This is a genomic window from Klebsiella sp. 141240 (assembly GCF_050600805.1).
In the GTDB taxonomy this organism is placed as follows: Bacteria; Pseudomonadota; Gammaproteobacteria; order Enterobacterales; family Enterobacteriaceae; genus Klebsiella; species Klebsiella aerogenes.
This window is the reverse complement of the sequence record NZ_JAQIRK010000002.1, coordinates 173015-229991: the sequence shown is the minus strand read 5'-3', so window position 1 is coordinate 229991 and position 56977 is coordinate 173015. Positions and strand designations below refer to the sequence as shown.

General features: G+C 54.1%; 53 protein-coding genes, 1 tRNA gene, 2 pseudogenes and 1 other annotated feature (1 of these 57 only partly in view). Of the genes and pseudogenes, 28 read left to right on the top strand and 28 right to left on the bottom strand.

All coding sequences use genetic code 11. The features are described 5' to 3' along the window. Window positions 1–67: 67 nt before the first annotated feature. From PGQ95_RS04105 to PGQ95_RS04095, 3 genes are all read right to left on the bottom strand, one after another. The gene (locus PGQ95_RS04105) at window positions 68–340 is read right to left on the bottom strand and encodes a DUF1471 domain-containing protein (protein WP_015367862.1); all 273 of its coding nucleotides are present in this window, start codon (window positions 338–340) and stop codon (window positions 68–70) included. Between the two features lie 102 nt (window positions 341–442). Next, a complete protein-coding gene (locus tag PGQ95_RS04100) occupies window positions 443–1363 on the bottom strand; it encodes a Kdo(2)-lipid IV(A) acyltransferase (protein WP_430917028.1) in 921 nt (306 codons plus the stop codon). Window positions 1364–1650: 287 nt separating this feature from the next. After that, window positions 1651–2487, bottom strand: coding sequence for an alpha/beta fold hydrolase (locus tag PGQ95_RS04095; protein ID WP_213794420.1), 837 nt, complete (start codon window positions 2485–2487; stop codon window positions 1651–1653). Between the two features lie 603 nt (window positions 2488–3090). Between PGQ95_RS04095 and PGQ95_RS04090 the strand changes: the two genes are divergently transcribed. Together PGQ95_RS04090 and PGQ95_RS04085 are read left to right on the top strand one after the other, a co-directional pair. Next, a complete protein-coding gene (locus PGQ95_RS04090) occupies window positions 3091–3957 on the top strand; it encodes a GNAT family N-acetyltransferase (RefSeq protein ID WP_020079430.1) in 867 nt (288 codons plus the stop codon). 118 nt (window positions 3958–4075) lie between these two features. Then, the gene (locus PGQ95_RS04085; protein ID WP_430917025.1) at window positions 4076–4975 is read left to right on the top strand and encodes a LysR family transcriptional regulator; all 900 of its coding nucleotides are present in this window, start codon (window positions 4076–4078) and stop codon (window positions 4973–4975) included. On the opposite strand, the gene PGQ95_RS04080 is transcribed toward PGQ95_RS04085, so the two are convergent. The 5 genes from PGQ95_RS04080 to uraH all read right to left on the bottom strand — a co-directional run bounded on the left by PGQ95_RS04080 (window position 4976) and on the right by uraH (window position 10046). Further along, entirely contained in the window at window positions 4976–5776 is an 801-nt protein-coding gene (locus PGQ95_RS04080; RefSeq protein WP_430917023.1) for a substrate-binding domain-containing protein, read from the bottom strand. A gap of 9 nt (window positions 5777–5785) precedes the next feature. After that, window positions 5786–7093: an MFS transporter gene (locus PGQ95_RS04075; RefSeq protein ID WP_308958067.1), complete on the bottom strand. Its 1308-nt coding sequence runs from the start codon at window positions 7091–7093 to the stop codon at window positions 5786–5788. A 255-nt stretch (window positions 7094–7348) separates the two neighbouring features. Beyond that, entirely contained in the window at window positions 7349–8185 is an 837-nt protein-coding gene (kduI, locus tag PGQ95_RS04070; RefSeq protein ID WP_113373778.1) for a 5-dehydro-4-deoxy-D-glucuronate isomerase, read from the bottom strand. A gap of 58 nt (window positions 8186–8243) precedes the next feature. Continuing rightward, window positions 8244–9242, bottom strand: a complete 999-nt coding sequence (gene kdgT / locus PGQ95_RS04065; RefSeq protein WP_430917020.1) for a 2-keto-3-deoxygluconate transporter — start codon at window positions 9240–9242, stop codon at window positions 8244–8246. Window positions 9243–9644: 402 nt separating this feature from the next. Beyond that, a complete protein-coding gene (gene uraH, locus PGQ95_RS04060) occupies window positions 9645–10046 on the bottom strand; it encodes a hydroxyisourate hydrolase (protein WP_015367872.1) in 402 nt (133 codons plus the stop codon). A 694-nt stretch (window positions 10047–10740) separates the two neighbouring features. Between uraH and PGQ95_RS04055 the strand changes: the two genes are divergently transcribed. From PGQ95_RS04055 to PGQ95_RS04045, 3 genes are all read left to right on the top strand, one after another. Then, window positions 10741–11283 (top strand): hypothetical protein, encoded by a 543-nt coding sequence (locus PGQ95_RS04055; RefSeq protein WP_430917018.1) that lies wholly within the window; start codon window positions 10741–10743, stop codon window positions 11281–11283. Between the two features lie 1192 nt (window positions 11284–12475). Next, window positions 12476–13906: an AAA family ATPase gene (locus PGQ95_RS04050; protein WP_430917016.1), complete on the top strand. Its 1431-nt coding sequence runs from the start codon at window positions 12476–12478 to the stop codon at window positions 13904–13906. Between the two features lies 1 nt (window position 13907). Continuing rightward, window positions 13908–14543 (top strand): hypothetical protein, encoded by a 636-nt coding sequence (locus PGQ95_RS04045; protein ID WP_430917014.1) that lies wholly within the window; start codon window positions 13908–13910, stop codon window positions 14541–14543. Between the two features lie 89 nt (window positions 14544–14632). On the opposite strand, the pseudogene PGQ95_RS04040 reads toward PGQ95_RS04045, so the two are convergent. Then, a pseudogene (locus tag PGQ95_RS04040) lies at window positions 14633–15791 on the bottom strand (IS3 family transposase); the annotation flags it as partial. A gap of 139 nt (window positions 15792–15930) precedes the next feature. On the opposite strand from PGQ95_RS04040, the pseudogene PGQ95_RS04035 reads away from it, so the two are divergent. Continuing rightward, window positions 15931–16902 (top strand): annotated as a pseudogene (locus tag PGQ95_RS04035) (tyrosine-type recombinase/integrase). Between the two features lie 15 nt (window positions 16903–16917). On the opposite strand, the gene PGQ95_RS04030 reads toward PGQ95_RS04035, so the two are convergent. Then, window positions 16918–16994, bottom strand: a tRNA-Arg gene (locus PGQ95_RS04030). 318 nt (window positions 16995–17312) lie between these two features. On the opposite strand from PGQ95_RS04030, the gene folD reads away from it, so the two are divergent. From folD to PGQ95_RS04005, 5 genes are all read left to right on the top strand, one after another. Further along, window positions 17313–18179, top strand: coding sequence for a bifunctional methylenetetrahydrofolate dehydrogenase/methenyltetrahydrofolate cyclohydrolase FolD (folD, locus tag PGQ95_RS04025; RefSeq protein ID WP_087860332.1), 867 nt, complete (start codon window positions 17313–17315; stop codon window positions 18177–18179). A gap of 1 nt (window position 18180) precedes the next feature. Continuing rightward, the gene (gene ybcJ / locus PGQ95_RS04020) at window positions 18181–18393 is read left to right on the top strand and encodes a ribosome-associated protein YbcJ (protein WP_015367876.1); all 213 of its coding nucleotides are present in this window, start codon (window positions 18181–18183) and stop codon (window positions 18391–18393) included. Window positions 18394–18511: 118 nt separating this feature from the next. Further along, entirely contained in the window at window positions 18512–19045 is a 534-nt protein-coding gene (locus tag PGQ95_RS04015) for a metal-dependent hydrolase (RefSeq protein WP_087860333.1), read from the top strand. A 9-nt stretch (window positions 19046–19054) separates the two neighbouring features. After that, a complete protein-coding gene (locus PGQ95_RS04010) occupies window positions 19055–19486 on the top strand; it encodes an STM0539 family protein (protein ID WP_113373776.1) in 432 nt (143 codons plus the stop codon). Then, on the top strand, window positions 19483–20313 hold the full coding sequence (locus PGQ95_RS04005; protein ID WP_430917011.1) for a DUF2145 domain-containing protein: 831 nt from the start codon (window positions 19483–19485) through the stop codon (window positions 20311–20313). The genes PGQ95_RS04010 and PGQ95_RS04005 overlap by 4 nt, the downstream gene beginning before the upstream one ends. A gap of 45 nt (window positions 20314–20358) precedes the next feature. On the opposite strand, the gene cysS is transcribed toward PGQ95_RS04005, so the two are convergent. Next, a complete protein-coding gene (cysS, locus tag PGQ95_RS04000) occupies window positions 20359–21744 on the bottom strand; it encodes a cysteine--tRNA ligase (protein ID WP_045393462.1) in 1386 nt (461 codons plus the stop codon). 173 nt (window positions 21745–21917) lie between these two features. Here cysS and ppiB point away from each other — a divergent pair, with 173 nt between their 5' ends. The 5 genes from ppiB (at window position 21918) to mnmH (ending at window position 26017) form a co-directional block, all read left to right on the top strand. Continuing rightward, window positions 21918–22412 (top strand): peptidylprolyl isomerase B, encoded by a 495-nt coding sequence (gene ppiB, locus PGQ95_RS03995; RefSeq protein ID WP_015367878.1) that lies wholly within the window; start codon window positions 21918–21920, stop codon window positions 22410–22412. Between the two features lie 3 nt (window positions 22413–22415). Beyond that, window positions 22416–23138, top strand: coding sequence for a UDP-2,3-diacylglucosamine diphosphatase (gene lpxH / locus PGQ95_RS03990; protein ID WP_430917009.1), 723 nt, complete (start codon window positions 22416–22418; stop codon window positions 23136–23138). Window positions 23139–23257: 119 nt separating this feature from the next. Beyond that, window positions 23258–23767 (top strand): 5-(carboxyamino)imidazole ribonucleotide mutase, encoded by a 510-nt coding sequence (gene purE, locus PGQ95_RS03985; protein ID WP_430917007.1) that lies wholly within the window; start codon window positions 23258–23260, stop codon window positions 23765–23767. After that, window positions 23764–24831 carry a 5-(carboxyamino)imidazole ribonucleotide synthase gene (purK, locus tag PGQ95_RS03980; protein WP_087860340.1) on the top strand — a complete coding sequence of 356 codons (1068 nt, stop codon included), beginning with the start codon at window positions 23764–23766 and terminating at the stop codon, window positions 24829–24831. The genes purE and purK overlap by 4 nt, the downstream gene beginning before the upstream one ends. A 109-nt stretch (window positions 24832–24940) precedes the next feature. Next, entirely contained in the window at window positions 24941–26017 is a 1077-nt protein-coding gene (mnmH, locus tag PGQ95_RS03975) for a tRNA 2-selenouridine(34) synthase MnmH (protein WP_213794412.1), read from the top strand. A 107-nt stretch (window positions 26018–26124) separates the two neighbouring features. Here mnmH and PGQ95_RS03970 read toward each other — a convergent pair whose 3' ends face one another. The 3 genes from PGQ95_RS03970 to ybbA form a co-directional block, all read right to left on the bottom strand. Continuing rightward, window positions 26125–27270: a porin gene (locus PGQ95_RS03970; protein WP_087860342.1), complete on the bottom strand. Its 1146-nt coding sequence runs from the start codon at window positions 27268–27270 to the stop codon at window positions 26125–26127. A gap of 181 nt (window positions 27271–27451) precedes the next feature. Then, entirely contained in the window at window positions 27452–29866 is a 2415-nt protein-coding gene (gene ybbP, locus PGQ95_RS03965) for a putative ABC transporter permease subunit YbbP (protein WP_411325646.1), read from the bottom strand. Beyond that, a complete protein-coding gene (gene ybbA, locus PGQ95_RS03960; protein ID WP_430917004.1) occupies window positions 29863–30549 on the bottom strand; it encodes a putative ABC transporter ATP-binding protein YbbA in 687 nt (228 codons plus the stop codon). Before ybbA ends, ybbP begins: the two co-directional genes overlap by 4 nt. Between ybbA and tesA the strand changes: the two genes are divergently transcribed. From tesA to PGQ95_RS03945, 3 genes are read left to right on the top strand one after another with little or no spacing between them, the layout of a single operon-like run. Then, entirely contained in the window at window positions 30517–31143 is a 627-nt protein-coding gene (tesA, locus tag PGQ95_RS03955) for a multifunctional acyl-CoA thioesterase I/protease I/lysophospholipase L1 (RefSeq protein WP_087860429.1), read from the top strand. The genes ybbA and tesA overlap by 33 nt on opposite strands. Continuing rightward, window positions 31133–31939, top strand: a complete 807-nt coding sequence (locus tag PGQ95_RS03950) for an SDR family oxidoreductase (RefSeq protein ID WP_162750175.1) — start codon at window positions 31133–31135, stop codon at window positions 31937–31939. Before tesA ends, PGQ95_RS03950 begins: the two co-directional genes overlap by 11 nt. A 58-nt stretch (window positions 31940–31997) precedes the next feature. Then, entirely contained in the window at window positions 31998–32852 is an 855-nt protein-coding gene (locus tag PGQ95_RS03945; protein WP_430917002.1) for a co-chaperone YbbN, read from the top strand. Window positions 32853–32946: 94 nt separating this feature from the next. On the opposite strand, the gene fetB is transcribed toward PGQ95_RS03945, so the two are convergent. After that, window positions 32947–33729 (bottom strand): iron efflux ABC transporter permease subunit FetB, encoded by a 783-nt coding sequence (gene fetB, locus PGQ95_RS03940; protein WP_430917000.1) that lies wholly within the window; start codon window positions 33727–33729, stop codon window positions 32947–32949. Beyond that, a complete protein-coding gene (fetA, locus tag PGQ95_RS03935) occupies window positions 33716–34393 on the bottom strand; it encodes an iron efflux ABC transporter ATP-binding subunit FetA (RefSeq protein WP_087860346.1) in 678 nt (225 codons plus the stop codon). The genes fetB and fetA overlap by 14 nt, the downstream gene beginning before the upstream one ends. Window positions 34394–34532: 139 nt before the next feature. Here fetA and PGQ95_RS03930 point away from each other — a divergent pair, with 139 nt between their 5' ends. Together PGQ95_RS03930 and PGQ95_RS03925 are read left to right on the top strand one after the other, a co-directional pair. Further along, window positions 34533–35450 (top strand): SPFH domain-containing protein, encoded by a 918-nt coding sequence (locus PGQ95_RS03930; protein ID WP_020079443.1) that lies wholly within the window; start codon window positions 34533–34535, stop codon window positions 35448–35450. Then, the gene (locus PGQ95_RS03925; protein WP_430916998.1) at window positions 35447–35905 is read left to right on the top strand and encodes an NfeD family protein; all 459 of its coding nucleotides are present in this window, start codon (window positions 35447–35449) and stop codon (window positions 35903–35905) included. Before PGQ95_RS03930 ends, PGQ95_RS03925 begins: the two co-directional genes overlap by 4 nt. Here the strand turns inward: PGQ95_RS03925 and cueR are convergent. After that, entirely contained in the window at window positions 35902–36312 is a 411-nt protein-coding gene (gene cueR, locus PGQ95_RS03920; protein WP_430916996.1) for a Cu(I)-responsive transcriptional regulator, read from the bottom strand. The two genes, PGQ95_RS03925 and cueR, sit on opposite strands and share 4 nt — an antisense overlap. Window positions 36313–36417: 105 nt before the next feature. Here cueR and copA point away from each other — a divergent pair, with 105 nt between their 5' ends. From copA to ybaK, 3 genes are all read left to right on the top strand, one after another. Further along, window positions 36418–38919 carry a copper-exporting P-type ATPase CopA gene (copA, locus tag PGQ95_RS03915; protein WP_430916994.1) on the top strand — a complete coding sequence of 834 codons (2502 nt, stop codon included), beginning with the start codon at window positions 36418–36420 and terminating at the stop codon, window positions 38917–38919. Window positions 38920–39052: 133 nt separating this feature from the next. Next, entirely contained in the window at window positions 39053–39847 is a 795-nt protein-coding gene (locus PGQ95_RS03910; protein WP_348854135.1) for a TraB/GumN family protein, read from the top strand. Window positions 39848–40048: 201 nt separating this feature from the next. Continuing rightward, the gene (gene ybaK / locus PGQ95_RS03905; RefSeq protein ID WP_015367897.1) at window positions 40049–40528 is read left to right on the top strand and encodes a Cys-tRNA(Pro)/Cys-tRNA(Cys) deacylase YbaK; all 480 of its coding nucleotides are present in this window, start codon (window positions 40049–40051) and stop codon (window positions 40526–40528) included. 57 nt (window positions 40529–40585) lie between these two features. Here ybaK and ushA read toward each other — a convergent pair whose 3' ends face one another. Continuing rightward, window positions 40586–42238, bottom strand: a complete 1653-nt coding sequence (ushA, locus tag PGQ95_RS03900) for a bifunctional UDP-sugar hydrolase/5'-nucleotidase UshA (protein WP_271032006.1) — start codon at window positions 42236–42238, stop codon at window positions 40586–40588. A gap of 295 nt (window positions 42239–42533) precedes the next feature. Between ushA and PGQ95_RS03895 the strand changes: the two genes are divergently transcribed. Together PGQ95_RS03895 and ybaL are read left to right on the top strand one after the other, a co-directional pair. After that, entirely contained in the window at window positions 42534–43754 is a 1221-nt protein-coding gene (locus PGQ95_RS03895; protein ID WP_045393513.1) for an MFS transporter, read from the top strand. A gap of 235 nt (window positions 43755–43989) precedes the next feature. Further along, window positions 43990–45666, top strand: coding sequence for a YbaL family putative K(+) efflux transporter (gene ybaL, locus PGQ95_RS03890; protein ID WP_015367901.1), 1677 nt, complete (start codon window positions 43990–43992; stop codon window positions 45664–45666). 40 nt (window positions 45667–45706) lie between these two features. Here ybaL and PGQ95_RS03885 read toward each other — a convergent pair whose 3' ends face one another. The 9 genes from PGQ95_RS03885 to PGQ95_RS03845 form a co-directional block, all read right to left on the bottom strand. Next, on the bottom strand, window positions 45707–47011 hold the full coding sequence (locus tag PGQ95_RS03885; protein WP_015367902.1) for an inosine/guanosine kinase: 1305 nt from the start codon (window positions 47009–47011) through the stop codon (window positions 45707–45709). 63 nt (window positions 47012–47074) lie between these two features. Continuing rightward, window positions 47075–48037 (bottom strand): ferrochelatase, encoded by a 963-nt coding sequence (gene hemH, locus PGQ95_RS03880; protein ID WP_087860353.1) that lies wholly within the window; start codon window positions 48035–48037, stop codon window positions 47075–47077. 128 nt (window positions 48038–48165) lie between these two features. Continuing rightward, entirely contained in the window at window positions 48166–48810 is a 645-nt protein-coding gene (gene adk, locus PGQ95_RS03875; RefSeq protein WP_015367904.1) for an adenylate kinase, read from the bottom strand. Window positions 48811–49047: 237 nt separating this feature from the next. Continuing rightward, on the bottom strand, window positions 49048–50922 hold the full coding sequence (htpG, locus tag PGQ95_RS03870; RefSeq protein ID WP_045393519.1) for a molecular chaperone HtpG: 1875 nt from the start codon (window positions 50920–50922) through the stop codon (window positions 49048–49050). Between the two features lie 114 nt (window positions 50923–51036). After that, a complete protein-coding gene (gene recR / locus PGQ95_RS03865; RefSeq protein WP_113373763.1) occupies window positions 51037–51642 on the bottom strand; it encodes a recombination mediator RecR in 606 nt (201 codons plus the stop codon). After that, entirely contained in the window at window positions 51642–51974 is a 333-nt protein-coding gene (locus tag PGQ95_RS03860; RefSeq protein WP_008805448.1) for a YbaB/EbfC family nucleoid-associated protein, read from the bottom strand. The genes recR and PGQ95_RS03860 overlap by 1 nt, the downstream gene beginning before the upstream one ends. 57 nt (window positions 51975–52031) lie before the next feature. Beyond that, entirely contained in the window at window positions 52032–53942 is a 1911-nt protein-coding gene (gene dnaX, locus PGQ95_RS03855; protein WP_213317120.1) for a DNA polymerase III subunit gamma/tau, read from the bottom strand. Further along, window positions 52635–52699, bottom strand: a sequence feature (DnaX frameshifting element). Its footprint overlaps the gene before it by 65 nt. Window positions 53943–54034: 92 nt before the next feature. Further along, on the bottom strand, window positions 54035–54586 hold the full coding sequence (apt, locus tag PGQ95_RS03850; RefSeq protein WP_047076200.1) for an adenine phosphoribosyltransferase: 552 nt from the start codon (window positions 54584–54586) through the stop codon (window positions 54035–54037). Window positions 54587–54736: 150 nt separating this feature from the next. Further along, the gene (locus tag PGQ95_RS03845; RefSeq protein WP_015704615.1) at window positions 54737–55114 is read right to left on the bottom strand and encodes a DUF454 family protein; all 378 of its coding nucleotides are present in this window, start codon (window positions 55112–55114) and stop codon (window positions 54737–54739) included. Window positions 55115–55183: 69 nt separating this feature from the next. Here PGQ95_RS03845 and priC point away from each other — a divergent pair, with 69 nt between their 5' ends. Then, window positions 55184–55711: a primosomal replication protein N'' gene (gene priC / locus PGQ95_RS03840; RefSeq protein WP_087860354.1), complete on the top strand. Its 528-nt coding sequence runs from the start codon at window positions 55184–55186 to the stop codon at window positions 55709–55711. A gap of 12 nt (window positions 55712–55723) precedes the next feature. Next, the gene (gene rsmS, locus PGQ95_RS03835) at window positions 55724–55897 is read left to right on the top strand and encodes a pleiotropic regulatory protein RsmS (RefSeq protein WP_430916990.1); all 174 of its coding nucleotides are present in this window, start codon (window positions 55724–55726) and stop codon (window positions 55895–55897) included. Window positions 55898–55934: 37 nt separating this feature from the next. Here the strand turns inward: rsmS and mscK are convergent, their stop codons facing one another. Continuing rightward, window positions 55935–56977, bottom strand: partial view of a mechanosensitive channel MscK gene (gene mscK, locus PGQ95_RS03830; RefSeq protein ID WP_087860355.1) — the 3' end only. 2302 nt of this gene lie beyond the right edge of the window; the window shows 1043 of its 3345 coding nt (coding positions 2303–3345); its start codon lies beyond the right edge, outside the window; the stop codon is at window positions 55935–55937.

Sequence of the window (56977 nt, the reverse complement as noted above, 5' to 3'; positions counted from 1 at the left end):
GCGCGGTGGCATGCCGGGTTAAAAATCAGACTTTCGACGTTTATATATAATTAATCAACGTGATTAATTATTTATACACTTCCGCCGTTGCTTCAAAGTTCGGCCCGTGTTCGCGCGCCGCGGTAATAATGTAATATTTACCGCCCTTCTCATCTGCCAGCTTAGAAAGCTGATCGTGAAGATCAGAAGGTGAAGAGAATTGCCCGCCAGACGGCCCCACAGAAATACTGCCCACGTGAGTCAGTTTGAAATGCGAAGCTTCTTCTTTAGTAATTAATTGCGCAGCAGAGGCGCCAAAGGCAACAGCAGAAAGAGCTAAAGCGACTAATACCTTTTTCATCCTACATTCTCCTTGGATTGAGCCTAATTGAGGCTCTTTTAGTATAGACACTAGATTAATAAGCGCGCTATTTATCGGATTATTTTTCACCGGCCACCGCGCTTAGTACCGCGACGGAACCCCTTCCGGACGGGTCTTAAAACGACGGTGCAGCCACATGTACTGTTCCGGCGCCATCAGGATACATTGCTCAATAATTTTGTTCATCCAGCTGGCGGTAGTTTCCGGGGAATCCAGCGGCGGCGTCGCCTCTGGCTGCAGCGCAATCAGCTCATACCCGGCGCCGTTGGGCTTTCTTCGCGGAACAAAAGGAACGATGGTGGCTTTTGACATTCTCGCCAGCATCCAGGTCCCGGAGGTAGTCGCAGCATTATCAACATTGAAAAAGGGAACAAATACGCTGCTGGCGCGACCATAATCATGATCCGGAGCGTACCAGAGGATTTCTCCCTCTTTCAGTGACTTAACCATACCTTTCAAGTTTTTACGATCCAGCATCGTCTTGTTAGAACGCAGTCGTCCCCAGGTTTGTAGCCAGTCGATCAGCGGATTATCGTTTGGCCGGTAAACGCCAATCCCCGGCGTGAACATGCCAAACATCCGCGCGCCGAGCTCCAGAGTCAGAAAGTGAATGCCAATCAGCAAAATACCCTGCTTCTGTTCCTGCAGTTCAACGACTTCGTTGACGCCGCTGGTCTCGGTCCAGCGCTCGACGCGATGGGTCGGCCAGAACCATGCCATGCCGGTTTCCATCAACCCCATGCCCAGAGATTCAAAATTCTTAACCAACATTTCATGACGCTGCACCGGGCTGAGATGTGGAAAACAGAGCTCAAGATTGCGCTTCGCAATACGTACCCTTCCGCGCAAAAAATGCATGGATAAACGCCCTAACCCATGGCCCAGACGATAGATCAGCGGATAAGGTAGTTGTACCACCAGCCACAATAAGCCAATACCCAGCCATGCCGGCCAGTAACGCGGGTGTAATAATGAAAGAGAGAATTTGGGTAAATGCGACATCTGAGTATTGCTCTTCAGGATCCTTGATTTACATACCAGCGGGAGGCCTCAGTCCGAATTTGCGGATAAGGTACCCGATCCATAACATTTAGTTTTTTCCTATTCGTGCGGTAATACGCATACAAGCGTAGACTATAACCTGTACACTGCCCTGGTATTAAACGAACTATGTAACAAATTTATTATTAATTTTTTCGTACAGCGGCACGCAAACTAAAGTTTGCGTTATTCATCTTCAACAATAAATAAATAGCCTCCGAAGAAACGTCTTCGAAGGCTGAATATCGTTATGAACGAATGAAGGCCAGCAGATCGGCGTTAATCACATCCGCATGTGACGTGTGCATACCATGCGGTAAGCCCGGATAAATTTTAAGCTCGCTTTTCGCTAATAGTTTGTCCTGCAGAATCGCGGCATTTTCATAAGGAACGACCTGGTCGTCGTCACCCTGCATAACCAGCACTGGCACCGTAATCGCTTTCAGATCTTCTGTCTGGTCGGTTTCAGAGAAGGCTTTAATCCCTTCATAGTGGGCTTTCGCGCTACCGGTCATCCCCTGGCGCCACCAGTTTTGAATGGTACCTTGCGAAACCTCTGCGCCATCGCGATTAAAGCCGTAGAACGGTCCACTGGCAACATCGAGATAAAACTGCGAGCGATTGGCGGCAAGCGCCTTGCGGAAACCGTCAAACACTTCGATGGGTGTACCGCCAGGGTTATTGTCGGTTTTGACCATCAGCGGCGGTACGGAACTGATTAATACCGCTTTAGCTACCCTGCCCTGCGGTTGGCCGTACTTGGCCACATAACGCGCGACCTGGCCGCCACCGGTTGAATGGCCAACGTGGACAGCGTTATGCAAATCCAGACTTTCCACTACCGCCGAAGCATCGGCCGCATAGTGATCCATATCATGGCCTTCGCTTACCTGGTCGGAGCGCCCATGTCCACGGCGATCGATAGCGATGACGCGAAAACCCTGTGCGAGGAAAAACAGCATCTGGTTATCCCAGTCATCAGCGCTTAACGGCCAGCCATGGTGGAACACAATCGGCTGAGCCTCCTTCGGACCCCAGTCTTTAAAATAAATATTAACGCCATCTTTAGTTGTTACGAATGCCATATCAGGAACTCCTCTCTTGAAAATATGACAACTTCTCATTAACATTCAATTGGTTACATTCAGCGCTGATATGAAGCCTTTCCCTTGCTTGCGAAAAACCTCAATGGCAACGGCGCCATAAAGTGTAGAAGATGATGGCTCATTTAGCTCATCTCTCAGCAATTTAATATCAACGCAGCAACTAAAATACGCCATATACTGTTGAGCGTTAGTGCATATTACCTATTGATAAAATATGCCTTTCCGATATTTTTTATTTATAGATAAATATCAGTGCGTTATGTCAAAAAGGAATAATTAAAATATTTTCCTCTTATACTTACGTTTTACTGTAAATTTCTCTCAAATAGATTTCTTCAGATTATTCCCCGAGAAAAAAGAATAAACCAAATTCCACCGCAGGTGCGTCTCACTGACCTTATCCACGCAGAATATTTGCTATTAATTGTGAGCCAGGCAACGTCCTGAGCGATGCCCTTCCGCCAATGCTGTACAAACCGCAGAAAACCGCCATACTCAGGCGCAAAGCCTGTGATTTTCAAGGGGTAAAATTTGCCTGTAACAATCCCGGATAGTAAAACGAATAAGAAAGGAATGACTGCGATGCACTACAAATTGGTTAAGCAACTCAAAGATGATAATACATTAAGAAAGAGCTTTATCGATTTAGCCATCAAAACGTTCGATCTTTCCTTTGACGCCTGGTATCAGCAGGGGTACTGGAGTGAATCCTATATCCCTTACGCTTTCGTTGATAAGAATAAAGTTATCGCCAACGCCTCCGCGAATATTATTGATCTGGTCTGGCAAGGCCAACCCCGACGCTATATTCAAATAGGTACGGTAATGACCAACATTGATTACCGTAATAAAGGGCTTGCCGGACAGTTGATACAACATATTCTTGATGACTGGCGTGACAAAGCGGATGCTTTTTTCCTGTTTGCCAATTCTACTACCGTCGACTTCTATCCCAAATTTGGCTTTACGCGGACCGACGAATATCAATATGTTGCGCCCGTTTCGCCTACACCCGGCGACTTCCGTAAACTGGATATGGATAGTGCGCAGGATATCGCCCTGCTTAAGCACTACTACCAGAAATCCAACCCCTTTTCACAGCTACGAGTGGAAAATAACTTCGGTCTGCTGATGTTTTACTGTTCGGCGTTTATGAAGCATTTTGTTTACTACTCGGAGAAAAACCAGGCCGTCGCCATTGCGATGCAAAGCGCCCATGAGCTGATCTGCTTTGATATTTTTTGCGATGCCGGACAATCCATGGCGACCATTATCAATGAACTCGCCCAACCGCAATCGCAACAGGCGGTGCTCGGTTTTACGCCGAAGGAAGCGCGCCTTGGCGAGTACGAAAAAATAGACGGCGACGATATGTTGTTTATCTATTCGACGAAAGAGAACATCTTCCACGACAACAAATTAATGTTCCCGCTACTGGCGCACGCCTGATGCCGGGCCGCAGGTCATCTATTTAACCTGCGGCTGGTCGGCGTTGTTTCTTCCTGGAAAACAAAATAAACAGTACAATCAATTGTTGTTTTTTTGTTAAATCCAGGAGAAGCGCCACTTGCCCCTTTTTGACCTGCAGGATCTCTACGCCTTTTTAGCCCTCAGCGAGCACGGCAGCTTTCGCTACGCCGCCGAGGCGATTTGCATTTCGCAATCGGCGTTAAGCAGGCGAATTGAAAAGCTGGAAACCGCTTTGGGGGTGAGATTGTTTGACAGAACCACTCGCCGGGTGACGCTCACGCAAACCGGGAGAGCCTTTGCCCCAAAGGCGCAGCATCTGCTTTCCGAATTCGAAGATGCCCTGGACGGCATTAGCGACCGCGCGGCTTTCGGCAACGGGCTGGTGACGGTCGCCTGCGTTCCTTCAGCCGCCAACTATTTTATGCCCCAGGTCATTACGCAATTCCGTCAACGTTTTCCTAAGGCGCGGATCAAGGTTATTGATACCAGCGCCGGAAATGTTTATAGCGCCGTGCAAAATCGCCAGGCGGATTTCGGCCTGAGTTTTCTCTCTGAGATCGCGTCTGATGTGGTGTTTACGCCGCTGGTTCATGAACGTTACCTGGCGGTTTGCCGACGCGACGATCCGCTGGCGCAGCGTAACAGCCTCAGCTGGCAGGAGTTTTTTAACCGCGATTATATCTGGCTCGATAAGATCTCCGGCAATCGCCACCTGCTGGATGGCGCCCTGAGCGATGTAGGGCCACGACGCACTGCGGTTTGTGAAACCCGCCATGTCACGACGATGCTGGGTATGGTGGATGCCGGCCTTGGTATCGCGGCAATACCGGCGATGGCGCTGCCGGCCTACGCGCACCACGCGTTAGCCAGTATTCCGCTAGTGGAACCTGAAGTGAAAAGGCAGGTGGGGCTGATAAAAAAAGCGGGCAGAGCGTTACCCCCTCTGGCCGCCGAACTCGAAAAAGCCATTACTGATTTTTACCATCCCACCGCATAATTAGCCCTCTTCCGGTAATTCGCAGGCGTTGGAGGGTAAAGGATCCATGCCTGTGCGACGAATTTCCGCCTGCGCCGGGACTGAAGCCAGATAGCACAGCAACTGCTTCGCCTGCGACTGCGCGGATGAATCGGCAACCACGGCGCCCGCGAAGCGAGTAACGTATTGCACTTCATCCGGCAGACGGCCAACGAACGTCACGCCGCTGACCGGCAACAGCTCGCTAACCTGCTGAAACCCTATCGCGTAGTCCCCTTTCGCCACCAGCGAAGCAACGGGGATTTTTTCGATCATTTTTGCTTTGGGGCTTGCCTGCGCGGCGATATCCAGTTTTCGGAACAGTTCCTTTTCAACATAACGCCCGCTGGCGCTATCCGAATAGGCGATGGATTTCGCCTGCAGCAATGTTTGTTTCAACGCGGCGACGCTACTGATATCCGGCACCGGGGCGCCCTTTGGCACAACGGCGCCAATTCGTGAGTCCGCCAGTTCAATACGCGACCCCGGCATCACTTTGCCCTGCTTCTGCAAATCATCCAGGGCGTATCCCACCATTATCACCACATCCGCTTTTTGCCCTGTCGCCAGGCGGTTCGGTATCGCCTCCGCGGATTTCCCCATCGAGGGACCATGAATGATATGTAAGGTATTGCCGCTTTTTTGCTGATAGTCGGGCGCCAGTTTATCCAACGCCGCGGAGAAGCCGCCGGAAATCATCACCGTGATCTCCTGCGCGGCGGCAACATGCGCATAGCCGCAGGTGAATATCACTAACGAGAAAATCCATGATTTACGTTGCATATTCACCTCTTAACCTAAAGAATTTTGCGTTTTCAATGCCTGCCGGGAAACGCGTTGATAGAGATACAGCGTCGCCAGTAGCGCGCAGATTGCCGCAAAACTCATCCAGTAGCCGGGCGCCGCCTTATCCCCGGTGACTTTAATTAGCGCGGTGGACATCGCCGGCGTGAAACCGCCAAACAGAGCGGTCGCCAGGCTGTAAGCCAGAGAAAAACCAGCGACCCTGACCGACCTGGGCATAATTTCCGTCAGCGCGGGGATCATCGCGCCGTTGTAGATGCCGTAAATAAAAGAGAGCCACAGCAGCACGGACAACATCATGGCGAAGTCCGGCATGCGGGCCAGCAGCGATAACGCAGGCCAACTGGTGAAAATAGCCAGCAGCGTCATGCTGACCAGCACGGGTTTACGACCAAACTTATCGGAAAGCATGCCGCCGATAGGCAGCCAGATGAAATTAGAGATAGCCACCAACAGCGTGACCAGCAGGCTATCCGAGGCGCTTAATAACAGCACGTTTTTGCCAAAGGTTGGCGCGTAGACCGTGATCAAATAGAACGCGGTAGTGGTCATGGCCACCATTAACATCCCCGCGATCACCACCCGCCAGTTTGCCAGCAGAATCGTCAGCGATTGTCCTAACGTCGGATGTTCCTTACGCTCCGAATACTCCGCGGTTTCATTCAGGTTGCGGCGTAAAAAGAAGATGAAAGGCACGATCAGGCAGCCAATCGCGAACGGAATTCGCCATCCCCACTGATGCAGACTCGACTCACTGAGCAGCATATTGAGCAGATAGCCCAATGAAGCGGCCACCATAATCGAGACCTGCTGACTGGCAGATTGCCAGCTGGTATAGAACCCTTTACGTCCTGGCGTCGCCATTTCAGCGAGGTAAACCGAGACGCCGCCCAGCTCCGCACCAGCAGAAAAGCCCTGCAGCAGTCGGCCGCACAGCACCAGCGCCGGCGCCCACAAACCGATAGTCTGATAACCTGGCACCAGCACGATCAGGATGGTCCCCATCGCCATAATCGACAACGTGCCGATTAAACCTTTACGTCTGCCGACCTTGTCAATCCAGGCGCCTAACACCACCGCGCCCACGGGCCGCATCAAGAACCCGGCGCCGAAAACGGCGAAGGTCATCATTAAGGAAGCGAATTCATTTTCGGAAGGAAAAAAAGTATGGGCGATATAGGTGGCGTAAAAACCAAATAAAAAGAAGTCAAACTGCTCAAGAAAATTCCCTGAGGTCACCTGCAGGATCACTTTGGCCCTGGCGCGAAACACTGAAGTAGCGGCAGTTGCGGACATCACACTCTCCCTGATTAACTGAATAGTTAACTCTCATTAACATTTAGGTAACCGTAAGAGTGCGGGAAGTTGCGAAAGAGAATAAGCGCATTTTGCGCATCTATTGATGCGTAAGACACATTAATAAAGTCGGCTATCTACGCGACACCAACAATGACGGGGCGACGGGTCTCCCCCTCCGCCCCGCCTCTATACGCTGATAGTGTGAACTCCGCTGCATTTCCCCCCAAGGCAATCCGGGCTTGAGGGGGAGTTTTAACGAAGATCGCGTACGGCGACGTGATCCATATCGTCAAAGACCTGGTTCTCGCCGACCATCCCCCAGATGAAGGTATAAGCGCGGGTACCTACGCCTGAGTGAATCGACCAGCTTGGCGAAATTACCGCCTGCTCGTTATGCATCACAATATGACGGGTCTCCTGCGGCTGCCCCATCATGTGGAAGACGCAGGCGTCCTCATCCATGTTGAAATAGAAATAGACCTCCATCCGCCGCTCATGGGTATGGCAAGGCATGGTGTTCCACAGGTTGCCCGGCGCCAGTTCGGTCAGGCCCATGCTGAGCTGACAGGTTTCCAGCACATCCGGCACGAAATACTTATTGATGGTGCGGCGGTTGCTGGTCAGGTTGTCACCCAGCGTCACCGGCGCTACATCGGCAGGGGTGACTTTCTTCGTCGGATAAGTGGTATGCGCCGGGGCGCAGTTGTAGTAAAACTTCGCCGGTTTTGCGTGGTCGATGCTGGTAAACACCACCTCTTTCGCCCCCTTACCGACGTACAGCGCCTCACGGTGGCCGATTTCATAACATTGGCCATCAACGGTAATACAACCCGGGCCGCCGATATTAATCACCCCTAACTCACGGCGTTCGAGGAAATAGCTTACCCCAAGCTGTTTACCGACTTCTCCGCCCACCGACACGCCGCGCTGCACCGGCATAACGCCGCCAACAATAATGCGGTCAATATGGCTGTACACCATGGTGTATTCATCAGCCACAAACACGTGTTCAACTAAAAATTCATTACGCAGCCCCTGGGTATCCAGAGTTTTCGCATGCGCGCTGTGGATACTTTGTCTTACGTCCACGTTAGCCTCCAGGCAGATTCTTGAATGATAAAGCCCTCCTGCGGAGGGCGAGAATAAGTTAGTGATTCGCGGATGATGCAACATTTACCGCAGGTGCTTTCACCGCCTGCACGTTGCCAAAGCGTCTGGCATACAGCGCGGTAATAATCGGTACTAAAATCGCGGTGACGATGACGCTTGCCGCGACTAGCGCCGTCGCCGAAGCCGCCACCGGTTCAAAGGCCGGATTAATCTGCGCGATGATCACCGGGTTCGCGACCGCCGCGCCCGCTGCGGAAGAGGCCGCGACGCCAGCCGTCCCGTTACCGCCGCCGATAACCCGATCAGCAATAATCAGCGGGATGCCGGTAATGATGATGACCGCCACGCCAAGCACAATCCCCAGCAGTCCGGTATCCAGAATCACGCTCAGGTTGATGGTGTTGCCCAGCGCAAAGCCAAAGAACGGAATCAGCACCGGGGTGGCTTTGCTAAAGAGGGCGCGGAAGTCGTGGTCGAGGTTACCTAAGGCAAAGCCCACCAGGAATGGCAGCACCGCGCCGATAAAATGGTGAGGCTCGAAGGAAGCCAGTCCGGCGGAGCCAAGGATAACCATGGTCATCAGCGGGCCGGACTCCAGCGACATCAATACAAACGCGCCGGATTCTTCTTTACTGCCGTACTGATTCATCAGGCTGGCGTACAGACCGCCGTTGGTCATATCCATTGCTGAGACAATAGCCAGTACCGACAGTCCGGCAAAGAAACCGGTCTGGACGCCATTTTCCGGAATGACCATCGCAGCGATAAAGGCCACAATCCAGGCGACGGCAATTTTGGTGATCACTAGCGTGCCGGATTTACGTAATACGGTGCCGGTGGCGCGCAAATCAATCGATGCGCCGATACAGAAAAACCACACCGCCAGGATCGGCACCGTGCCGCCAATCATGCCTTTGGTGAATGAACCAAAGTAATTACCGGTATCCGGCGCCAGGGTATTGAGAAGCGCGCCAAGCAGCAATGGGACCAGCATCATGCCGCCAGGGATACGTTCAATGGTTGCTTTGATTTTCATTTTTTATCCTCATCTCCACCCCACCTGAACGGCAAGGATGTGACTTATTCTTTCAATAGCGTTTGAAAAAATTCTTTCTGTTCATTGCATTACGAACAGATGAGAAAAGTCAGGAGTCTCAGGGTTGTGCGCACCACACTGATACCATGCCGTTATCATTGATCATGTGAAATAATGATTCAACGAAAACAAAACAGTGTTTTAGTTACCGTCATCACATATCAAAAAGAAATCGAACGAAGGATCGTTTATTGAAAACAAAAGGGGGGTATAGCCACGACGTTGCGGCAATCAGGGGCGGGATGAAATGTTAGATAGATGTTTTAGTGAATTCGGTGACATGCGCCGGACAAAGCAAGACACGACGGTCTTCGCTTTGCCCGGCCAGGAAATGTGCGTGGATCAACTACCGCGGTAGGTAGAGTAGCCATACTGGCTCAACAACAGCGGGATATGTAGCTTTTGGTTCTGTTCGGTTACGCTGAAAATAACCGGAATGACGGGAAAGAAGGTGCTCATATTATGACTTTTAAAGTAGTCACCGGTTTTGAAGGTCACTTTATACACCCCTGGTTCCATATTATCGGCCTGCGGATAGAGCGACTTGATACGGCCATCGGCATCCGTTTTACCGCTGGCGATATGCTGCCAGCCGCTGCCCTGCTGCTTATCGAGCTCAATCTGCACCCCTTGAGAAGGCAGACCGGTCTGCTGATTGAGAATATGTACGCTTAGTGTCCCTTCCGGCGCCGCAAGCGCGCTGAAGCTCAACAACGAAATAACGGAGGCAATAATTAACTTCATGAGCGATGACCTTAATAAGCAAGTGAATGTGTCATCACTATAGTCAGCACGATGGGAAATAAAATTAAACTTTTCGTTATTAATTAACGGGTAATATCAGCACGGTTCTACGTCAGAGGCTTGTGTTGGATGGAGGAATAGAACGACCTATAGGATTCGATATAAACACGTAACAAACTGATTTTTTTAACTATGTAGATTAAGAAAATCACACATCTCCCAGTACGCTGACTCCAGCGCTAGAAACTGCTGGAGCTTTATCTAAAATTTTTATGTCTCATTCTTTAGGCTTTGGAAACCAGCATAAGCTTTCAAACAGGTCATTAATAAACGGAGCATCTCCCTATCTACCTTCGCGGCGCTTACGGATCATCTCGCGCATTCTGTCCAACGCTGTATACAGCGTTGTAACACAGTGGTAATCCTAAAATGAGCAGTCGTTCTTCAGGTAGCAATTTATCAGCCAGTTTTTGAACTTACTGGAGCAGTTCTTCGTCAGTGATATATGCTTTCATAGTTACCTTTTATAATTTCATAAAATGAAACGATTATTGATAAAATTGAGATTACTGAAAAAATAAATTCGATCGTAAGCATAAAGGAAATTGATTATTTTATAGACTTTTGACGAGTACTTAACGAAGATTGCTTAATGACTTATCACTGGTGAGTCTCAACTAACAAGGAAGACCTGATGCCACTACCTGAACGCATGAAACCAGCCAAAATCAGCCGTCAGAAACTTAAGGAACTGGCGGATAGGGCCAAAGTGATACTGTTGCAAATTGATAATGGCGCCAACGAAGAAGATGAAGGGCTAAAAGCGATGATTGATGACTGGAACAACCAGGTTGTTAATCCTTATGAATTCTCTGATTTCCGGGACTTTTCCTCATGGGCCAGTGCAAAGGACTTTACCCGAATGGCATTTAATCAGGAGAAATACTTAGCAGATTTAACCTGGTATGAGCTGGTTCAGATAATCAGTTTCGTATGCAATGCAGAGGGCAAGGAATCAGAACAAAGCTACGCGCTGGGATTACTGGAGAAAAACTTTGATGCCAATCCATCTGATCTCATCTATTGGCCTAACGAATGGTTCCAGGATGAAGACATGCTTCATGTAGATTTGACGTATGAAGAAATCGCCGCATATCTGATGGCAAAATCTGGCAGGCGCCTAAGCGATGCGCCACAAATCGAGCTGAGATACCCGCTTCACGGCAAACATCCTTGACGGTACATCCGGTTTCGACGGACCTCATTTATTGCCACAGGTCGGGCAGGCTGTGGTTTCCTCGGTGAGTCCGGCACGTTGATGTGTAGTGCAGTCAGAACAGATGGCCAACGTTCGGCTGTAGCATGGATAACGGAACCCACGCGACAAACAAACTCGATTTTTGAGGAGGATGTCCCAAATATGTCACACAAGGAAAAATCAGCGATTGAGGGAAAGTTGGTAAGCAGTTGATTTTAAATCCTTACAGGATTCGAATAGATGCCTTTTTGCCTCTGTTATTACTGGTTTTTCTTCGTTCGAAAAACGTCGGAGCCCCCAATTAAGCCCCCAAACGCATTTCGCTGAAAACTTAAGCGATTTCGAGTCGGTAGAATTGTGGCTACTAATTACCTTGCCGCCAACATCCTAAGATAATGGCTGCGGAATATCATTCATCTCTTTCACTAACTCAAAGCATTTAAATGTGATATGCCCACGGTAACCTTCTCCCCATTGATTAATACTTGGCAATACTAGCAATACTCACGGCTATTCAATTTCCAACGCCCGCTTCGCGCCCAGAAACATTCAACACACTTTTTATGGCTTCAGAACAAGATACAACCTTTAGCCCGAGCGGCTGACGGGCACGTCATCGAAGCCATCTGATGCTGGAAAAAATGACACTTATAACCAAGTTAGCGTAGAGAGCTGTCCGCAGCCTTCTCCCGGATGGCGACCCGGTGCGCGGTAAGTATTGTTCAAATTATCTGTAACCGCCGCAGCCAACCTTGAAACCAGCTACAGACACTAAGCAGATGCCAATGTTTCATTGAATTTTTGTTTTACAGTAAGTTAGCTTTTTAGAACGGTGGAAACTATTGTTGAGTATTTTTGACAGAAGCAAGTATGGCGTTGCGCTGCGTGAATTCAGTAGGGTAGCAGGATCGAGACGCCGGGGATTTGCGAGAGAGTGGGCATAGGCAAGGCCGTTTGCGCGGCTCCATATTGCATGATGAAACACTGGTTTTTTGAGAATTTTTGGAAAGCTGGCGCACCTCCATCAACCTACCTAAGAGTAATTTTTAGAAAATGGTTGTATCAGATGCGATTTTCGATTAAAGGGGGTATGATTTTCTCTACATGACAGGTATAGTTGGTAGCTGACGAGTAGGTCTTTTATGCCTAACTATTTTAATAGGTGATGCTAATGGAAATAGAGTTCGAAAACATTGGTTTTATAAAAAAAGGAAAAATAGAAACAAATAACATTACCATTATATTTGGGCCTAACAATGTAGGTAAAACTTATTTAAGCTATAGTACATATGCAGCTATAAGCAAGTACAACACTGTATTAAAAAATAAAATAAAAGTTCCAAAGTCAGTTTCGATCGACCTTGTTACAACCGGGAAATCCAGTTATGATATTTCAAACGTATTTACTGAAGAACTAATAAAATCAGTGAATGAAGAAGTATCATCTAGCCTCCCTGCATTTTTTAAAGACGTGGCAGGAATGTTTTCCAAGTCAAAAATTAATGTAATCGATTCATATATTCAAACCAGAGTATTAGCAGCGGAAGTTAATGTAAACATATCTGTTGCTGAAAATATTGTATTAAACATACAAAAAAAGAACAATAGCACATGCATTGATTTCTCTGTGGCTTCATCTAAAAAAGAAAGTAAGGATAGAAATCCAATCGGTGCACTGAAAGAAAAAGAGGCTCTTAACTATCTAAATCTTCTCTTTAATTATTTCTTTATTAATGAGATATTGGATTCTTCAGCTAATGAACCTTTCATTATCACGTCTGAACGTACCGGTATATCTCTCTTTCAAAAAGAAATAGATGGTAATAGAAGTAATATTGTTGACTCATATATAACAAGCAAGATTTCTAAAACCATTCTATCGCTTGACGATATCGTGAGCCAAAAAGTAGCTACATTTTCTGAGCCAATCAATCATAATGTCAATGTGATTAGAGATTTTACTGACATTAGAAAATTCAAAAATCTGATTGATATGAATAAGATGAGAAGAGGTAGCAGAAAAGATAAAAGCAAGAATGATATCATAAATACGCTTGAATCATTGACCGGTGGGAAATACGAGCATCGTAATGATGAGGCTATTTTTACAGTTAATTGTAAAAATGGTGAAAAAGTATCAATGCCGCTTTCACTTTCATCGGCATCAAACAAGGCACTATTTTTGCTTGATATTTATGTACGTTATTACATGTCACCAAATTCATATTTAATAATAGACGAACCTGAACTTAACTTACATCCTCAGAATCAGATAAAGATGGCAGAACTTCTTGTTAGAATGTCTAATTTTGGTGTTAAAATAATAATAACAACACATAGCGATTACATAGTAAAAGAAATTAATAATAGAATAATGGCATCTCAGATTAAAAACAGAGAGAAATTATCTCACTTTAATTATTCGACTATTGATTTAGTTTCTCCATTAGATGTTAACGCCTTCACTATTAGTGAGGATGGAATTATACATAACGCAGGCGGAAACAAATTTGGCGTAAATGCTTTTATTTTTGATAATGTTATTACTGACATTGATGAAAAACAGAATTTATTATATTCATGCCTTGAGGAAGAGGTCTGATATGTTAGAGAATATACAAAACATACTAAATAAGGATGTAATATTACCTTTGTCAAATTCGGCAAATCCTGATTCTTCCTTTGTTATTCTTCAGGAGGATGGTGAGTATAGTGAGATAAAAGAATTAACAGTAAAGGAAATACCTGATGATTCTATAGCTTTCACGCTTGATTTCTCAAACAAGAAAAAAGCTAAAGGTAAGGGGGCAGTCTTTTCACAATTATCTCCGTACTTTGATAAAGCAAATCCTGATGGTATAAATAAATCCTGCGATCTTATAATAATAACCAGAAAAAAAGACAAATTCTGTATTTTGATTTTTGACCAAAAATCGAAAAAACCAGATATTGGTGAATCCTTCTTACAACTTGAAAATTCTCGAATATTTATTTTGTACATGATTAATATAATAGCAGCCATATATGGAGTCACAGTAAAAGAAGAAAGTCTTGATTTTCATAGGGTTATAGGAACCACCAGATCAATCAAAGCAAGTTCAAATGCATCCAGGCTAGATCCGGAACAATTAAGAAGGCAAGAACTTAAAAAATTAGGTATGAAAGAGATCTCGATAAGACGTACTGCATCGCCTGAAAAAGGATGGTTAGATTTCCGTGGTATAATTACCTCTTGTTAAGAAATTTTTATTTTCTTCAGTCCCTAAAATACCCACTGCAGTAAAAAACCGTCCTTATGAACTGACCCCATAATGTTGGACAGTTTATATTAAGCGGCTATCAAGGCCTGGGTTCGGTACTCTACCGGACCCAGGCCTTTTAGTTTTTGTTTTATTCTTTCATGGTTGTAATAGTGGATGTACTCATTGATAGCAATGCGCAACTCGCTGATATGCTTATGTTCCATCAGGTAAAAGCATTCAGTCTTCAACGTACCAAAGAAGCTTTCCATTACTGCATTGTCGTGACAGTTTCCCTTTCTTGACATGCTCTGTTTCAGACCGCCGTCCTTAAGTCGCTTCTGATAATGCGCCATCTGGTACTGCCAGCCCTGATCTGAGTGCAGTAGCGGATATTCGTCTTTGCCCAGTACCGACATCGCTTTCGACAGCATCTCATCCACCATCGACAGCAGAGGACGGGACGCCATCTGATACGCCACTATTTCTCTGTTATACAGATCCAGAACTAGAGACAGATACAGTTTTTCTCCGTTGATTTTAAATTCCGTGACATCTGTTACCCACTTCTGGTTGGGCTTATCCGCACTGAACTACCGGTTCAGCACATTACCTGCAATTTTCCCGTACCGGCCTCTGTAAGAGTTGTATTTCTTTCTTATGATACAGCAAGTTAAATCTAACTCATTCATTAACCTCTGAACTATTTTATGGTTCAGTAAGCTTCTTTCCCGACGGCCAACCAGCGTGATTCTCCTGTATCCATACCGGCCTTTATGTTTATGGAACAGCGTTAAAATCTGCCGCTTATCACTGGCATATTTGTCTGGTTTTTACCGCTGGCCAGTTGCCAGTAAAACATGCTTCTCGCCAGCCCCGCCGCTTTTAACAGGCGTGCGAGAGGGAACTCCGGCCTTAACTCATTCACGACCCGCGCTTTATCCCGCGTTTTGACGTGCTTCTTTCCCTGAGTAAGGCCTGCAGCCTTTTTAGATATGCCACTTCAGCACGCAGTTGTTCAAGCTCCTCTCGTTCATCCGGGTCAAGAGAGGCCTGCAAAGGAGGGACTGAGTGATTTTCAGGGCGTTCTGGCATCGTTTTTTTCCTGCGTCGGCTGTCAGTAAGGGCTTCTAATCCGCCTTCATCATACTGTCGTTCCCACTGACAAACAGTGGAAAAGGCAGAGATAGTAAATTTTGCACAGACTGCGCGAACAGACAGCCGGTGTTCACGCATATGCAGGATAACGTCTCATTGACTCTGGAGAGCTTGCCGGAAGAAAGGTTGGCAATAAGTATCGAACAACCGAAGCCGCATGTATTGCGTATTTATCATCCCCGCAGGAAACTAAACGGGCGAACGCGGGTGAACATAAAGGATATATTTTATGTCCATCACCCTCAGAGGCGGTATGTGGCACTGTCATTCCTTTACACCGTCAGGAAAAAGAGTTAAGCGCTCTCTTGGCACGGAGGACAAGAATCAAGCCCAGGAGCTCCACGACAAGCTAAAAACCGAAGCACAGAGGGTTGACCAGATCGGCGACCTTCCGACTCGTACCTTTGAGGAATGCTGTATTCGGTGGTTACGCGAAAAAGACCACAAGCGCTCACTCGATGATGACAAAACCAGATCGAGTTTTGGCTACAGCATTTTTCAGGCCGTGACATTTCGAAGATATCGGCGGAGGAAATCCACGAAGCAGTTAGCGGGATGATAACCGTAAGCATCTGCAGATATGGGAAAGTAAACGCGACGCTGCTTTGTGTAAGGGGAAACCGGTTCCTGAGTACAAGCCTCGTGAAGCAGCCAAAGCGACTAAGTCACAGCATCTGTCTTTCATACGCTCTTTACTGCGAGCTGCGGCAAATGATTGGGGATGAATAAAAACAGCCCCAGTTATCAAGGTCAAGAAACCAGTAAGCAACAGAATTCGTTGGCTGACTAAGGAAGAGGCTGAACGACTGATCGAATGCATGCCGGATAGCATAAAACCGGTTGTGATATTCGCGCTGGCTACCAGCCTGCGCCGTTCCAATATCATTGATTTGGAATGGCAGTAGGTCGATATGCAGAGAAAGGTTGCATGGGTAAATCCAGAGAACACAAAAGCGGGCAAGGCGATTGGCGTAGCTCTGAATGATACCGCATGCAGGGTGTTAAGGGATCAAGTTGGTTAATACAGTCTGGGGTTCCGCTTTCCGTTCTGCAGGAAATGGGGGGCTGGGAGAGCATTGAGATGGTATGCCGTTATGCCACCTGGCTCCAAACCATCTGACCGAGCACGCACGGAAAATTGACGCCATTTTTGGCACTAACGACACAAGGGGAAAATCAGGCTGGATTAAAATTTGCGTAAGTAGTTGATTTTAAATGGCACGCCCTACAGGATTCGAACCTGTGACCTACGGCTTAGAAGGCCGTTGCTCTATCCAGCTGAGCTAAGGGCGCACTGAGAAGCGGGAGCTTCGGGAGGTGCAATCGCGTGAAATTATACGGTCAACCTCCGGTGAGTCAATGCATTTTGCCGGGAAAAGACAGCAGCATAGCGAGCTTGTCGATTATTAACGCGATGTCTGGTTAAGGATTGTTCGCCCCGTTCGTTCGCGACTGGCCCCTTCCCCGCCACGGCGCGGAAAAATAGCCTGTTTTTACCTCCTCGCGGCGGAAAACCGATAAAAACGCAAACGATAACTGACAGCGGGGCTGGCTTCTGACAAAATATCCGCATCCCCCTTTCGTAAAGTGACAGATGGAATCCTCTCTCTGATGGCAGCAAAAATTATTGACGGTAAAACGATTGCGCAGCAGGTGCGCTCTGAGGTCGCGGAAAAAGTGAAGGCGCGCGTAGCGGCCGGAAAACGCGCCCCCGGGCTCGCCGTTGTGCTGGTCGGCAGCAACCCTGCGTCGCAGATTTATGTCGGCAGCAAACGCAAGGCATGTGAAGAGGTGGGCTTCGTCTCCCGCTCTTACGATCTCCCGGAAACCACCAGCGAAGCCGAGCTGCTGGAACTTATCGACACGCTTAACGGCGATAACACTATCGACGGCATCCTGGTGCAGTTGCCGCTGCCAGCCGGTATCGACAACGTTAAAGTCCTTGAGCGCATTGCCCCGGACAAAGACGTCGACGGCTTCCATCCGTATAACGTTGGTCGCCTGTGTCAGCGCGCGCCGCGCCTGCGTCCTTGTACGCCACGTGGCATTGTCACCCTGCTTGAGCGCTACAATATCGACACCTATGGCCTCAACGCGGTGGTGATCGGCGCCTCTAACATTGTCGGCCGTCCGATGAGCATGGAGCTGCTGCTGGCGGGCTGCACCACCACCGTCACCCACCGTTTCACCAAAAACCTGCGCCACCACGTCGAAAATGCCGATCTGCTGATTGTCGCGGTTGGTAAACCAGGCTTTATTCCGGGTGAATGGATTAAAGAAGGCGCCATCGTGGTGGACGTCGGCATTAACCGTCTGGAAAGCGGCAAAGTGGTCGGCGATGTAGTGTTTGAAGATGCAGCGGAACGCGCGTCCTACATTACGCCCGTGCCTGGCGGCGTTGGCCCAATGACCGTAGCGACCCTCATTCAGAATACGCTGCAGGCGTGCGAAGAGTATCACGACATTCAGGAGGCCTAAGATGGCGAATTTTTCTCTGGGCAAACACCCGCATGTTGAACTGTGTGATCTGCTGAAGCTGGAAGGCTGGAGCGAAAGCGGCGCGCAGGCCAAAATCTTTATCGCTGAAGGGCTGGTGAAAGTCGACGGCGCGGTGGAAACCCGCAAACGCTGTAAAATCGTCGCCGGCCAAACGGTGACCTTTGACGGTCAAAGCATTACCGTTATCGCCTAACCCTCTCTGGCGCCGGTCCCGGCGCCAGCGCTCTCCCGCTGGAAAATCAGAAAAATGCGGGGATGTAATTCTCAAATACCCTACTGATAATAGGCTTTTATTTGTAGAATATAAGCCAATGCCAACTATCGTCACTCATGCCGCTGTTCCACTGTGTCTGGGGTTAGGGCTGGGATGCAAAATCATTCCTCCTCGCCTGCTGCTGGCTGGCGTGGCGTTGGCAATATTGCCGGATGCCGACGTGCTGGCGTTTAAATTCGGCGTCGCCTACGGCAATATTTTCGGCCACCGCGGATTTACCCACTCTTTATTGTTCGCCTTCGTGGTTCCTTTGCTGTGCATGGTGATGGTTGGCAGGAGGTTTCACTGCGGGCCGGCGCGCAGTTGGGCATTTCTTAGCGTCTGCCTGTTATCCCATAGCCTGCTCGATGCCATCACCGATGGTGGTAAAGGCGTCGGCTGGCTGTGGCCCTGGTCCGATCAACGCTTCTTCCTGCCCTGGCAGGTGATTAAAGTGGCGCCATTCGCGCTATCACGCTATGCCACGCCTTATGGACATCAGGTGATCCTCTCCGAGCTGCAGTGGGTCTGGCTGCCTGGTTGCGTACTGGCGTTACTACTCTGGTTGTATCGTCAATCTATTCAACGTTAAGGGATTAACATGCATAAAACGACCATCCTCGCCGCTGCAGCACTGCTGGCGGTTTCTTCCACCATTCGCGCCGAGGATCATACCAACGCCTATGCCGTCTCTTCGACCATTACCAGTATCGGCAGTTCAGTGCTGGTGAGCGGCATCATTCTCTCCCCGGTCCTGCTTCCCGCCGCGCTGATCGCCGCTTCTGTCGACAAAAATAAAGAGCAGAAAACCGCGCTGTTGACCACCAAAGATCTTAAGCAGAACACCGTCAAAATGGTGCTGCCGCTGCAGGTGGTCGAAGAGGCGGAGCTTAAAGCCGGGGACAAGCTGACGCTGGAGAAAGCCCCGGAAGGCACAGGCGCATTGCTGAAAAAAGAAGATAAAGTCCTGGCCCATATGGTGAATCAAGAGGACGCCTCGCTCTCCGCTAACCAACCGTTGTCGGCGAAATGAAGCGCCTGGCGCTCGCCTTGTGCCTGAGCGTGACATCAGTAAGCGCAACGGCCGCCAGCACCGATTGCGGCACGGGGTCGCCATCGGCGGAAACCATTGCCGCAACCATGCATCAGGCACAGTTGCTCAAACAACAATTAAATAGCGAGCCGGAAGCGGTGGTTATTTTAGTCCGCCAGGGTCAGGATATGTCCAGCCGCGGGTTAACCTGGTCCCATGCCGGCTACGCCCTGCGACAGGCCGATAACAGCTGGCGGGTTTATCATAATCTGAATACCTGCGGCACCGCGCGGTCAGCGCTGTACGTGCAGGGATTATATGAGTTTCTCGCCGATGAACTGGTTAACCAGCAGATAGCGGTTTTACGCCCGCGCGGCGAACTTAACGCCGCCTTACAAGCGCTTTTGCACAGTCCTGTCAAACTGAACCTGTTCCACAGCCCGCGCTATAACCTGATCGCCTGGCCCTTCTCCGGGCCGTATCAGAACTCTAACGGCTGGCTGCTGGAAGTCTTTGCCCGAGCGGGCGATAGCAATATCTGGTCACGTGAACAGGCCAGACATTGGCTCTTACAGCAGGGTTATCAACCCTCGTTAGTTAAGGTCACGCTTTTCGAACGCCTTGGGGCAAAAATGGTTGCCAACAATGTTTTTACCGACGATCAGCCGGAACAACTATTGGCAAATGGCAAAGTAGGTTTAAACAGCGGCGATAGCGTTATTCAGTTTATTGCCCGTTACAGCCGCAAAATATCCTCCTGCCAGCATCTGAATCTGCCCGAATCCGTATGCGTTTTTCAGCCAACACCACTGGAAGTCAGTCCCTAACGCAAAAAGGCCACGCAAGCGTGGCCTTTTCATTAGCAATGGCGCTTACTTACGACGCCAGGTGGTACCCTGCGGACCATCCTCCAGCACGATACCCATCTCGTTAAGACGGTCGCGCGCCGCATCCGCCGCCGCCCAGTCTTTCGCTTTACGCGCATCCAGACGCTGTTGGATAAGCCCTTCGATTTCCGCCACTTCGCCATCATCGGCCTGCGCGCCGCTCTGCAGGAAAGCGTCCGGTTCCTGTTCAAGCAGACCCAGCACCGATGAGAGCTTACGCATATGGGCCGCCAGCGCGTTCGCGGCAGCCGCGTCTTCCGTTTTCAGACGGTTTACTTCACGCGCCATATCGAACAGTACCGAATAGGCTTCCGGAGTGTTGAAGTCGTCATCCATTGCTTCGATAAAGCGTGCTTCGAAAGCTTCGCCACCCGCAGGCTGTGCGGATTTGTCGGTCCCGCGCAGCGCGGTGTACAGACGCTCCAGCGCCGAACGCGCCTGCTTGAGGTTCTCTTCGCTGTAGTTCAACTGGCTGCGATAGTGGCCGGACATCAGGAAGTAGCGGATGGTTTCGGCATCGTAGTACTTCAGCACATCGCGGACGGTGAAGAAGTTACCCAACGATTTCGACATTTTCTCGCGATCGACCATCACCATTCCGGAGTGCATCCAGTAGTTGACGTATTCGCCGTCGTGGGCGCAGGTCGATTGCGCGATTTCGTTTTCGTGATGCGGGAACATCAGATCCGAACCGCCGCCGTGAATATCAAAGTGATTACCCAGCTGTTTGCAGTTCATCGCCGAGCACTCAATGTGCCAGCCCGGACGCCCTTCGCCCCACGGAGACGGCCAGCTCGGCTCGCCCTCTTTCGACATCTTCCACAGGACGAAGTCCATTGGGTTACGCTTGACGTCAACCACGTCGACGCGAGCGCCCGCCTGCAGCTGGTCGAGATCCTGGCGCGACAACAGACCGTAGTTAGGGTCGGTTGGTACGTCGAACATCACGTCGCCGTTATCCGCCACATAAGCGTGACCACGGGCGATCAGCTGCTCGGTGATTTCGATAATTTCGGCGATATGGTGGGTGGCGCGCGGCTCGTTGTCCGGGCGCAGAATGTTGAGGGCATCAAAATCTTTGTGCATTTCAGCGATCATGCGATCGACCAGCGCGACAAAGCTTTCGCCGTTTTCATTAGCGCGCTTAATGATTTTATCGTCGATATCGGTAATGTTGCGCACGTACTTCAGCTTGTAACCAAGGAAGCGCAGGTAGCGAGCGACAACGTCGAAGGAGACGAAGGTGCGGCCATGGCCGATATGACAGAGATCGTAAACGGTAATTCCACACACGTACATGCCAACTTCCCCGGCATGAATAGGTTTAAATTCTTCTTTTTGGCGCGTCAGTGTATTAAAAATTTTTAACATCGAAGATTCCGTGTAGACGTGTGTGGATATAAGTCGCTTATTCTAACCCTAATTCAAACCGGAAGCAGCACACATTGCAAGGTGCATCAACCCCCGCGGTTATGCTATAACAGCCACCTATGTCATACCCAACCTTGGGTTCAGCACTACAATCATCGGAACAGGATGCAAAAATGGTTACTTTCCACACCAATCATGGCGATATCGTAATCAAAACGTTTGACGACAAAGCGCCGGAAACAGTTAAAAACTTCCTGGACTACTGCCGCGAAGGTTTCTACGACAACACCATTTTCCACCGTGTTATCAACGGCTTCATGATTCAGGGCGGCGGTTTTGAACCGGGCATGAATCAGAAAGCGACCAAATCTCCGATTCAGAACGAAGCCAACAACGGTCTGAAAAACACCCGTGGTACGCTGGCGATGGCCCGTACCCAGGCGCCGCACTCCGCCACCGCGCAGTTCTTCATCAACGTGGTCGACAACGACTTCCTGAACTTCTCTGGCGAAAGCCTGCAGGGTTGGGGCTACTGCGTCTTTGCCGAAGTGGTTGAAGGCATGGACGTGGTCGACAAAATCAAAGCGGTTGCCACCGGCCGCAGCGGCATGCACCAGGATGTGCCGAAAGAAGATGTTGTGATCAAAAGCGTCACCGTCAGCGAATAATTCGTGGCGACACTTTTTATTGCAGACCTGCATCTGCAAACAGAAGAACCGGCGATCACCGCCGGTTTTCTGCGCTTTTTAGCCGGCAGCGCCCGCGAAGCGGACGCGCTGTATATTCTCGGCGACCTGTTCGAGGCCTGGATCGGCGATGACGATCCGAACCCGCTGCATCAGCAAATCGCTTCGGCAATCAAAGCCGTCGTCGACGCCGGCGTTCCCTGCTACTTCATCCACGGCAACCGCGATTTTCTCGTCGGCCAGCGCTTCGCCCGCCAGAGCGGCATGATCCTGCTCGCCGAAGAAGAGCGGCTGGACCTCTATGGCCGTGAAGTGTTGATTATGCATGGCGACACCTTATGTACCGATGACCCCGGTTACCTGGCGTTTCGCGCTAAAGTCCACACCCCGTGGATCCAACGTCTGTTTCTCGCCCTGCCGCTGTTTATCCGCCGCCGCATCGCCGCCAAAATGCGCGCCGATAGCCAAGCCGCCAACAGCAGCAAATCGATGGAAATTATGGATGTGAATCCGCAGGCGGTAATTGACGCGATGGAGCGGCATCAGGTGCAGTGGCTGATTCACGGCCATACCCATCGCCCGGCCGTCCATGAACTCCAGGCCAACGGACAGCCCGCGTGGCGCGTGGTCCTCGGCGCGTGGCACAGCGAAGGGTCAATGGTGAAAGTCAGCGCCGACGGCGTCGAACTCATCTATTTCCCGTTTTAATTTCGCCAACGATTTCCCTGTATTTCCGCAGACGCAACCGTTTTCCTTGCCGGGATATCGTGCTATTCTCTGTGGCCTCTAAAGCAGTGTGAAGCACACCCACAGGAGTTTTCAGACGCATGTCTTCCCGCAATAATCCGGCGCGTATCGCCATCGTGATGGGGTCCAAAAGCGACTGGGCTACCATGCAGTTCGCCGCAGAAATCCTTGATACCCTGAACGTTCCGCACCATGTTGAAGTGGTCTCCGCCCACCGTACGCCCGATAAACTGTTTAGCTTCGCCGAAAGCGCCGAAAACAACGGTTATCAGGTGATCATCGCCGGTGCGGGCGGCGCGGCGCATTTGCCGGGCATGATTGCAGCGAAAACTCTGGTGCCGGTGCTCGGCGTGCCGGTTCAGAGCGCAGCGTTAAGCGGCGTTGACAGCCTCTACTCTATTGTTCAAATGCCGCGCGGCATCCCGGTCGGCACGCTGGCCATCGGTAAAGCCGGCGCCGCTAACGCCGCCCTGCTCGCCGCGCAAATTCTCGCCCAGCATGATGCCGAACTGCACCAGCGCCTGAGCGCCTGGCGTCAGGCGCAGACCGATGAAGTGCTGGATAACCCGGACCCGCGAGGTGCGGCATGAAACAGGTTTGCGTCCTCGGTAACGGACAGTTAGGCCGCATGCTGCGTCAGGCCGGTGAACCGCTGGGCATCGCCGTCTGGCCGGTCGGTCTCGAAGCCGACCCGGAAGCGGTACCATTCCAGCAAAGCGTCATCACCGCTGAAATCGAACGCTGGCCGGAAACCGCCCTGACCCGCGAACTGGCGCGCCATCCGGCTTTCGTCAACCGCGACGTTTTTCCGATCATCGCCGACCGCCTGACCCAGAAACAGTTGTTCGACAAACTTGGCCTCGCCACCGCGCCGTGGCAGCTACTGGCGGATAAAAGCGAGTGGCCTGCCGTGTTTGCCCGCCTGGGCGAACTGGCTATCGTCAAGCGCCGCGTCGGCGGCTACGATGGCCGCGGGCAGTGGCGCCTGCGCGCTGACGAAACCGCACAACTGCCGGATGATAACTACGGCGAGTGCATCGTCGAGCAGGGAATTAACTTTTCCGGCGAAGTGTCGCTGGTCGGCGCCCGTGGGCGCGACGGCAGTACGGTGTTTTATCCGCTGACCCGCAACCTGCACCAGGATGGCATTCTGCGCGCCAGCGTCGCCTTCCCGCAGGCCAATGCGCGCCAGCAGGCGCAGGCCGAAAGCATGCTGACGGCGATCATGAACGAGCTCGACTACGTGGGCGTGATGGCCATGGAGTGTTTCGTCACCGCCGAGGGACTACTGATCAACGAACTGGCGCCGCGCGTGCACAACAGCGGCCACTGGACGCAAAACGGCGCTTCCATTAGCCAGTTTGAACTGCATCTGCGCGCCATTACCGATTTACCGCTGCCGCCGCCGGTGGTCAATAGCCCGTCGGTGATGATCAACCTGATCGGCAGCGATCTGAACTACGACTGGCTGAAGCTGCCGCTGGTGCATCTGCACTGGTACGACAAAGAAGTCCGTCCGGGGCGTAAAGTCGGGCACCTGAATCTAACCGACAGCGATACCGATCGCCTGAGCGCCACGCTGGAAGCGCTAAAACCACTCCTGCCGGTTGAATACGCCAGCGGCGTTTTCTGGGCGCAGTCGCAGCTTAATTAAGCCATTCGTGCCGGGGATTTGATCTATCCCCTTCCCCGGCACGCCCTTCGGCGCGTAGAATCCCCACCTCGCAGTAAGCACATCTGGTTTTAACTCAAAAGGACGACCCATGGAAAATGGGACACACTATCGCGCCATCCTCTGCGCGGATACGCCGCTTATCGACGTTCGCGCGCCGGTGGAATTCCAGCAAAGCGCGATGCCCGCGGCGATTAACCTGCCGCTGATGAACGACGAAGAACGCGCCGCCGTCGGTACCTGTTACAAGCGCCAGGGGCCGGAAGCGGCATTATCCCTCGGCCATAAGCTGGTCGATGGCGACCTGCGCGCCAGCCGCCTGAAGGCGTGGCTGACAGCCTGCGCCCGCTATCCACAGGGTTATCTGTGCTGCGCCCGCGGCGGCCAGCGCTCGCATATCGTGCAGAAGTGGCTGCGGGAAGCGGGCGTCGATTATCCGCTGATTGTCGGCGGCTACAAAGCGCTACGCCAGGCGGCAATACAGGCTACCGAGGAGCTGGTACAGCGCCCCATCGTGCTGATTGGCGGCTGCACCGGCAATGGCAAAACCCAACTGGTTTGCTCGCGCCCGGACGGTATCGATCTCGAAGGCCACGCCCACCACCGCGGCTCGTCATTTGGCCGAACGCTGCTGCAGCAACACCCACAGGCGACGTTCGAAAACCATCTGGCGGTCTCCCTGCTTAAAAAGGCGGAACAACAAACACGTTGGGTGCTGGAAGATGAAGGCCATATGATCGGCGCGAACCACCTGCCGGAGTGCTTGCGCATCCGCATGGCGCAATCGCCGCTGGCGGTGGTGGAGGATCCCTTTGACGTTCGTCTCGAACGGTTGCGCGAAGAGTACTTCGATCGTATGCATCGCGACTTTATTACCGCCTATGGCGAAGAGAAAGGCTGGCAGGAATATAGCGAGTATCTGCATCATGGGCTGTTTGCCATCCGGCGTCGGCTGGGGCTACAGCGCTTTGCCCAGTTAACCGAACTGCTCGACGCGGCGCTGTTGCAGCAGCAGCGTTCCGCCAGTACCGAGGCGCACTTCGCCTGGCTGGTACCGCTGTTGAATGAATACTACGACCCGATGTATCGCTATCAGTTGGGGAAAAAAGCCGGAAAAATCATTTTTCGCGGCAACTGGCAAGAGGTCGCCGCCTGGCTGGCGAAGTAGTTCCCCCAACCAGACGGCTTCCCGGGTAGCGGCTAGCGCCTTACCCGGGCTACCCCCGCTTAACGCAGCGCAAGCCGGGGAAATTCCCAGCTTGCGGCAGCTCATCGTCAGAAGTCGTAGCGCAGACGCACCAGGTTCATATCGCCCAGATCATCGGTGCTGGAGGTAAACACGTGCTCGTAATCAACACGGAAACCGTAATCCAGCTGGAAGCTAATACCCAAACCGTTATCAATACGCTGATAGTTGCGGCCATTCACATACTCCAGGCGGTCGCCCATAAAGTACGGCTGAATAGATTTAACAGCGTATTGATTGATCGGGAATTTATAGCCGGCAAAGTATTCAATACCCCAGGCATCGCCGGCGAAGTAGTTATGAACATCGGTTTTCTTGGTAGTCAGGAAGTTCTGATACCAGCCGCCGCCGAAGGAGAAAGTCCAGTTATCCGGGGTCCAGCTCAGCGCGGTACCAACAATATTCTGGTCATAGGTTTTGCTATCGGAGCTTGACGGGTCGCGCATTTCGGCGCGGGTGTAGTTCCACGCGGTACCCCAGGTCAGGTCCTTCATGATGTGGTAATCCGCACCGATAGAACCGCCGCCTTTACGCTTGTAGCGTAGGCCATTACCCGGCAGATATTCGCTATCTTCAAACAAATAGGATCCGTACAGATCGACATCGCCCACGGTTTTCTTATATTTCAACATATTGCGTGAACGATAAGAACCATCGTAGTCGCCATTGATACCGTTACCCGGGGCCTGACCAATCATATCGTAGTCCCAGATATCGGTTTTCACGCCGACGACATCATAGTAAATACTGTTCTGCTGACCGTAGGTTAAGGTACCCCAGGTATCACTCTTCAGACCGGTATAGAGCATACGACGGGAGGTATTGTTCGCCCCTTCCGCGTAGTGATTGTCCCAATCGAACAGCGCCGGAATATTGACGCCCAGTTCGTAGTAGCTGATCCAGCTAATATCATCAAACAGATAGTAATCAGCCGCAAAACGGAAACGGGTGCCGCCATCGAAACCGTTACGCTTGTAGGAACCTTTATCGCCATCGCCGGTCATCATATTGAACTGCGGACGAATACTGCCGCCGACGGTAAAGTTAAGGCGACTTAACGGATCGCCCGCCTGCGGATCTTGTTTCAGCAGCGTAATCTCAGCCTGGGATGCAAAAGAGGTTAACGCTAATGCTGCGCCGATCGAGATCGCCAGCGCTTTTATTTTATGTGCCATGCTTTTTCCTTGAGTAATAAGCAACCTTATATTTGCCAGTTGAATATTAACTGCGAATTAGCACGACGTGTTGTTGGTTTTTTAATGTTTTGTGCGCTTAAAAATCAAGGAATTATCATTTTGTGCCGTTAAAATAAAAGCGCCACGAAATTGCGCGGCGCTTCATAAAAATGAAATCTATTTACTGGTTAAATTGTCGGAATAACGCTTTGCCTTTTAATAAGCGTAATCCCAACCATCCGCCGCATAATGATAATAAAATAGCGCCTGAGAGTGGCAGCATAACCCACAGCCGCCAGTCCGGCGTCCATGGGAAATCAAACACTTTTGTTTGCAGCATCGCCAGCGCTACCTCGGCGCCAATGGCCGCCACCAGCCCCGACACCACGCCAAGCAGGGCGAACTCCGCCCACAGCGTGGTACGCAGCAAGCTTTTTCCAGCCCCCAGCGTCCGCCAGACGACCAGCTCTTGATGCCGCTGACGCATCCCGACCTGCACCTGAGCCAGCAGCAGTAATACGCCGCAGGCGGTGACCAGCACCACCATGACTTCCAACGCCCGACTTACCTGCGTCAATACCTGGCCGACCTGGCGCAGGATGGCGCCGATATCCAGCAGGCTAACGGTGGGGAACTCGCGGTTAAGCTGGGTCAGCATCGCGTTGCCATTATCCCAGCGGAAGCTGGTGAGCCAGCTTTGCGGCTGCCCATCCAGCGCCCCTGGCGGGAAAATAAAGAAGAAGTTTGGCCGCAGGCTCTCCCAGTCAACTTTGCGCACGCTGGTCACCTTAGCGTTAAATTGCTGGGTGTCGCCGGTAAAGGTGACGCTATCACCGATCCTGACGCCCAACCGCTGCGCCAGCCCCTCTTCAATTGACACCTCGCCCGCCTTCGGCGGCCAGCTCCCGGCCACCAGCGGATTATGATCCGGGCGCTGCTCGCTCCAGGTGAGATTCAGTTCGCGATTCAGCGCTTCGTCTTTATTCCCTTCCGTCGTCTGACCGTTAATCTGCGTCAAACGCGCGCGCACGATGGGATAAAACTCCGCCGCCCGGGTCTGGTGTTCGGCCAGGAATGTCTTCACCGGCACAACCTGTTCGGGAGCGATATTAATCAGGAAGTAGTTCGGGCTTTCCGGGGGTAACTGCTGCTGCCAGCGTTCGAGCAGATCGCCGCGTAACACCAACAGCAGAGCCAGAAGCATAAACGACAGTGAAAACGCCGCCAGTTGGCTCAGCGTTGACCACGGCTGGCGCAACAGGCGGTTCACCGCCAGGCGTAGCGGTAACGCTTTCAGCGTTAAGCGCTTGAGCAACCACAGCAAGGCCCAGCCTACCAGCCCGCACAGCAGCGCCAGCACCAGCGCCCCGACCAGCACCGACCATAGCAGCGGACTACCGCCCATCAGCCAGGCTAGTCCGCCCACGACAACCGCGCAGACCACGGGAATATAGTGTTTCAGCGGCCAGACGTTAGCCACCACATCTTGCCGTAATACCCGTAGCGGCAGGGTCGCCAGCAGCAGCCGATAGGGCCGCCAACCAACCAGCAGCGAAATTACCACCATCGCGCCGATAGCCCATAGCCACGGCCAGCCGCTGGCCGGCGGCAGCGCGGCGGGCAGCACCGGTTTAAGCATCAACATCAGGGCTTTTTCCAGCAGCAGCCCCATCGCGCCCCCCGCCGCCACCGCCAGCGCCAGCAACATCAGCCACTGACCGACGATAAGTTTACGTAGCTGCGCCCGCCCGGCGCCCAGCGTCTTAAGGATGGCGACCAAATCATAGCGGCTGCGGCAGTAATGCCCCATCGCGACCGCTACCGCAGCGACCGCCAGCAGCAACGTTAATAACGCGGACAGCAGCAAAAATTGCTGCGAGCGTTCCAGCGATTTCCCCAGCGCGCTATCATCCTGCTCCAGACCAATCCAGCGATGTTCCGCGCCAAGTTTCGGCAGCAGCCACCGCTCGTAAGCCGCCAGTTGCTGCGCGCTACCGGCGAACTTATAGCGCCAGGAGACGCGGCTGCCGGGCTGTACTGCGCCGGTTTTCGCCACGTCGGCGATATTCATCAGCAGCCGCGGCGCCATCTGGAAGGGGTTGAAGCCGGCGTCAGGCTCCTGAATGACCTCGCCAGCGATGCGCAAAGTAGCGTCGCCAACATCAATGTTATCGCCGGTTTTTAGATTCAGCAGCGCCATCAGCCTTGGGGCCAGCAGGACGCTGCCGCGCTGCGGTTTTAATCCCGCCGGAGCGGTCTCCAGCGTACCGTACAGCGGGTAGCTATCATCAACCGCCTTCACGTCCGCCAGCTGCGGGGTATCTACAGCGAAAGTCATGGTGGCGAAGCTCAGCTGTTCGCCCACGGTTAACCCTAGCGTACGCGCCTCGGCGATCCACTCGGCGGGCACTTCGCGCGAACTGCGCAGAGTGCGATCCCCGGCCATAAAATCGCGGCTTTGCTGGCTCAACCCTTTTTCCATACGGTCGCTGATTGAGCCCAGCGCCAGCACGCAGGCCACCGCCATGCTTAATGCCAACCAGACGATGAGCAGCGAAGGCGAGCGCCATTCGCGCCAGAACCAGCGGGCTATCATGCTTCCTCCTGCAACTTGCCATCCACCAGGCGTAAGCGACGATCGCAGCGCGCCGCCAGTAGCGGATCGTGGGTCACCAGAATCAGCGTGGTGCCGTGTTCGCGGTTAAGCGAGAACAGCAGATCGGCGATTTTATCGCCGGTATGACGGTCAAGATTGCCGGTCGGCTCATCGGCAAACAGCAGCGCCGGACGGCCGTTAAAGGCGCGGGCCAGCGCCACCCGCTGCTGCTCGCCGCCGGAAAGCTGGGCCGGCAAATGGTGCAGGCGTTTGCCAAGCCCCAGCTGTTCAAGCAGCGCGCGCGCATCGCCACGGCTCTGGCTATCGCTGGCGCCGCGCAGCAATGCCGGCAGCTCGACGTTCTCAAGGGCGTTTAACGTCGGAATCAACATAAACGATTGAAAGACAAAACCTACGTGCTTTGCGCGTAGCATCGCCCTCGCCTCTTCATCCATCTGATGCAGCGGTTGCCCCAAAAGAGACACTTCGCCGCTGCTCCCATCATCAAGCCCGGCGAGAATGGCCAGCAACGTGGATTTCCCGGAACCAGACTCGCCAATCAGGGCGATGGTTTGCCCCGGTTTGACAACCAGCTCAACTCCGGTAAGGATGGACAACTGATGCTCTCCCTGACCGACGGATTTCTTAAGATGATGAACTTCAAGTATGTTTTCCGCTGGCATTTGCCTTTCCTGTTTATGGTTCTGTTTACCTGTCGCGCGATGGCGGCGGATACGCTGTTAGTGCTTGGCGATAGCCTGAGCGCCGGCTATCGAATGGCGGCCAATACGGCCTGGCCTGCTCTGCTCAACGACAAGTGGCAGGCCAAAACGACAGTGATCAATGCCAGTATCAGCGGCGACACCTCGCAGCAGGGACTGGCGCGCCTGCCGGCGCTACTGAAGCAGCACCAGCCGCGCTGGGTGCTGGTGGAGCTGGGCGGCAACGACGGGCTGCGCGGTTTCCCGCCGCAGCAAACGGAGCAGACGCTGCGCACCGTTATTCAGGATATCAAAGCGGCGAAGGCCCAGCCGCTGCTGATGCAAATACGCCTGCCCGCTAACTATGGGCGCCGTTATAATGAAGCCTTTAGCGCGATTTATCCGCAACTGGCCAAAGAGTTCGATATTCCTCTGCTGCCCTTTTTTATGGAGGAGGTTTATCTCAAACCACAATGGATGCAGGACGACGGCATTCATCCTAATCGCGATGCGCAACCGTTTATTGCCGACTGGATGGCAACCCGGTTGGCTCCCTTAGTTAATCATGACTCCTGAACGCCGGGAGTCATTCACAGGTAAAGTTATGCAAAAATCGGTTTTAGTTACAGGATGTTCCAGCGGAATTGGCCTCGAAAGCGCCCTTGATTTAAAGCGCCAGGGCTTCCGCGTACTGGCCGCCTGCCGTAAGGGGGAGGATGTCGCTCGTATGCAGGAACTGGGTCTGACCGGTATTTTGTTGGATCTTGATGACCCGCAAAGCGTCGAAAATGCCGCCGCCGAAGTCATCGCGCTGACCGATAACCGCCTGTATGGCCTGTTCAATAATGCAGGCTACGGCGTCTATGGCCCGCTCACCACCATCAGCCGTCAGCAGATGGAACAGCAGTTTTCCGCCAACTTTTTTGGCGCCCATCAGCTCACCATGCTATTGCTGCCCGCCATGCAGCCGCACGGCGAAGGCCGCATCGTGATGACCTCTTCGGTGATGGGCCTGATTTCCAGCCCCGGTCGCGGCGCCTATGCCGCCAGTAAATACGCGCTGGAGGCGTGGTCCGATGCGCTGCGTATGGAACTCCGCCACAGCGGCATAAAAGTCAGCCTGATTGAGCCTGGGCCAATCCGCACCCGCTTTACCAACAATGTTAACCAGACCGGCGACAAGACGGTAGAAAATCCCGGTATTGCCGCGCGCTTTACGCTCGGCCCGGAGGCGGTGGTGGAAAAAGTGCGTCATGCCTTCGTCAGCGACAAACCGAAACTGCGCTATCCGGTGACGCTGGTCACCCACGCAGTAGGCTGGTTAAAACGCCTGCTACCGGCCCGTGCGATGGACAAAATTATCCAGGGCTGAGTTGAAGCGCTGAATGTCGCCCCCATCTAAAACAGAAATCGACCAACGAGATACGCTCATGTCCGAACAGAATATTGTCAATATTACCGAAGCTAATCTGCAGCAGACGCTGCAGCAATCCATGAATGCGCCGGTGCTGTTTTACTTCTGGTCCGCCCGCAGCCAGCACTGCGAACAGCTGACGCCGGTGCTTGAGCGCCTGGCCGCCCAATACCACGGTCAGTTTACGCTGGCGAAGGTAGATTGCGACGCGGAGCAGATGCTGGCCTCGCAGTTTGGTCTGCGCGCGATCCCAACGGTGTATCTGTTCCAGAACGGCCAGCCGGTAGATGGTTTTGAAGGCCCGCAGCCGGAAGAAGCCATCCGCGCCCTGCTGGATAAAGTGCTGCCGCGCGAAGAAGAATTGAAAGCGCAGGAAGCGCTGGCGCTGATGCAGGAAGAAAAATACGCCGACGCGCTGCCGCTGCTGAAAGAGGCCTGGCAGTTGTCTAACCAGGATAGCCAGATTGGCCTGCTGCTGGCGGAAACGCTAATTGCCCTGCAGCGTTCCGATGAGGCCGAAGGTGTGCTGAAAACCGTGCCGCTGCAGGATCAAGACACCCGTTATCAGGGGCTGGTGGCGCAGATTGAACTGCTTAAGCAGGCCGCTGATACCCCGGAAATCCAGCAACTTCAGCAGCAGGTCGAGCAGAACCCGGACGACGCGGCTCTGGCGTCTCAGCTGGCGTTGCAGCTGCACCAGGTCGGGCGCAACGAAGAAGCGCTGGCGCTGCTCTTCACGCATCTGCAAAAAGATTTAGGCGCCGGCGATGGCCAGGTGCGCAAAATGCTGCAAGAGATCCTCGCGGCGCTCGGCACCGGCGACGCCCTGGCGGCGAAGTACCGCCGCCAGCTGTATTCACTGCTGTATTAATCAGAGGCGCTGACCCGGATAGCGCTACGCTTATCCGGGCTACAGATTACGCCGTGGTAGCCCGGGTAAGGCGTAAGCCGCAACCCGGGAATACTTACGGGCGCTTTTTCAACTGCGTCACCACCAATTGATGGCGGGCATTGAAGAACTTCCGGTAGGTCAGATAACCGGCAATAATCGTCGACAGGCTGGCGGTCGATAGCAACATAAACGTGACCATAATCTGATACTTAATCGCCTTCACCGGGTCAATCCCGGCGAAAATCAGTCCCGACATCATGCCCGGTAAACTCACCAGCCCGACCGTTTTCGCCGAATCTACCGTGGGAATCAACGAAGCGCGTATGCTGTCGCGAATCAGCCGCGCGGAGGCCATCTTCGGCGTCGCGCCGAGGCTTAGCTTCTCCTGAATCTGCTGCTGCTCACTGTTAAAACGCTGGCCCATATTGTTGTAGCACAGTCCTACCGCCACCATAGCGTTACCGGCCACCATGCCGGCAATCGGAATAACCTGCATCGGCACAAAGGCGATCGACCCCGAGAAGACCAGTACCGCCAACGTTAGTCCAGCGCCGGTGGTAATAGCGATAAACGATGAAATAAAAGCTTTATCGATATATTTACTGCGCTTCTTCGCATTCCACGCCGCGTTGAAGCAGATAAACAGCACCATCAATAGCGTCAACACCGCATGGTTGACGTTAAAGATATATTTCAGCACGTAGCCGACGATAATTAATTGCACTATCGCCCGGCAAATACTCCAGATGATATCTTTTTCCAGCGCTAGCTTTTCTCGATAGCTGACGACGATCGCTACCAGCACCAGCACCATCGAGAGCGCCAGTGATTCGTTAGTAATATTATGCCCGTTCATTTTTCACCTCCTGCATTTTCCCGCCGGCAGGCTGTAGCGTAATGACTTCATCAGCATGGGCAATTTCGTTCTGGTCGTGAGTGACCCACAGAATGGCCATCCCTTTTTCCGTCGCGTAGCGATGAATAATCTCGTTAACGTTGCGCTTATTACTTTCATCCAGCGCGCTGGTAATTTCATCAAGCAGCAAAACCTGCGGTAGAAACTGCAAATTACGAATGAGCGAGACCCGCTGCTTTTCACCGCCGGAAAGCTCATTAATGGATTTCTCCAACGTGTTATCCGCCAGCCCGAATCGTTCGAGGTCGGCAATCAGCGCTTTAGGATCCGGCTGTTTGTTGCGGATCTGCCATGGGAAGACCAGGTTGTCATAGACCGAATCGCCGAATAGCGCCGGGGTTTGCGCGCAGTAAGAGACCTGCTGGCGATAGTTTTCTGGCGTCAGCGTAGTGATATCTTTGTCATTGAAAAAAATCTCTCCGCTGGTCGGGCTCAGCAGCGAGGCGATAATTTTCAGCAGCGTACTTTTGCCGCATCCGGATGGCCCGGTAATCAACTTAAATTCCCCGGCCGCAATCCGGAGATCGATATTATTCAGGATGACCGCGTCGTCGGTTTTAAAACCAACACCCTCGAGACGTAAAATCGCGTTATTTTCCTTCATTATATGTCCAGTTTATTTCCTCAAACCCAGACAGTTTACTCCAGTTTTCTTTCACCGGAACAAGGAGAAAGTTATACTCTGTTTAAACATGCGCCATTTCGCTGCGGCGCCCATCAGGCAACAAGACAGGAGGTTTTTGATGCTGATTTTTATCCCCGTTCTTATTTTTGTCGCACTGGTCATTGTGGGGGCGGCAGTAAAAATCGTGCCGCAGGGATATCAATGGACCGTCGAACGCTTTGGCCGCTATACGCAGACGCTGCAGCCGGGCTTAAGTTTAGTGGTGCCGTTTATGGACCGCATCGGCCGTAAAGTGAACATGATGGAGCAGGTGCTGGATATCCCTTCACAGGAGGTCATCTCCCGCGATAACGCCAACGTCACCATTGACGCCGTGTGCTTCATTCAGGTTATCGATGCGCCAAAAGCCGCCTATGAAGTCAGCAATCTTGAGCTGGCAATCGTCAATCTGACGATGACCAATATTCGTACCGTGCTCGGCTCGATGGAGCTGGATGAAATGCTCTCCCAGCGCGATAGCATTAACACCCGCCTGCTGCATATCGTCGACGACGCCACCAATCCGTGGGGGGTAAAAATCACCCGCGTCGAAATCCGCGACGTTCGTCCGCCTGCGGAACTTATCTCCTCAATGAACGCCCAGATGAAAGCCGAGCGAACCAAACGCGCCTACATCCTGGAAGCTGAAGGGGTGCGCCAGGCGGAAATTCTCAAAGCCGAAGGCGAAAAGCAGTCGCAAATCCTCAAAGCCGAAGGTGAACGTCAGTCAGCCTTCCTGCAGGCGGAAGCCCGCGAACGTTCCGCCGAAGCGGAAGCCCGCGCCACCCAGATGGTCTCATCGGCAATCGCTTCAGGCGATATTCAGGCGATTAACTACTTCGTGGCGCAGAAATATACCGACGCGCTGCAGCAGATTGGCGCCGCCAACAACAGCAAAGTGGTGTTGATGCCGCTGGATGCCAGCAGCCTGATGGGCTCGATAGCCGGGATCGGCGAACTGCTGAAAGAGAGTAGCGCCGAGCGGAAAAAATCATGATCGCCCTGATCCTCGCCCATCCGCATATTTTCTGGCTGACCCTTGGCGGGCTGTTGCTGGCGGCAGAGATGCTCGGCAGCAATGGCTACCTGCTGTGGAGCGGCGTAGCTGGCGTCGTCACCGGCCTGCTAATATGGGCTATTCCACTCAGTTGGGAATGGCAAGGGACGCTGTTTGCCGTTCTTACCCTGCTGGCGGCCTGGCTGTGGTCAAAATGGCTGCGTAAACGTATGAGGCAGCAGCGCCCCGCCGACGCGCAGCTTAACCAGCGCGGCCAGCAGCTGGTTGGCCGTCGTTTCACTCTCGACAACGCGCTGGAAAACGGTCGTGGCCACGTCCGCGTCGGCGATAGCTCCTGGCCGGTGATTGCCGATGAGGACCTCGCGGCGGGCAGCAAGGTTGAAGTGGTCGCCATCGAAGGAATTACCTTGCGGGTAAGAGCCGCCGTCCGTTAAGCCTGCGCTTTGCGGTGACAGCAGCCGGAGAGGTTATCCATTATTGGGCAATCCGCGCTGTCATCGCCTGGGCAGGCGTCCGCCAGCGCCAGCAGATGCGCGCGCATGTTTTGCAACTCGCGGATATGGTTCTCAATATCCGCGACTTTCTCCAGCGTTCTTTTTTTCACATCGGCGCTGTGCCGCGACGGATCGTTGAATAACGCCACCAGCTCGCGGCACTCCTCCAGATTAAATCCCACCTGCCGCGCCTGGCGCAGCAGCGTCAGTTCATCCAGATTCTTCTGACTATAGGTACGGTAGCCGTTATCGCTACGCAGCGGCGCCGTCACCAGCCCTTTCTCTTCGTAAAAACGAATCACTTTGCTGGTTAAGCCGGTTTTTTTCGCCACATCGCTAATATTCATTTTTCCCCCTTGACCTTCCCCTTGCTGGAAGGTTTAACCTTCTTAATACTCGATGAAAGAGTGTGTTCGGTCAATCATTAACCGGAAATTATTCAGGAGTTATTTATGTCTAACACTATCGACCTGACGCTTGATGGCCTCTCCTGCGGCCACTGCGTTAAACGCGTGAAAGAGAGCCTCGAACAACGTCCCGACGTTGAACAGGCTGATGTCACTGTTACCGAAGCCCACGTCACGGGCAGCGCCAGCGCTGAAGCCCTGATTGAGACCATCAAACAAGCCGGATACGGCGCGGAGCTCAGCCACCCAAAGGCTAAACCGCTGGCAGAATCATCAATCCCGTCGGAAGCACTGACAGCGGCCACTCCCGAGCTTCCGGCAGCCCATGACGAGGATGACAGTCAACAGCTGCTGATCAACGGCATGAGCTGCGCCAGCTGCGTTTCCCGGGTACAAAACGCGCTTGCCGCGGTGCCGGGAGTCTCACAGGCGCGGGTAAACCTGGCGGAACGCACGGCGCTGGTAATGGGCAGTGCGTCCGCCGCCGAATTAGTGCAGGCGGTGGAAAAAGCCGGCTACGGCGCGGAGGCTATCGAAGACGACCTCGAACGCCGCGAACGACAGCAGGAAACCGCCATCGCCACCATGAAACGTTTTCGCTGGCAGGCGATTGTCGCCCTGCTGGTCGGCGTACCGGTTATGGTCTGGGGCATGATCGGCGATAACATGATGGTCAGCGACGACAATCGATCGCTGTGGCTGGTCATCGGCCTTATCACCCTCGCGGTGATGGTCTTCGCAGGCGGTCACTTCTACCGCAGCGCCTGGAAAAGCCTGAAAAACGGCACCGCCACCATGGATACGCTGGTCGCCCTGGGGACTGGTGTCGCCTGGCTATATTCAATGAGCGTCAACCTGTGGCCGCAGTGGTTTCCGATGGAAGCGCGCCACCTGTATTACGAAGCCAGCGCAATGATCATTGGTCTTATCGACCTCGGCCATATGCTGGAAGCCCGCGCGCGCCAGCGCTCCTCGAAAGCGCTGGAAAAACTGCTCGACCTGACGCCGCCTTCGGCACGCGTCGTGACGCCTGAAGGCGAGAAAGATCTGCCGCTCGCGGAAGTTGAGGCGGGTATGACGCTGCGCCTGACCACTGGCGATCGCGTTCCGGTTGACGGCGTGATAAGCCAGGGCGAAGCCTGGTTTGATGAAGCCATGCTTACCGGCGAACCGATACCGCAGCAAAAAGGCGATGGAGACGCCATTCATGCCGGTACCGTGGTGCAGGACGGCAGCGTGCTGTTTACCGCCAGCGCCGTCGGCAGCCAGACCACGCTGGCGCGGATTATTCGCATGGTGCGCCAGGCGCAAAGTAGCAAACCGGAAATCGGCCAACTGGCGGATAAAATCTCGGCGGTATTTGTTCCGGCAGTGGTAGCCATTGCGCTGATTAGCGCCGCTATCTGGTACTTCTTCGGCCCGGCGCCGCAAATCGTCTATACCCTGGTCATTGCCACCACGGTACTGATTATCGCCTGTCCATGCGCGTTAGGCCTGGCAACACCGATGTCGATTATTTCCGGCGTTGGCCGGGCGGCAGAATATGGCGTTCTGGTGCGTGACGCCGATGCTCTGCAGCGCGCCAGCGAACTCGATACGCTGGTGTTTGATAAAACCGGCACCCTGACCGAAGGCAAGCCGCAGGTGGTGGCCGTGAAAACCTTTGCAGGGGTTGATGAAACAACCGCGGTGCGTCTTGCCGCCGCGCTCGAGCAGGGTTCGAGCCATCCGCTGGCGCGGGCGATCCTTGATAAAGCCGCCGATAGCACTTTACCGGAGGTAAGCGGCTTCCGTACCCTGCGCGGGCTCGGCGTCAGCGGTGAAGCGGAAGGCCATCGACTGCTGCTCGGCAACCAGGCGCTGCTTAACGAGCAGCATATCGCCACCGCCGAGCTGGAAAGCGAGATGACGACACAGGCCTCGCGCGGCGCCACGCCGGTACTGCTGGCGATCGATGGTCAGGCCGCCGCGCTGTTCGCCATCCGCGACCCGCTACGTGAAGATAGCATCGACGCGCTGGCGCGCCTGCATCGTCAGGGCTACCGGCTGGTCATGCTGACCGGGGATAACCCGACCACCGCCAATGCCATCGCCAAAGAAGCGGGCATTGATGAAGTGATAGCCGGCGTGCTGCCGGACGGTAAAGCCGATGCCATTAAACGTCTGCAGAGCGAAGGACACAAAGTGGCGATGGTCGGCGACGGTATTAACGATGCCCCGGCACTGGCGCAGGCGGATGTCGGTATCGCCATGGGCGGCGGCAGCGATGTCGCCATTGAAACCGCGGCGATCACCCTGATGCGCCATAGTCTTAACGGCGTGGCCGATGCTTTAGCGATTTCGAAGGCGACGTTACGCAATATGAAACAGAACCTGCTGGGCGCATTTGTTTATAACTCGTTAGGCATCCCGATTGCCGCTGGAATCCTCTGGCCGCTGACCGGTACCCTGCTGAACCCGGTGGTCGCCGGCGCGGCAATGGCGCTGTCGTCAATCACCGTGGTGAGTAACGCTAACCGCCTGCTGCGCTTTAAACCGAAAGAATAGGCACAGCCACAGGAAAACGGGCGCTGAGGTTACTCAGCGCCCGTTTATTTATTGGCGGCAATAAAAACCCGCGGGAAAGATGACGGCCACCACCAGATGCGCTAGCATGAATGCCTCACACTTCGGAGCGCGTATGGGCCTGTTAAACCGAATAAAAATGCTGTGGCGAGCCGCCGTCGGCTCGTCTTATTCCTGGCCTGCAATGGATATCGTCCTGCCCGGCGACCGTTATTTACACCTCGTCGGCAGCATCCATATGGGCACCCGCGACATGGCGCCGCCGCCGGCTAAGCTACTGAAAAAGATACGTCAGGCCGACGCCTTAATCGTCGAAGCAGATATCACCGGTAATGAAACGCCTTTCAGTAATCTCCCCTCTTATCCCCCGCTGGCTGAACGTCTGAGCGAAACACAATTAGCAGAATTACGCTCACGCGCCGGCGAACTGGGTTTGTCGGTCGATCTTTTCGATAGCCAGCCGCTATGGCAGGTGGCGATGGTGCTACAAGCCACTCAGGCGCAAAAGCTGGGGTTACGACCCGATTACGGCATTGATTATCAGTTGCTGATGGCTGCCCGTGAGAGCAACATAAGGGTAATGGAGCTGGAAGGCGCCGATAGCCAGATCGCGCTGTTACGCAATCTGCCTGACGGCGGTAAGGCGCTGCTGGAAGATACGCTGAGCCACTGGCGCACCAACGCCCGTTTACTGCAGGTCATGATCGGCTGGTGGTTGGAACAACCGCCGTCGCGCGGCGCGGAAACGCTGCCGACGACCTTCAGCCAGTCTTTATATGATGTACTGATGCATCAGCGCAACATAGCCTGGCGCGACACGCTGCTTGCCCTGCCGCCGGGGAGTTACGTCGTCGCCGTCGGCGCGCTGCATCTGTATGGTGAAGGGAACCTGCCGGATATGTTGACGTAAAAAAATGGCCAATATTGCTATTGGCCCGTCAAAGAGGAATTTCATCATTATTATTATCCCGGGATATACATCCCGGATCGTCTGATTGTCGCTCAAAGTGACCATCACTGCCAATACTATTGCGCAAGATGGTACTATTTTTTATACAACCCTCACGCGTATGCTGGTCATACGTTAGGTCGGTTGGTAAGAAGGATTACTATGACTCCCGCCGTTAAATTACTCGAAAAAAACAAAATTACCTTTCAGATCCACAGCTACGAACACGATCCTCAAGAGACCAATTTTGGCGATGAAGTGGTTCGCAAGCTGGGGCTCAATGCGGATCAGGTTTACAAGACGCTATTAGTGGCCGTTAACGGCGATATGAAACATCTGGCGGTCGCCGTCACCCCGGTTGCCGGTCAACTGGATTTGAAAAAAGTGGCCAAAGCGCTGGGCGCCAAGAAGGTAGATATGGCCGACCCAATGGTCGCACAGCGGATCACCGGATATCTGGTCGGCGGCATCAGCCCACTTGGGCAGAAAAAGCGTCTGCCGACGGTGATTGATGCCCCGGCGCAGGAATTTGCCACCATCTATATTTCCGGCGGCAAACGCGGACTGGATATTGAACTGGCGGCAAGCGATCTGGCGAAGCTTCTGGACGCGAAGTTCGCCGATATCGCCCGCCGCGATTAAGCACACCGTCCCGGATAGCGGCGCACGCGCCTTATCCGGGCCCCGCTAAGCGATGGCTTACTGCCAGCTGACCTCGCCCTTCGGCTCGTAGGCCGCCGCATCCAGCGGCGAGTTCTTCTCGATGTACTCTTTCAGCACCTCGGCATCGATAAAGCCGGTATTTACGTATCCCGGTTTATTATCGATGTGCGGGTAGCCGTCACCGCCGGTGGCGTTAAAGTTCAGCGTCGCCATACGGTAAGTTTTCGCCGGATCAACCGGTTCACCTTTGATTTTCAGATCGTTAAGCTTGCCGTCTTTGGCAACGAAACTGACATTGGCGAACTGCGGATAAGCGCCGGAATCCGGCTTCATCTGCGCGACGGCGGTCAGGTACTCAATCACCTCTTTACCGCTCATATCGACGTAAGTCAGCACGTTACCGAACGGCTGCACTTTCATCACGTCTTTATAGGTAATATCACCCGCTTCGATGGAGTCGCGAATACCGCCGCCGCTCATCACCGCGAAATCAGCATTGCTGCGCGCCATCTGCGCCGCCAGCAGCAGACGCCCCATATTGGTTTGTACGAAGCGAACTTTGCTGCGATCGCCTTCAAGATGGCCGTTGACGCTGCCTATTTTCACCTGTAACTGCGCCTTGCCTTTATTCTGGAACGGCGTTAACAGCGACAGCATCTGCGGGTTTTCGGCAATTTGCGGCGTATACAACACGCGCTCGCTCTGACCGTTGTCCCAGGTCACTTTCTTCTTCAGGTTGACCGGGATTAGCTGATAGTGCACCAGCTTCATCTCACCGTTGCGGAATTCAAAATCGGCGCGGCCGACATATTTTCCCCACTCGTGAGCCTGCACGATCCAGATGCCATTCTGGCGATCCGGCGCGCACGGTGTTCCGGGGACATAATCGACCTGCTTTTTATTCTCCGACGCCATGCATACCGGATCCTGCGAGTGGCCGCCGACGATCATCGCCAGCGATCCCGCAGGTAGGCTCCGCGCCATTTCAACGTCGCCCGGCGCGTTAGAGCCGTGATTGCCGTTGTCATAGTGGCCCATGTGGGTGGTCGCCAGAATCACGTCCGGCTTTTCATTTTGCTGTAATTCCTGGATAACCAGCTTGGCTTCTGCCGCCGGATTACGGAATTCGATATCGGTGAAATATTCCGGGTTGCCGATTTTCGCCGTATCATCGGTGGTTAAGCCAATCACCGCAATCTTCAGCCCGCCGCGCTTAAACAGCGCCCAGGGTTTAAACAGGCGTTCGCCGGTGCTTTTCTGATAGATATTGGCCGACAGGAACGGGAACTTCGACCACTTTTCCTGCTGGCGCAGCACGCTGAGCGGGTTATCAAACTCATGGTTGCCAACCGCCATGGCATCGTAGCCAATCAGGTTCATGCCGCGAAAATCAGGTTCTGCATCCTGTAAATCGGATTCCGGCACCCCGGTATTGATATCGCCGCCGGACAGCAGCAGGACGCTACCGCCTTCGGCCGCCACCTCTTTGCGGATACCGTCCACCAGCGTCTTCTGCGCCGCAAGGCCATATTCGCCATAGTCGTTGCGCCAGAAATGACCGTGGTGGTCGTTGGTGTGCAGGATGGTGATTTTATAGGTTTTGTCCTGCTCATAGGCCTGCGCTGACAGGCTTCCCAGCGATAAGGCGGCGAATAACGCCAGCGCCACGCCGCGTTTTAAATAATGCATGTTTCACTCCCTGACTTAATAACAAGTGCCGAAAGTATAGCGAGTCAGCCGCTTTGACAAATATGTTTTCAGAATTGCGACTTCCTTCAAACCTTGGGGACAGGTATGTTAGTCTGATAATAATTCTACCCGTCATACTTCAAGTTGCATGTGCGTTGGCTTTCCTCGCTCACCCCAGTCACTTACTAGAGTAAGCTCCTGGGGATTCTCTGTGTCGCCGCCTTCTTGCAACTCGAATTATTTAGGGTATCAACCTGCATTCTCTACAACAAATAGAACTCGCTGAAGTGAACCTATGACAACCAACCAATCCGCTCAGTCCTTACCCGGTACCGGCGCGCCGCCGCAAAAAGCGCGCACCTCATTTGGCATCCTGGGGGCAATCAGCCTCTCCCATCTGCTAAACGACATGATCCAGTCGCTCATCCTGGCGATTTATCCGCTGCTGCAGGCGGAATTCTCGTTAACTTTCGTGCAGATCGGCATGATCACCCTCACCTTCCAGCTGACGTCATCGCTTTTCCAGCCGGTGATTGGCTACATCACCGATAAACGCTCGATGCCGTGGTCATTACCGGTGGGGATGTGTTTCACCCTCTGCGGCTTAATTCTGTTAGCGCTGGCCGGCAGCTTCGGCATGGTGCTGCTGGCCGCTGCGCTTGTCGGCACCGGCTCTTCGGTCTTCCATCCGGAATCCTCACGCGTGGCGCGGATGGCTTCCGGCGGCCGTCACGGTCTGGCGCAATCACTATTCCAGGTTGGCGGCAACTTCGGCAGCTCGCTGGGGCCGCTGCTGGCGGCGGTGATCATCGCTCCCTACGGCAAAGGCAACGTCGCCTGGTTCGTGCTGGCCGCGCTGCTGGCGATCGTCGTGCTGTCGCAAATCAGCCGCTGGTACGCCGCGCAACACCGGATGAATAAAGGCAAACCGAAGCCGGTTATCGTTAATCCGCTGCCGCGTAACAAAGTCATCCTTGCCGTCTGCATCCTGTTAATGCTGATTTTCTCCAAATACTTCTACATGGCGAGTATCAGTAGCTATTACACCTTTTATCTTATGCATAAGTTCGGATTATCGGTGCAAAACGCCCAACTTCACTTGTTCGCCTTCCTGTTTGCAGTAGCCGCAGGTACGGTGATTGGCGGGCCTGTTGGCGATAAGATAGGTCGTAAATATGTAATTTGGGGCTCTATCCTCGGCGTGGCGCCATTTACCCTTATTTTACCGTACGCATCGCTGGAATGGACCGGGATCCTGACGGTGATAATTGGTTTTATCCTCGCATCAGCCTTTTCCGCTATCCTGGTCTATGCCCAGGAGCTGTTGCCGGGGAGAATCGGTATGGTTTCCGGCCTGTTCTTCGGATTCGCGTTTGGCATGGGCGGCCTTGGCGCCGCGGTGTTGGGGTTGTTAGCCGACCATACCAGCATCGATCTGGTCTATAAAATCTGTGCTTTCCTGCCGCTTCTTGGCATTCTGACGATATTCCTGCCTAATAACCATCAAAAAGCCTGAGTATCTGGCGGCCAAAGTGAAAGTTTGGCCGCCGCAATCCCTTATCCCATCAGCATTACGCCGCCATGACCTGCCGCCATTTTCCTGTCTGTGCTTTTTTCTGCCGTAATTCCAATTTTTCGCAAATTTCAATAATTATTCATAAACAAAACGAGCAAAAGTGTCATAAACTATTAATCGGTTTTTTGCTTTAAGTAGCGAAAATGGATCGGCTCACCACACGCAAGGAGACGGAATGCATCACGCAACACCGCTAATCACCACCATTGTCGGCGGCCTTGTGCTCGCCTTTATTCTCGGCATGATTGCCAATAAGCTACGTATTTCTCCACTGGTAGGATATTTATTAGCGGGCGTGCTGGCCGGTCCATTTACTCCTGGTTTTGTTGCGGATACCAAGCTTGCGCCTGAACTGGCCGAACTTGGCGTCATCTTGCTGATGTTTGGCGTCGGGCTGCACTTTTCGCTGAAAGATCTCATGGCGGTAAAGTCGATAGCCATTCCCGGAGCCATCGCCCAGATAGCCGTGGCGACGCTGCTCGGGATGGCGCTCTCTTCCCTGCTCGGCTGGTCGCTGATGACCGGCATCGTTTTTGGCCTGTGTCTTTCCACCGCCAGCACCGTGGTGCTGCTGCGCGCGCTGGAGGAACGGCAGCTTATTGATAGCCAGCGTGGGCAAATCGCCATCGGCTGGCTGATCGTTGAAGATTTAGTGATGGTACTGACGCTGGTGCTGCTGCCCGCTATCGCCGGAATGGTGGAAAAAGGCGATGTTGGGCTGGCATCGCTGGCGCTCGATATGGGTATTACCATCGGTAAAGTCGTCGCCTTTATTGCCATTATGATGCTGGTGGGCCGCCGTCTGGTGCCGTGGATCATGTCGCGCAGCGCGGCAACCGGCTCTCGCGAACTGTTTACCTTGTCGGTACTGGCGCTGGCGCTCGGCATCGCCTTCGGCGCCGTTGAGTTGTTCGACGTCTCCTTCGCCCTTGGCGCATTCTTCGCCGGGATGGTGCTTAACGAATCCGAACTCAGCCACCGCGCCGCTCACGATACGCTGCCGCTGCGCGACGCCTTCGCGGTGCTGTTCTTTGTCTCCGTCGGGATGCTATTTGACCCGATGATCCTGGTCGAACAGCCGCTGGCGGTGCTGGCGACGCTGGCGATTATCATCTTTGGTAAATCCGCCGCCGCTTTTTTCCTGGTACGTATGTTCGGTCACTCGCCGCGTACCGCCCTGACCATCGCCGCCAGCCTGGCGCAAATCGGGGAATTCGCCTTTATTCTTGCCGGTCTCGGCATGGCGCTGGATCTGCTGCCGCAGGCCGGACAGAACCTGGTGCTGGCCGGGGCGATAATTTCGATTATGCTCAACCCGGTGCTGTTTACCCTGCTGGAAAAATATCTCGATAAAACCGAAACGCTCGACGAACAGACGCTGGAAGAGGTGCTGGAAGACGAAAAACAGGTGCCGGTGGATATCTGCAACCATGCGCTGCTGGTCGGCTTCGGCCGCGTCGGCAGCCTGCTTGGCGAGAAACTGATGGCCCAGGGGATCCCGCTGGTGGTGATTGAAACCTCCCGCACCCGCGTGGATGAGCTGCGTGAGCGCGGCATCAGCGCCGTGTTGGGCAATGCCGCCAACGAAGAGATCATGAATCTGGCGCATCTCGACTGCGCCCGCTGGCTGCTGCTGACCATTCCTAACGGCTATGAAGCCGGTGAAATTGTCGCCTCAGCGCGGGAAAAATGCCCGAACATTGAGATTATCGCCCGCGCCCATTACGACGATGAGGTCGATTATATTACCGAACGCGGAGCCAATCAGGTGGTGATGGGGGAACGCGAAATCGCACGGGCGATGTTACGTCTGCTGGAAACGCCGCCGGCTGGCGAGATTGTTACCGGTTGATACGACGCCCCGCTCGCGGGGCGTACTCTTATCCACGGGATTAACGGTCCCAGTAGGCCTCTTCCAGACTATCTTCCCGCTCCGGCAGGCCGCGCGTTAAACGCGGCGAATGCTGATTCAGCACCTGATAGCTGACGCGGTTGGCGTATTTGCACACCTGCGCCAGCGATGAGTAGGTCAGCCATTTGCATTTATGCTTGCTGGAGTTCGGCACGTTATTACGATGGTAGTTATTGGCGGTGATATCATGCAACAACGCCGCCAGCGCGCCGTCGCCTGCGCCATTGGTGTTCATGATCTTCTCCGGGCCGCCCATATAAGGCGCGATGTGCGAATAGATACGCAGCGGATTAACACAATCCTGATGGCGCATCGCGCGGCTGAATTCATACTGGTTGAACTCGGCTATCGCCCCCGGCAGAAGTGGATGCTGCGTTTTACGCTTCGCTTCCTCTTCGGTGAAGCTCGCCATATAGAGACCCGCCGGTCCTGCGGTACATAGCACCAGGTCGACCCAGTCCAGCGCCTTATCCGCCGCGGTGAGCGGGTCGGCGATACCGGTCAGCGCTTCCGCTTCTTCTTCATTCATCGCCAGAATCGAAACGTGTTCCTTGAGGAACTGCTGCCACCATTGCGGGTTGTCGGCAATCACGTATTTCGTTCCCAGCGTCAGCACCACCGGCACATCATGCTTTTTGGCATACTCAATGGCTTTCATCGTCGCGTCCGGCATCGGCTCGCCCGGCTTACAGCGCACAAGGTAGGAGGTCAGCACCAGCGCGGAAGCGCCGGCAATCACCTCTTCCGGGATGCTTTCCGGACGCAGCTTGTTCATGTGGCCTGGACTGATGGCAAAGGTACGTTCGCCGCTATCGCTAATCAGCGTAAAACAGCGGCCAATGGCGCCATCGACGCCCTGCAGGTAGTTGAGATCGGTACGGCTGGAAGTATTGCACAGGTAGCGATAAGCGTAGCCGCCGATCTCAATGTTGCTGCACATCACGCCGAGCAGCACCGAGCGGTCGTCCGCCAGCACCGAATAATTGTGCATGGTATTGCCAATGGTGCCGCCGGCAAATTGATGGGTGATCAGGCCGTCGCGTACCAGTTCCTGATACAGCGCTTCGGCAACATCATCCTCAATCACCAGCGAATGACCGGCGCTCAGGCCGTAGCGTACGATAAACGCCTCATCCACTTTCGCTTCGATATCCACCAGCGTCTGGTCGATGCCAACCACCCAGGAGACGTTGGACTCATTTTCTGGCTGAATTTGTTGCAGCAGCGGATCGCGAGCGCTAACGGGGAAATAGTGTTTAGATTTGCGTTTACCGGGAAATTTCATAGTGGCGATTTAATGACAGGGAACAAGCGGGGAATAGTAGCATATTCCCCGCCACGCGCGCGATCAGCGATACGACGCGGTCAGGTTCACCATCATCTCAATATGCGCAGGATCGGCATTAAGCGCCGGAATATACTCATATTGCTTACCGCCGGCCTCAAGGAAAATTTCCCGGTTCTGCACCGCGATTTCTTCCAGCGTTTCCAGACAGTCGGCGGAGAAGCCCGGACAGATAACCTGAACGTGCTTTGTGCCCTTCTCGCCGAGCATTTTTAGCGTTTCGTCGGTGTACGGCGTCAACCAGGGTTCACGGCCAAAGCGCGACTGGAAGGTCATCATCACCCGCTCCGGCGGCAGCCCGAGCACTGAGACCAGCTCGCGGGTCGTTACCCGGCAGCGCTGCGGGTAATCATCGCCCTCATGGGCGTAGCGTTGCGGTATACCGTGATAGGAGAGCAGCAGCACATCCGGTTCGCCGTGAACGGCAAACGAAGCGCGCACGCTGGCCGCCAGCGCGTGGATATAGTCAGCGTCATCGGCATAGTCGCGGATAAACGAAACGCCCGGGATGGCGCGCTTTTTCGCGAGGATCCGCGCCAGTTCATCCCATACCGCCGCCACGGTAGAACACGAATATTGCGGATACAGCGGCAATACCACGATATGGTCAACGTCCTGAGCCAATAGCTCATCGACAGCGCTTGCCAGCGACGGCGAGCCATAGCTCATCCCCAGGGCCACCGGGACATCCGGTAATCTGGCCGCCAGCGCCTGCTGCTGCTGACGGCTATACACCATCAACGGCGAGCCTTCCGCCATCCATACGGACTGATAGAGTTTCGCCACGCGGGGAGCGCGAATCGGCAGTATGATGCCGCGCAGCAGCGGCCACCACAGCAGACGAGGCGTATCCACTACCCGTTTGTCGCTAAGAAATTGTCGCAGATAGCGCTTCACCGCATCGGGCGTGGGCGCATCGGGAGTGCCTAAATTGGCTAGCAAAATACCTGTTTTCGTCTGATGCATTACCGCCTCTTAACCATTTGAATCGCTGACAATTGTAGCGTAAATGGCGTTAAACGGAACCAATCATAGCAAAAGGTAGAAATGAGAGGTGTTCTCATCCTGCCGCAGCAGGATGAGAAAGGGCTTAATTAGCCGAGGATTTTTTCCAGATCGGCGCGCACGTCTGCCACCGCTTTAGTGCCGTCGACTTTCGCGTACTGGGTGTTACCCGCCTGCGCTTCTTTCTGATAGTAGCCGATCAGCGGCGCAGTCATCTGATGGTATTCCACCAGACGCTTACGTACGGTCTCTTCCTGATCGTCTTTACGGGTGGTCAGCTCTTCGCCGGTCACGTCGTCTTTACCTTCAACCTTAGGCGGGTTGAATTTAATGTGGTATACGCGGCCGGAAGCGGCGTGTACGCGGCGGCCAACGATGCGGTCGACGATCAGTTCGTCCGGTACGGCGAACTCCAGCACGTAGTCAACGGCGATGCCGGCTTCTTTCATGGCGTCAGCCTGCGGAATGGTACGCGGGAAACCGTCCAGCAGGAAACCGTTGCGGCAATCTTCCTGGGCGATACGCTCTTTCACCAGCGCGATGACCAGCTCATCGGTAACCAGTTTGCCGGCGTCCATGATGTCTTTTGCTTGTTTACCGAGCTCGGAGCCGGATTTTACCGCGGCGCGCAGCATGTCGCCGGTGGAGATTTGCGGAATACCGTACTTCTCCATGATGAACTGAGCCTGAGTTCCTTTACCCGCGCCCGGAGCGCCAAGCAGAATAATACGCATTACGAAAATCCCCTCAAATGTCGTTTCAATTTTTCAAAAAACGCTAAACCATACCACCAGAACGGCCATGGCTCAAGGAAGGCGGTGCGGCTGAAACGGTTAATGGTGAGATATTTTACGGTTGAGGAAGATTAAGGCCCTCACCCCGGCCCTCTCCCGCAGGGAGAGGGAGAAAAGCCCCTCTGCGGCGAGCAGTCCCCTCTCCCTTTAGGGAGAGGGTTAGGGTGAGGGTAAAGCTTAGGATGCCAACAGTTGGTTCATACGACGGATGAACTGGTTAGGATCCTCCAGCGTGCCGCGTTCCGCCAGCAGCGCCTGATCCAGCAGCAGCTCAACCCACTCGCCAAACTGCGCGTCGTCCTGGGTATCGGCGGCGCGTTTCACCAGCGGATGCGCCGGGTTCAGCTCGAAGATGTACTTCACTTCCGGCGCCGCCTGACCGGCAGCGGCGAACAGCTTCGCCATCTGGGTGCTCATTTCGTCGGCATCGGTGGTGACAATCGCCGGAGTGTCGGTCAGACGATGCGTCAGACGCACCTCTTTCACGCGCTCGCCAAGCAGGCCTTTCACGCGCTCAACGAACGGCTCCAGCGCTTTTTCAGCTTCTTTGGCGGATTCGTCAACTTCGTCCGCCAGTTTCTCCAGCGACTCGTCGGCTTTGGCGACCGACTGGAACGCCTTGCCGTCGAACTCGGTCAGGTAGCTCATCATCCACTCGTCAATGCGATCGGACAGCAGCAGAACTTCGATACCTTTCTTACGCAGCAGCTCGAGATGCGGGCTGCTCTTCGCCGCCGCATAGCTGTCGGCGGTGATGTAGTAGATCTTCTCCTGTCCTTCTTTCATGCGCGAAACGTACTCTTCCAGCGACACGGTCTGCGCGGAAGAATCAGTATGCGTCGTGGCGAAGCGCAGCAGTTTAGCAATGGCTTGCTGGTTGGAGGCATCTTCCGCCGGGCCTTCTTTCAGCACCAGGCCAAACTGTTTCCAGAAGGTCTGATATTTTTCGGCGTCGTCTTTCGCCAGCTTTTCAAGCATTTGCAGCACGCGTTTGGTCAGCGCGGTACGCAGGTTGCGGGTAACGTTGCTATCCTGCAGGATTTCACGCGACACGTTCAGCGGCAGATCGTTCGAGTCTATCAGGCCGCGAACGAAACGCAGGTAGTTCGGCATAAACTGCTCGGCGTCGTCCATGATGAAGACGCGCTGTACGTACAGCTTCAGGCCGTGCTTATGATCGCGGTTCCACATATCCCACGGCGCCTGCGACGGAATATACAGCAGGCTGGTGTACTCCTGCTTACCTTCGACGCGGTTGTGGCTCCAGGTCAGCGGATCGCTGAAATCATGGGCAATATGCTTATAGAACTCTTTGTATTCGTCGTCGCTGACTTCAGATTTGCTGCGGGTCCACAGCGCCTGCGCCTTGTTGATTTTTTCCCACGAAATAACGGTTTCGCCGTCCACTTCTTCGCGTTTTTCAATCTCAACCGGCAGCGCGATATGGTCAGAGTATTTGCTGATGATAGAACGCACGCGCCAGTCGTTAAGGAAGTCATCTTCGCCTTCACGCAGATGCAGCGTGATTTCGGTCCCACGATCGGCTTTGGTGATATCGGCGACGGTATATTCGCCTTCACCAGCCGATTCCCAGAACACGCCGTTTTCCGGTTTGTCGCCCGCGGCGCGGGTGCGCACGGTGACTTTGTCGGCAACGATAAAGGCCGAATAGAAGCCGACGCCGAACTGGCCAATCAACTGGCTGTCTTTCGCCTGATCGGAGCCCATTGATTCGAGGAACGCCTTGGTGCCGGATTTGGCGATGGTTCCGAGATGGTCAATGACCTCGTCGCGGTTCATGCCGATGCCGTTATCGGCGATGGTCAGCGTACGGTTGTCTTTATCAAACGATACGCGTACGCGCAGCTCGCCGTCGCCTTCATACAGATCCGGCTGGGAGAGCGCGCGGAAACGCAGCTTATCCGCCGCATCCGAGGCGTTGGAGATGAGCTCGCGCAGGAAGATTTCTTTGTTGGAATAAAGAGAATGGATCATCAGGTGCAGAAGCTGTTTCACTTCTGACTGGAAACCACGGGTTTCTTGTCCTTTCATGTAAGTCGACCTCAACAATGCCATTTATTATTAATGGAAATAACGTGTTGGGGAGGAGATGGGGATAGGTGCGAGATTTTTCAAGCGGAGGCGGCGAACGCAGCCTCCATTTGTTCAGAAAATAATCTTGTGACGCCCGGCCAGTGAGTGCGACAGCGTGGTGCCGTCGACCATTTCCAGCTCGCCGCCAACCGGTACGCCGTGGGCGATGCGGCTGGCGTCAACGCCATACTGCGCGCAGAGCTCAGCGATGTAGTTGGCCGTCGCCTCGCCTTCAACCGTTGGGTTGGTGGCGAGGATCAGCTCGCTGATTGACTCGGCTTCAAGACGTTGTTCAAGACGATCGAGCCCGATGTCATCCGGCCCGATGCCGTCAAGCGGCGACAGGTGGCCCATCAGCACGAAGTAGCGGCCGGAATACTGCCCGGTCTGCTCAATGGCGTAGATGTCCGCTGGACTCTCCACCACGCAGATCTGACCGTTTTCCTTGCGACGCGGATTGCTGCAAATATTGCACACCTCCTGCTCGGTGAAGGTGCGGCAATCGGCGCAGTGGCCGATTTCCGACATTGCGCGCGTCAGCGCCTGCGCCAGACGCATACCGCCGCTGCGATCGCGCTGCAGTAGCGTAAACGCCATGCGCTGCGCCGACTTGGGGCCAACGCCCGGCAGACAGCGAAGCGCTTCCATAAGCTGAGTTAACAGCGGGCTGGTTTGCATCAGAACGGCATCTTGAAGCCTGGCGGCAGTTGCATGCCGGCAGAAACGGAGGCCATTTTCTCTTTCTGGGTCTCTTCAATGCGGCGCGCAGCGTCGTTGAACGCGGCAGCCACCAGATCTTCCAGCATCTCTTTGTCGTCTTCCAGCAGGCTTGGGTCGATTTCCACGCGACGGCAGTTATGCGCGCCGTTGATGGTCACTTTTACCAGACCCGCGCCGGACTCACCGGTCACTTCCAGCTGCGCGATCTCTTCCTGCATTTTCTGCATTTTGTCTTGCATCTGCTGGGCCTGTTTCATCAGGTTACCCAGGCCGCCTTTTCCACCAAACATAGGCTTCTCTCTCAGTAAGTCATCGTTAAGGGTACTGAACGCCAGTCAGACTGGCGATCAAATGGGGCGGATACTCTCTTCATCCAGATCGGCGTCGAAGAATCTTCGCAGGGTCTGAACGTTGTTATCCGCAATAATTGCCTCGCGCGCCTGCGCGAGCTTCTCTTCATAAATTGCCTGTCGCCACTCCAGCGGCGTGCGCATCGCCGAATTATCGTCTTCAACGATGGTCAATTCAACCGGCGCGCCGTACAACACGCCCAGCGCTTCGGCCAGTTTTTGCTGCGCGCCGGCGGAGTTGAGATGGCGCTGACTCGGGCGCAGATGCAGGCAAATGCGGTTGCCGTCCTGCTCTTTCCACGCGTTCAGCGCGACCTGCTCAACCAGTTTCGGTACCGCCAATTGGCTCACTTCCGCCGCCCAGCTATCGCGCTCGACCGCTTCCACGGCCAGTTTCGCCGCCAGTTCCGGCGTTTTTTCATGCTCCAGCGCTTTTTTCAACGCTTTTGGCGTGGCGACTTCGACTTTGGTCTCTTCAATCGGAGCCGTCGATTTCCAGCGATAGGCTTCTTTTTTCGCCGGGGCCTGCTCAAGCGCGGCCGCAGCCGGACGAGCCTGTACGCGCTCGGTAATCGAACTCAGTCGTTCCAGCGCAGCGTTATTCACCGGCCGCGCGCGGGATGCGGCTGCCGGTTCACTCTTTTTTGGGGTGGTTGCTCCCGGGGTTCGCTGCAGCCGACTACGCGCCGCCAGCACCTGGCTGGTGCTTTGCGGTAGATTCTGCGGCGGCGCTGATGGCGACGATACGGGCGGTGCCGCTTGTTGTACCGGCGCAGAGGTTGGAACCTGAACGGGCTTCACTTCCGGCTCCGGCAGCGGCTGACGCGGATGGAAAGCCAGCGCGCGCAGCAGCGTCATTTCAACTCCCATACGCCGGTCCGGCGCATAAGGCAGCTCTTTGCGGCCAATCAGCAGCGTCTGATAGTAAAGCTGCACATCAGCCGGCGGTACGGTACGAGCCAGCTCGCGCATTCGTAGCTCGACGGCGGCCATATCCGCCCCCAGCGCCGATGGCGAGAGCTGGACCATCGCGATACGGTGCAGCAGGCTTTGCATTTCCACCAGCAGCGCTTCCCACTCAACGCCGCGCGCGGCGGCGTCGCTGACGCCCGCCATCACGCGCTCGCCGTCGGCGGCCACCAGCGCTTCTATCAAGGATAGCGCCTGATCGTCGTCGAGGGTGCCGAGCATTTCGCTGACGGACTGCGCGCTTAAGCGGCCATCGCCGCTGGCGATCGCCTGATCGGTCAGGCTCAACGCATCGCGCAGGCTGCCATCCGCGGCGCGCGACAGCAGCTGCAGCGCGCGCGGCTCAAACGCGATCTGCTCTTCGCCAAGAATGTGTTCAAGCTGATGGCGGATCTGTTCGACATCCAGCGCCTTGAGGTGGAACTGCAGGCAGCGGGATAAAATCGTCACCGGCAGTTTTTGCGGATCGGTAGTCGCCAGCAGGAATTTGACGTGCGCGGGCGGCTCCTCCAGCGTTTTCAATAACGCGTTGAAGCTGTGACGCGACAGCATGTGCACTTCATCGATCAGGTAGACCTTGAAGCGACCGCGGGCCGGCGCGTACTGGACGTTGTCAAGCAGATCGCGGGTATCTTCCACTTTGGTGCGCGAGGCGGCATCGATCTCGATCAGATCGACAAAGCGGCCTTGTTCTATTTCGCGACAGTTATCGCAGACGCCGCACGGCGTCGCGGTAATACCGCTTTCGCAGTTTAACCCCTTCGCCAACAGCCGGGCGATGGAGGTTTTCCCTACTCCGCGGGTACCGGAAAAGAGATATGCGTGATGGATGCGCCCTAACGATAAGCCGTTCGCCAGTGCGGTCAGCACATGTTCCTGGCCGACGACGTCAGCAAAGGTTTGTGGGCGCCATTTACGGGCTAAGACCTGATAACTCATGGGCTGGCTCTGAAACGCTGGAAGGTGAATTCACGAGGGGGTAATGCTATCACAGCCCCGCCGGATCGGCGAGGCTATGTGTCGGGATTTGCTTAGTGGCCCGGGAAAGGCACCAGGCTAAAGCAATTGATGCCCAGTTTTTCCAGGCGCTGTTCGCCGCCCAGATCGAAAAGATTGATAATAAAAGCGGCATCGTGAACTTCGCCGCCCAGGCGACGAATCAGCTTCACGGTGGCGTCAATGGTGCCGCCGGTCGCCAGCAGGTCATCAACGACCAGCACTTTATCGCCTTTTTTGATGGCATCAACGTGGATTTCCAGCTGATCGGTGCCATATTCAAGCTCATAGCTTTCGGCGATGGTTTCGCGCGGCAACTTGCGCGGCTTACGAACCGGAACAAAGCCAACGCCCAGCGCCAACGCAACCGGGGCGCCGAACAGAAAACCACGCGCTTCGGTCCCCACCACTTTGGTGATGCCGGCGTCTTTATAACGCTCGGTTAGCAGTTCAATGCTAAGCGCATAGGCTTTAGGGTCTTCCAGCAAGCTGGTGACATCGCGGAAAAGGATGCCCGGTTTCGGATAATCCTGGACGCTTTGGATGCTGTTTTTCAGATATTCAAGCTGCTGTGCAGTTGCGGTCATAAGTGTATGCCTGATTGAAACGGTGTTACCCACGGGCGTGCAAAATGGGCCAAAGAAACATTTGTTTAACCTTTGACCAGGCTTACCCGCGCTCGAAAACGCCAGAATTTACTGGCTGTCGCCAACAATTGCAACAGGCATTATTGCGCATCAGTGCTTTTGTTGCTTTGCGTCAACCACCGGAATGCGCCACATAAATATCAGCAGGCAGGCGAGGATTGCCAGCAACAGGATGCGCACCCACATAAGCTTAACCAGCCACAGAGAAATGGCAAAGGTCAGTAAAATCATGATAATGGCTCGCGGCTTGGCCCCCGGCGGCATCGCCCGGTATTGCTGCCAGTGGCGAAGATAGCCGCCAAACCACGAGCGATACAAAAGCCAGTGGTGAAAGCGCGGCGACGAGCGGGCAAAACACCACGCGGCGAGCAGGATAAATGGCGTTGTCGGTAACAGCGGTAAGAAGACGCCCAGCGTCCCCAGCACTACCGCCAGCCAGCCAATGATGATTAAAATAATACGTGGCATAATGCGAATCGTTATCAAGCAGATGTCGCTACTGTAGCACAGTTGCTGAGTAGGGAATGGAGGAGTTATTTGAAAACAACCCGGCTTTTACAAACGCTGAAAAATCAGCTGGCCGAGCTGGCGCTTCAGGTGGCGCCGCTGTCCAGCCACGCTACGCTGAGCCCGCGTTTCGACCGCCAGCTGTTCCGTACCCGCGACACGCAGATGCAGGCATATCTCGACGAAGCGCGGCACAATCTCGCCGAACTCCAGCATGCCGTTGAGCATCAGCATCTGCCCCAGGTCGCCTGGCTCGCCGAGCGGCTGGTGGCGCAAATTGCCGCCATTAGCCGTGAGACGGCGACCTGGTCGTTACGCCAATGGGACAGCGCCTCGCCGACGCTAAACCGCTGGCAACGCCGCCGCCTGCAGCACCAGGAGTATGAGCGCCGCCTGTTGGCGATGCGCAACGATCGTCAACGTCAGCTGGCGTCGGCAACAACCCTTGCTGAACAGCAACGGCTAACGAAAGAGGTCGAGGCCTATGCCGGGCGCCTGGCCCGCTGTCGCGATGCGCTGGAAAAAATTGAAAACGTACTGGCGCGTTTAACGCGCTAACAGGAGAGGATTATGTCGCTGGAAAATGCACCGGACGAGGTCAAACTGGCCGTCGATTTAATCATGTTGCTGGAGGAAAACCGGGTCAGCGCAAAAACGGTGCTGGGAGCGTTGGATATTATTAAGCGCGACTATGAAAACAAACTGGAAAATGCCCAACCTGACGCGCCTTTGTCAGAAGAATAAAACGAATCGGGGCGGCATATGCCACCCCGATTAGCGATTATGCGACGCCTGGCGCCGTATCATCCCCTTTATTATCGCGCTTCACTTCCGTCACTTCATCTCCCTTCTCGTTACGCAGATGAACTTCCAGCTGGTTGAAGGCAATATCGATATTGTTTTCACGGCACAGGCGATCGATCGAGCGGTTAAGTTCGTCCACCGCGTAGCTGCGATCGCGCAGTTCACGCACGTAGAGGCGCAGTTCATGATCCAGCGTGCTGGCGCCGAAGGTGGTAAAGAAGACCGACGGCGCCGGTTCCTGCATCACTTTCGGATGTTCATGCGCCGCCTGCAGCAGCACTTCTTTAACTTTATCGAGATCGGATCCATAAGCCACGCCCAGGCGGATCACCACGCGGGTGATGGTATCGGAGAGCGACCAGTTGATCAGCCGTTCCGTCACGAAGGCCTTGTTCGGAATAATCACCTCTTTGCGATCGAAATCGGTGATGGTCGTCGCGCGGATACGGATCTTACTGACGGTGCCTGAGAAGGTACCGATAGTGACCGTATCGCCGATACGCACCGGGCGTTCGAAGAGAATGATCAGGCCGGAGACGAAGTTACCGAAGATCTCCTGTAAGCCAAAACCTAAACCAACCGACAGCGCCGCGGCCAGCCACTGCAATTTATCCCACGACACGCCTAACGAGCCGAATACCGTCATCGCGCCGATGGCGATAATCGCGTAGTTGAGGATCGTCGTTATCGCATAGGAAGCGCCCTGGCGCATATTAAGACGCGACAGCACCAGCACTTCCAGCAGGCCCGGTAAGTTACGGATCAGCGCCCAGGCGACCATCGAGGCAACAATCGCAAACAGCAGGCTGCCCATGGTCACGCTTTTCACCACGCTGGCCCCGGCTTCAGTGCCGTTGTAGTGCCAGAGCGTAATGCTGTCGAGATAGGCGAACACGGTTATCAGATCGGACCAAATCGCCCAGAACAGCACCGCGAACAGCGCCACCATCACCAGCATGGTGATACGCAGCGTTTGCTGGTTAACCTGTTCGAGCGCGATCGTTGGCTCTTCCTGCGGTT

Bases quoted from the DNA above. Each gene is read 5' to 3' on its own strand.
- PGQ95_RS04055 (WP_430917018.1), top strand. From the start codon at position 10,741: ATGCCACTACCTGAACGCATGAAACCAGCCAAAATCAGCCGTCAGAAA.
- purK (WP_087860340.1), top strand. From the start codon at position 23,764: ATGAAACAGGTTTGCGTCCTCGGTAACGGACAGTTAGGCCGCATGCTG.
- ybbA (WP_430917004.1), bottom strand. From the start codon at position 30,549: ATGCCAGCGGAAAACATACTTGAAGTTCATCATCTTAAGAAATCCGTC.
- ushA (WP_271032006.1), bottom strand. From the start codon at position 42,238: ATGCATTATTTAAAACGCGGCGTGGCGCTGGCGTTATTCGCCGCCTTA.
- ybbP (WP_411325646.1), bottom strand. From the start codon at position 29,866: ATGATAGCCCGCTGGTTCTGGCGCGAATGGCGCTCGCCTTCGCTGCTC.
- copA (WP_430916994.1), top strand. From the start codon at position 36,418: ATGTCTAACACTATCGACCTGACGCTTGATGGCCTCTCCTGCGGCCAC.
- PGQ95_RS03845 (WP_015704615.1), bottom strand. From the start codon at position 55,114: ATGCCACGTATTATTTTAATCATCATTGGCTGGCTGGCGGTAGTGCTG.
- cueR (WP_430916996.1), bottom strand. From the start codon at position 36,312: ATGAATATTAGCGATGTGGCGAAAAAAACCGGCTTAACCAGCAAAGTG.
- PGQ95_RS04075 (WP_308958067.1), bottom strand. From the start codon at position 7,093: ATGTCCGCAACTGCCGCTACTTCAGTGTTTCGCGCCAGGGCCAAAGTG.
- PGQ95_RS03895 (WP_045393513.1), top strand. From the start codon at position 42,534: ATGACAACCAACCAATCCGCTCAGTCCTTACCCGGTACCGGCGCGCCG.
- dnaX (WP_213317120.1), bottom strand. From the start codon at position 53,942: ATGAGTTATCAGGTCTTAGCCCGTAAATGGCGCCCACAAACCTTTGCT.
- recR (WP_113373763.1), bottom strand. From the start codon at position 51,642: ATGCAAACCAGCCCGCTGTTAACTCAGCTTATGGAAGCGCTTCGCTGT.
- PGQ95_RS04045 (WP_430917014.1), top strand. From the start codon at position 13,908: ATGTTAGAGAATATACAAAACATACTAAATAAGGATGTAATATTACCT.
- PGQ95_RS03930 (WP_020079443.1), top strand. From the start codon at position 34,533: ATGCTGATTTTTATCCCCGTTCTTATTTTTGTCGCACTGGTCATTGTG.
- kdgT (WP_430917020.1), bottom strand. From the start codon at position 9,242: ATGAAAATCAAAGCAACCATTGAACGTATCCCTGGCGGCATGATGCTG.
- PGQ95_RS04105 (WP_015367862.1), bottom strand. From the start codon at position 340: ATGAAAAAGGTATTAGTCGCTTTAGCTCTTTCTGCTGTTGCCTTTGGC.
- adk (WP_015367904.1), bottom strand. From the start codon at position 48,810: ATGCGTATTATTCTGCTTGGCGCTCCGGGCGCGGGTAAAGGAACTCAG.
- uraH (WP_015367872.1), bottom strand. From the start codon at position 10,046: ATGAAGTTAATTATTGCCTCCGTTATTTCGTTGTTGAGCTTCAGCGCG.
- ybaK (WP_015367897.1), top strand. From the start codon at position 40,049: ATGACTCCCGCCGTTAAATTACTCGAAAAAAACAAAATTACCTTTCAG.
- ybcJ (WP_015367876.1), top strand. From the start codon at position 18,181: ATGGCGAATTTTTCTCTGGGCAAACACCCGCATGTTGAACTGTGTGAT.
- PGQ95_RS03860 (WP_008805448.1), bottom strand. From the start codon at position 51,974: ATGTTTGGTGGAAAAGGCGGCCTGGGTAACCTGATGAAACAGGCCCAG.
- cysS (WP_045393462.1), bottom strand. From the start codon at position 21,744: ATGTTAAAAATTTTTAATACACTGACGCGCCAAAAAGAAGAATTTAAA.
- fetA (WP_087860346.1), bottom strand. From the start codon at position 34,393: ATGAAGGAAAATAACGCGATTTTACGTCTCGAGGGTGTTGGTTTTAAA.
- PGQ95_RS04080 (WP_430917023.1), bottom strand. From the start codon at position 5,776: ATGCAACGTAAATCATGGATTTTCTCGTTAGTGATATTCACCTGCGGC.
- PGQ95_RS04010 (WP_113373776.1), top strand. From the start codon at position 19,055: ATGCATAAAACGACCATCCTCGCCGCTGCAGCACTGCTGGCGGTTTCT.
- folD (WP_087860332.1), top strand. From the start codon at position 17,313: ATGGCAGCAAAAATTATTGACGGTAAAACGATTGCGCAGCAGGTGCGC.
- PGQ95_RS04100 (WP_430917028.1), bottom strand. From the start codon at position 1,363: ATGTCGCATTTACCCAAATTCTCTCTTTCATTATTACACCCGCGTTAC.
- hemH (WP_087860353.1), bottom strand. From the start codon at position 48,037: ATGCATCAGACGAAAACAGGTATTTTGCTAGCCAATTTAGGCACTCCC.
- PGQ95_RS04050 (WP_430917016.1), top strand. From the start codon at position 12,476: ATGGAAATAGAGTTCGAAAACATTGGTTTTATAAAAAAAGGAAAAATA.
- PGQ95_RS03950 (WP_162750175.1), top strand. From the start codon at position 31,133: ATGACTCCTGAACGCCGGGAGTCATTCACAGGTAAAGTTATGCAAAAA.
- tesA (WP_087860429.1), top strand. From the start codon at position 30,517: ATGATGAACTTCAAGTATGTTTTCCGCTGGCATTTGCCTTTCCTGTTT.
- ppiB (WP_015367878.1), top strand. From the start codon at position 21,918: ATGGTTACTTTCCACACCAATCATGGCGATATCGTAATCAAAACGTTT.
- mnmH (WP_213794412.1), top strand. From the start codon at position 24,941: ATGGAAAATGGGACACACTATCGCGCCATCCTCTGCGCGGATACGCCG.
- apt (WP_047076200.1), bottom strand. From the start codon at position 54,586: ATGACCGCAACTGCACAGCAGCTTGAATATCTGAAAAACAGCATCCAA.
- PGQ95_RS03910 (WP_348854135.1), top strand. From the start codon at position 39,053: ATGGGCCTGTTAAACCGAATAAAAATGCTGTGGCGAGCCGCCGTCGGC.
- purE (WP_430917007.1), top strand. From the start codon at position 23,258: ATGTCTTCCCGCAATAATCCGGCGCGTATCGCCATCGTGATGGGGTCC.
- PGQ95_RS04005 (WP_430917011.1), top strand. From the start codon at position 19,483: ATGAAGCGCCTGGCGCTCGCCTTGTGCCTGAGCGTGACATCAGTAAGC.
- PGQ95_RS04015 (WP_087860333.1), top strand. From the start codon at position 18,512: ATGCCAACTATCGTCACTCATGCCGCTGTTCCACTGTGTCTGGGGTTA.
- PGQ95_RS04090 (WP_020079430.1), top strand. From the start codon at position 3,091: ATGCACTACAAATTGGTTAAGCAACTCAAAGATGATAATACATTAAGA.
- PGQ95_RS03970 (WP_087860342.1), bottom strand. From the start codon at position 27,270: ATGGCACATAAAATAAAAGCGCTGGCGATCTCGATCGGCGCAGCATTA.
- htpG (WP_045393519.1), bottom strand. From the start codon at position 50,922: ATGAAAGGACAAGAAACCCGTGGTTTCCAGTCAGAAGTGAAACAGCTT.
- PGQ95_RS03925 (WP_430916998.1), top strand. From the start codon at position 35,447: ATGATCGCCCTGATCCTCGCCCATCCGCATATTTTCTGGCTGACCCTT.
- PGQ95_RS03885 (WP_015367902.1), bottom strand. From the start codon at position 47,011: ATGAAATTTCCCGGTAAACGCAAATCTAAACACTATTTCCCCGTTAGC.
- PGQ95_RS04095 (WP_213794420.1), bottom strand. From the start codon at position 2,487: ATGGCATTCGTAACAACTAAAGATGGCGTTAATATTTATTTTAAAGAC.
- ybaL (WP_015367901.1), top strand. From the start codon at position 43,990: ATGCATCACGCAACACCGCTAATCACCACCATTGTCGGCGGCCTTGTG.
- PGQ95_RS03945 (WP_430917002.1), top strand. From the start codon at position 31,998: ATGTCCGAACAGAATATTGTCAATATTACCGAAGCTAATCTGCAGCAG.
- fetB (WP_430917000.1), bottom strand. From the start codon at position 33,729: ATGAACGGGCATAATATTACTAACGAATCACTGGCGCTCTCGATGGTG.
- rsmS (WP_430916990.1), top strand. From the start codon at position 55,724: ATGTCGCTGGAAAATGCACCGGACGAGGTCAAACTGGCCGTCGATTTA.